Genomic DNA, 57,671 nt, shown 5'->3' on the forward strand with positions numbered 1-57,671 from the left:
GTTGTATAACAGCAAGATTTTCTGAAAGCCTGTTTCCATAAAATGTCCCAGAGTCAGAACGAACAGAATTATCATCACAGGTACCATACCAATGAAGGTAATATGGCGCATTTGGTGATAACGGTTCGCCCCATCCATTTTCGCCGCCTCATACAGGGTTGGATCAATCCCAGCGATAGCTGCCAAGTACAGAATCGTTCCCCACCCGATTTTTTGCCATATTTCTGAGGAGACATAGATTGCTCTAAACCATTCAGGCAGCCCAAGAAATAGAATCGGTTCCATCCCAAACACCTTCACCAGCAAAAAATTAATGATACCGGTTTGTGGCGACAGGAACGTGACCAGAATTCCAGCAATAACGACTGTTGATAGAAAGTGCGGCATGTAACTGATGCTCTGTGCGATGCGTTTAAACATTTTGTTCTTAAGTTCATGAAAAAAAATAGCCAGAATGATCGGCGCCGGAAAATGAAAGAGGAGATCATAGACATTCAACATGACCGTATTACGAATCAGCTTCCAGGAATCCGGATTCACATAAAAAAATTCAATAAAGTGTTTAAAGCCTACAAATTTACTGTCCAAAACGCCTCTGCCGATCGAATAATCCTGAAAGGCAATGATGACTCCATACATAGGTACGTATTTGAAAATGATGTAGTATAAAATCCCCGGCAGCATTAACAAATATAGCGCTCTATGCTTCTTCAATACGTACCCTATCCCATTTCGCTGAATCATACTGCCTCCCCCCTCCTCCTTGCGGAAGTTGATGGCCTTACTATACAAAGAGCGGGGCTTAACCGTAAAGCACGCATAATTACCTCATGTCTCTTTTTTTGCAAGCCCGATTTCATGCGGTTTTTCGGCCGTTTAATGGTGCTGGAAGAAAAAATAGAGACTTCGAAAAAAATGAAGTCTCTATCCTTTAATGATGCATCGTACGATATTTGGCCGGCGTGATGCCTTCATATTTGCGAAAAGTTCGGATAAACGAATTTCGGCCCCAGTAGCCAACTTTCTCCGCGATGTCATCGATTTTCATATCTGTCTCCAGCAAAAATTGCTTCGCCTTCATAAGCCTGTACTTAGCAATATACTCCACATACTTCTCGCCCACTGCTTCTTTAAAGGTTCGGCTGAAATGCCCGTTCGACATGTTGAGGAGCCCTGCAAAATATTCAATCGAAAGCTCCTCGTTATAATGCTCGTGAATATAAGCCAGAATCTCCGAAAACTGCTGTGTGCGTTGATGGGGTTCTTCCGTTCGGAATAAAACACGATGGATGTCAAAGAAACTTTGCTCTAATTCGTCCCACGTCATGCAGCTATGGAGCCGATCGTACAAGCTAGAAAAAAAAGGCACATTAAAATCGTTGTGCTCCGTTTCTACAGCACGAATCCATGTGTTCAGTACGTCCGTACTTAAGTATTTTACCTGCATGGCGGTCGCATTCTTGTGTTTCCCATCCTCCAGCTTCTCGCGCACAGACTCCAGCAACCGCTCATACTCCTTGGTTTTATGCTGATTGAAGATGCGGTTCACTTCCTGTACGGATAAAAAGCTTTCCCACTGCGTCCGTTCCCCTACCAGAGGTCCCCGGCATATTTCCACATCGGCATCCAATCCGCGATTCTGCAGTACAGATAAGGCTTGTTCATACGATTCATGCAGCTCTTCTGCCGCGTTCACGGTTTTCCCGATGCCAATCGTTGCTTTGAAATATTGGCTGTACGATTCCAGCACCAATTTCGTGATATCTGCAGCCTCTTCCTCCCCTAGATGCAGGAACGTATCATGGGTGACAACGCATGCTAACACATCCGGTTTCGTCTGACATAACCAGACCATCGAAGGGGTGGACTTGCGAATCAATTCTTTGATTTCCACGAACATGAATGACTTCGTCGTCTCCGACAGCCGGTCATACACCTCCGCATTGTAGTGAAATGCAATACATAGCACTGTACGCATCGCCTGCTTGTCATAGGTAAAATCAATTTCCTTCGCATAATAAGCGATGGACAGCTCGTCTTGATATTCTCCCTGCAAAATTTTGGTAATAAATAACTCCTGCATCAAGGGGAACATGCCGTTCATCCGTTGTGACAGTTCTTTATTTTCATCGGTAATTTCTTGAATAGGACGATACAACCGTCGGCTCAAATAATACGAGACAACGCTGCCTACTACGAGAAAAAAGACGAGAAACGCCCAACTTATCAATCTTGTCATATAAGCTGGTTTCATCAAGGTACGAAGATCTGTGATCGTAACATAATACCAAGCGTCATTGAACCGGGATTTCACCAGTGACATGGCGATTTCATCGGTAACCAGAAATTGTGATTCAATCACCTTTGAACGCGTATGCGACAGCACAGCTTTAACTTCTTTATCCGTCAGGCCGTGCTGATTCAAAATTTCACCTTGGCTAGTAGCAATCGCCGTACCTGTAACCCATTTCTCAGGAATGGAAATTTGTTCTTTCAGCTTGTCTTGATCAAAATGCACGACCAAATAAACCTCTGGATTTTCCGTATTAAACGGATAGCTCATAACGGCCGACATGCCGAGCGAGCTCGAGTCCACGATATCCATCATATTTTTACCGGTAAAATGGGAAAGATAATCGACTTTCTGCTGCTCATTGAGCGGGTAAGTCATATTAAAATAGTAGGATTTATCCGTATAAATATCGACATCCGCTACCAGGTCATGATTGGCAAAATATAAAAACACCTTAGATACCAATTTGTCCGACTGTAGCTTCATCAACTGTTCTCTAAGGGCATGAAACTGATCGGAGCGCTGCTGATTTTCCCTGGAATCGTCAACGACTCTGAGAAGACCTGTTAAATTCGAGGAGCTGAGCATGTTGATCATATTGGTTTTGAGTGAATCTAAAGCTGTATCGGTTTGCTTGGAGAAATGGCTAATGACGACATCATTGAGCTTTTCGGCATCCTTCTCAATCGTACGAACTGCTAGCACATGAGCAAGGATGCTGGCAACAATAACGGGAATCAAAATAACAATGAAATAGTTGGTGAAAAGCCGCCAAAAAAGGGCTAATCGGAACTTATGCACCTTAGAAATGGCCATCTCGATCGCCCCCTCCCCTGTTAAGTTGTCATCCTTGTATCCAATTATTAGAATGACTATTGTTTTATACTATTGAAAAAGAATTGGAGGGTCAATAGATTTTGAAATTTTATTTTATTGCACAAATAACAGCATGAATTTTTATTTCATTTTACGACAAAATAAGACATTTCTATTTCATGTAATAAAAAAGCACTCGAACTCCGAAATGGGCGTATACAGAAAGAGCCCACTCCAGTTCAAGTAGCAGGTTCTTTAATCTGTAATAGAGGATGATCTAAATTGATTGAGGCTTCCTGTAATTTACATGTATTATTTTGCTTGAGTTCCCACAACTTTGACACTAGACTCGCAGATTTATTCTCTTATTGCCTGCTGATGAACGAAGGCAAATTGCAACCGACGAAGAACTCGGCACTCCGACATACCCTAACGGCTTCACCGCTTCTCTTTGCCGTGAGCTCTCTTGCGAGATTTTCTGCTGTCTTTGCTCTTCATACGAACGCATCGTTTTCCTCTCTCCTTTCGGTTCAGCCCTTCCGCAAGCTGTTGCAACAACTTGCGTACTATGGCTTCTGCTGACTCCTGCGGATTCAGCGCAACCTCTCGGTTACGGTTACGAAGTCACTTCGCATTTTTTTCCGCAGGCCTCCCCAGATAAGAACGACATCTTTCTGCCCGCGACCACTCAAGTATACAAAGATAGCCTTTGGCGGCTCTGGATTTCATCATGTTAAGGTGACTCATCCGACTACCCCTGCCTCAAATTGAGTTCGTGTACCTTGGCTCGTGCATTTGCCTCCAGCTTCCTTCAGATTCCACCTCACGATGGACACCCTTGCCCTTGGCTACGGTAGGCGCTCGCCAGCCCCCGTTCGGGACTTTTACCCTAAAGATAACGCCCATGCTGGGCGTACATAGAAAGAGCCTTACGATTTATCGCAAGGCTCTTTCCATTTCTTTTATATTTCGTCCACTATTTAATGAACTAACTGCCCATCTCTGAACCTTACAACCCGCTTCGCCTGCTCCGCAACCTGCCGATCATGCGTAATCACAATAATCGTCCGCCCCTGTTCATTCAGCCGCCTGAAAATATCCATGATCTCCGCACCCGTCTTCGAATCCAGTGCCCCTGTTGGCAGGAGATCCGACAAAATAATCGGCGGATCTCCTGCCAACGTGCGTGCAATCGCAACACGTTGCTGTTGTCCTCCTGAGAGCTCAGACGGAAAATGCTTCCGACGATCAATCAAATCAACAGCTTCCAACGCCAGTAATATAAGCGGCTCTCGTTGTTTCCTTGTCATTCCCCGGTAGATCAATGGTAACTCCACATTCTCATATGAACTTAACCTCGGTAATAGATTAAAGCTTTGGAAAACAAACCCGATCTTCCGATTCCTAATCTCTGCCAACTGTGAATCCTTCAGCGAGTGAATCTGCTTCCCATCCAGGACGTGCAGACCTTCGTCCGAAACATCCAAGCAGCCAATAATATTCATCAGAGTGGACTTGCCTGAGCCGGATGGGCCCATAATAGCGACAAACTCACCCTGAGCGATGTCTAGCGAAATGTCGCTCGAATCGTCTCGTTGCCCATATAGTAAAATTTACTGACATGCTCAATTTGGATTAAGGCTGTCATTATCTTCGCCCCCCATTTATGATCCCACTATCTCCTTGCACCTTGTTCGCTTCAGTTAGAAGGAATGCTGTTAAAGAAATATCTAACGAAGTAGAAATTTCATGGCTAACCGTTACACTACCTTTTGTGGCACTTAAAGTTGTATTTGCTCCCATCTGAAGTAACTCATTCATTTTAACCACTCTCCTTGTAATAACAATTCTATTAATAAATAGTAATACTCTTTAATAGTGCCACTAAATCCTTGTCTTCTTCTATTACTTGTCTCGTTTATAATACTATAAACTGGAGCAATACAAATTAATAGAATATTTGCATTATTTATGATACGGCTCCCTGCAGCTGGTCTTAAATCTGTTTAGCAAAACTTCAGCAAAGAACTTATCAGAGCCTTTTAAGAAAAAAAGGCTCAAGCGTTATGTCCACTTGGATACGAATAGATATCCGCCAAATGGCAAGATGAGCCGATATTAAAGTCCCTCATGCTCTTTCTCCTCGACCCCTTACTTTTTATTCGAATCAGGGCGCCGCGGATTGACCGTACCAAAGATATGATATGGTGTTATCCCATTTGCAAATAGGCTATCTACCAACTTGACCAATTCTTCCGACGATAGATCTTTGCCGTTGCGTACCCAAAGGCGAAACATAGATATTAATGTTGATATGTAAAACTCAATTATGTATGGTGCTAAGACATCATTTGTTGGAAAGTCCACGATCAATCTCTCAAAGGGAATCTCTCTTTTCAGGCGTTCAACAAAATGAACAGCACCATAGTCGCCCAAGAGGGCTTTAAGAACTGAAATTTCCTCTGCATTTTCCAAGCATTGAAGTGCATCTTGGAAAGTATGTGTAGAAAACTCTCTGCCTGCCATTTCCTCGTTAATGGATTTCAAGACGCGCTCTTCAACGCAGTCCAACAACTCATAGATATCCGTAAAGTATTGATAAAATGTACTGCGATTATATCCTGATTGGTTAGCAATCTCTTGAATGGATATTTTTTCAATTGGTTTTTGGCTATATAAATCGCAGAATACATTTATAAATGTTTGCCTTGTTTTGTCCGTTATTTCAGGTTGCTTATTCATTATTTGCCTCCATTTTTCTGTTCAATCGATTATACGACAGAAATTAAAAATCTGATGGTTGATGAGCGTATAGTGAATCTATACAATAACATTATACAACACGTTGTTTGATCATTGGCAAGGATTAATATATATATATTTGGGAGGCAATTATGAGAATTTTATTCTTCGGTAGAGGTGTAATATCGACCCAATATGCTTGGGCTTTTGAAAAGGCAGGGCATACAGTTGAGTTTTACGTTAGAAAAGGGAAAAAAGAAACCTTCGGAAGCAACATAGAGCTTGAAATGTGGGACGCACGAAGAGGGAAACAGCTAATAAAAGAAAGCTGGAACGTCAAACTGCATGAGGAGTTGAGCCCAAATTATGATCTCATTATTGTGAGTGTCAACACGGAACAACTTCCAGAAGCAGCACAATTACTATCGACTGCTGCTGGAAACACCCCTGTTCTAATATTCAATAACGTTTGGCAAGATTTGAAATCATCGATCTCACCATTGTCTATGAACAACGTTGTCTTTGGGTTCCCAGGAGGAGGCGGCGGCATCGCAGACAATAGGCTTAGAGGTGGCTTTTTGAAAATGCTATTTCTGGAAAAGCCACGGGTAGGCACTGAACATATTAACAACAGGGTCAAAGAACTATTTGAAAGTGCTCATTTTAAAATTAGTTGGATAAAGGATATGCAAAACTGGCTATGGAATCACTTTGCCATGAATGCGGCTATGGAGACCGAGGTGTTAAAAATGGGAAGTTTCCCAGCACTCATGAATCATAGTGACTCATTCGCAAATGTTGGTAAGAATATGAGGGGAATCATCCCTGTACTTAAAGCTAGAGGTGCAAAGATTGATATGATTTCTCTACTGTTAACTAAGATTCCACCAGCAATTCTCGGTACGCTTTTTAACAAGGTTATTTTTGCAAAGGGCAGCTTACCACGACTTTTCATCGAATACAACAATAGTAAAGCAGGGTTTGCGGTACTTGAAGTTGTTAGAGAAGCAAAAAAGTTAGGTATACCTTTACCACGTCTTACTGTGGCAATTGAAAACAATGAACAACACAAAGTTATTGAAAATTCCATATCATAAAAATTTGGAGGATTCTCTGTCATCATCTTGATGTGTATGATCAAATAGTAATAAGAAACTCCTACGCTTCGGCTTTCCGAATTCAAGGCGCAGCCAAAACGGAGAAATCTTGATATCAGACGATGCCTATCACTGTATCAAAGTCGATTATCCACATTTGGAACCCCATACTTATAACCTGAAGGGTATTGACCAATCCGTTGTTGCCTACGCTGTTCCGTTGTAATGTAATCCAGTCGGTTTCATTTGGAGCAGCAGTACACTTCCAGCATTCATAAGAATTTCTTAGTACTCACCAAGTTTTCCCAAAAACAGATTTTCTCCGTTACTTATGGTACGGTTCAGCTTAACCTATCCTACGGTTAAGAAAAACCGTCAGGAAGTTCATCCTGACGGTCCTTTTTATGTTGCACGTACATCGGCTATCTTGTACTCATATCCACGAATACCTTTGTAATACTCTGGATACATCGTTCCATCACAGCTTTCACATGTAAATTGTGGAGGGACTGTGGAATCACCTTTATCCATTCTATCAAAATCTTGCACGACTTTAAGCGGTATGTTTTCGCTCTCCAAACAGGTCAAACATATATACTTCACTGTCTGCTTCGACAGCAGGTAATTGCTTACGGACAATTGTGGTTTCTTCTTTTTGCTTTTTGGCTTCTTGCTTCCCTGTGAGATTTCCAATCATCCTTTCTAAGCAGCCTCTTGTTCTCTCGCACGCCGCATACTTAATTCTTAATATCCCTTCCTCGAGGCAGACTTCTCCCTTGTATTCATAGTAACATTCACACTTCGGGCATACTAAACCTGAAGTTCCATTCCAGTATAACGACACTCGTGGCAGTTCGTTATTTCTCATGAATTTCTAACGAATTCTTTGCTAAAAGTTAGCATATAGCCTATGACCTAAAGATATAAATTGATTATAAAGGAGGCGAAAATTGGTCTATATGACGAAACAGTTTCAAATGACATCTCAGCAGGGAACTTATTGATATCGTTCAGGCTTGTGTTGAGCAAAGAAAATGGAATGCTGCAGTGAAGTTAATCAAACTTCTACAGAATATGGAACATGAAAATGCAAATTATGTTTTAATTGAGATTAAAATCATTACTTTAACCCCGAACTAATTGGAAATATTTTGAATATCGTTTATCCGTTAGTTTAATGACCTGACCTGTCATTATGGTACGGTTCATCGTAATGTATCTAAGCACAAAGTTCATTTTGACCATAAGATATACATCAGTCATCAGTTATATAAAGACAAAGCCACTCCTGACAACGGAGTGGTTTCTTTGTGTAGAACTTCTCTTTTATTTGAAGTTCATTTTTTTTCAGTTTTAGGAATTAGAAACAATAACCCCTTTACAAAACAAACCATGCTTAACAGCCATATAATACCTATCCATGCTACGGTTAAAGAATTATCAATCGAACTGGCTGTGGCTCTTGTTTCCAAAACCCTTATCCAACCTAATGCACAATTCCCATTACAGCAATAAAGCCAGTTCTAAGTAAAGGGATTTCCTCTTCTTCCATCGACATATAAATCAATTTCTCCTTTAACTCAAAATCGCAATGAAATCCATGTTTTATTCGGATATTATCCCCTATAGAAACAATTATCTTAATACATTAATCTTTATAGTTTGCTTATGTTCCAGACCAAGATAAGTATATGTAATCAAAATGCTTCTGGGATTTTGTATTACTGGTTCTTGAATTTCTACATCATAATCAACTATGATTCTTTGGTTATTCGTTGTCCAAGAGTCAGCACTCGTATACACCCTATGACTTGGAATACTTTGAACCGTAAAAGGCTGTCCGTCAATTGTTAGATCGCCAATTTTAATACCTTTGTAATCTTGCAGCTCAATTTTCTTTAAGCTGACAGACTTTTTGCTCGTATTAACAAGACTAAAGTAATACTTTTGTTTTGTATTCATTAACTTTGACGCAGAATTTTCAGTTGTTTCCTTCGCACTATCACTTGTAAAAGCATCAACAACGCTATTATAACTGTACTGATAAGAAACCCAACCAATAATTGCGAAAACCGCAACAAGAACTAAAATAGTTTTTTTCAAATTAACCTCCTCCATAGATAACAAGATATAGACAAATACTGTTGTTGATTCTCAATTATACCATATAATGGGAATCCCCTCTCCTTTATATCGCTTCAAATTTAACTCATATTCGAGCGGTGGAAGTGCTATACCCTTGTCACCACTCAAACAGCTTCATTTTGATGAAAACAGCAAAACTGCTCGTTCACTTGAATGAACAAAAAATGGAGCTTGCCTTGAAGCAAGCCCCCATAACAATCGTTCCTCATTAATTCACCAACCAAGTGAATTAGGAAAGTTCGTTTTTTAGTAATTCTGTTAATCCATTTGGATAAAGTATCTTTTTCCCTAAAAATAATTCATCTTTCGAAACCCATTTAGCATTAATAACTTTATTCCCTTCAAGTATAGTAAATTGTTCTTTCTGATAATGGCTTTTATCTTTAAAGTCAACTAAGTATATCTGAGTTATCTCGTGTCCTATAATATCATCTATTCTGAAGATATTTTCTAAACAGGTGATATATCGTTTTATAACTACTTGAACGCCAATCTCTTCACTAAATTCTCTTATTAACGCCTCATCTGACCGCTCTCCAAATTCAATTGTTCCACCTATTGGACGGTAATAAAAACCTAATCCTTTTGAATGTTTACCTTCCTGCTCCTCCAAAAGAATATGGTTATTCTTAATAATTAGACCTAATGTATTAGCTCGTGGATACATCAAAATGCCTCCTCTACTGCTAATATATTTCTACAATAATATCAACTATCCTGTGAGTTACTTGTTACGACAAAAAATGGAGCTGCCACGTGGCAAGCTCCTTCACTATCGTTTCCAGATAGCTTAATGAATTGTCGTCCGGAAGTTTTCACGCTCCTTGAGCTACTTTTACCACTCAGCTTGTTTAAGTATTTCTGATTTTTCATCTAAAAGATTAACGAGATTTAGTTTTTCAATAAAAATCTTTAGCCAAGTTATCCAAATTGTATCTGATTCATAATCTGCTTGTTCTAAAGCCAGTATGATATACGGTGTTAAATCAATCCAATTCAATAATTATCTTAATGCAATTATCCCACTGATCTTTGCTTGTATATGTAATTAAACAGTCAGAAATCTTATCCGTAAGACTAATTAATCTCTTTACTGCATACGTTTGTTCTTCTAGAGGTCGATTCCAACTTAAAGAAGAAAGTAACAATTTAATATTATCTTCCACGGAATCACCACCATACCAGTAAATGTGTTCAATTGGAGTATTCGATGAGGAATTAAACTCTCCAGCCGCTGGGTTAGTGGCTGCCACACGGTAGCCATTAACTGTTTACTATCGTGTCCCGTTAGTACCACGCTAAGTGTATGTTAACAGAAGATAATGATTCCTTCTAATCATCTACTATAATATCTCTTTTCTAAATGATATTAGCCTCAGTTGCTCATCTTCCTTGAAGTTATTACATTTAGATAATTCAACATCAAAAAACTCGTCGTCTCTTTCATTCATTCGAATTGATTTACAGACAAATTCCGTCTTGCCTTTGTCTGTACCCGCCCATGCGTCTCGTGTGTTATCAACGATCCAATGTATTTCTTTACCATTTGAATTTATGTCATGAATCAATGGACCGCTATCTATTGTCGGGGAAATAATCATTAAGTTATCTCCTTTACCCTCATTAAATCTTTTCACCATTTCATCAACACGATCCAAATCCACTTGGTCAAAGTTAATAATAATTGACTTGTTTTTGTTTGTATTTTCTGTATGAGATTGTTGATTTAAGAGTACAAAAATGGCACTGACTAATCCAATAAAGACGATAAGTTGCATATAAATTATCGGTTTCTTGTATACGTTTTCCACCTCCGCAATAATTCCATATTTAGAATATTCGGCTAAGCGATTCAACTATCCTGCCATTTAGCTTAATGACGAAGAGGAGCCTCTACGTCGCCTGCTCCTCCACATGCGTGCCCCTAAGCTTAGCGAAAGTTAGTGACAGACCAATAATCATCCGCGTCACTAAGACTTTTTAACACCTTGTTCGCTACTTTGTCGTAAATATTGCCAAAGAAACTACTGTTCGGTGAAAATAAAGTTTTAGACTGGAGTCGTTGATTTAACGCGGTTTTTGAATTGATGAAACGTCAGCTTTTGATAAATAAGTTTTAGACTGATCCCTTAAAAGAAGAAGCGGCGGACCAAGACTTGAAAAATAAAGTCTGAGACTGCCGCTGTAGTCATTCAAATAACCTACCCTTTAGTAAAACAATGCATCATCTCTGCAATCCCCGAAAGAGTTAATGCACAATGAGGACTGGGTAACTTGATAGCTGTGAAACCTTGTGGCTGACACTTCCAAGCATCATTTCTATTATTCCACTTAGTCCACGGCTCCCAATAATAATGAGTTGCTGCTCGGTATTCCCCTGCATATTTTAATATCTCATGTGCAGGATATCTCCCTTAAGATGAACTGTTCCTTGGTTAATCCCCTCAAATTTAAATTTAGATTTGGCTTATTGCAGCTGTTCCAAACTCGCTTTTTTCCATTTCGTTCATTATTTCTTCCAAGAATTTCTCTGGTACAAATGTCATGCCATTCGACACATATTCCTGGCTGACATTAACCAAGGTAACTTGAGTTTGTTTGTTTCGGGCTATTTCAATGGTTGCATCAAGGAGTTTGTACGTTATTTCAGCTTTATCAATGGTCACCATTATTTTGTCAAACATATTTATCATCCTTTCCGTGGTAGCTCGTAACTATTTCGGCTACCTACAAAACGGTTTCTTGCTGCTCCTATACCGACTAAAAAGAGCAAGACCGCAGCGCCAAGCAGAATGAAAAGTGGCAGGTTCCAACTATTTGTCGCATCATGCAGATATCCTATAAGAGCAGGACCGACTGCGGCAAAAAGATATCCGATCGATTGTGCCATGCCAGACAGTTTCGCTGCTTGATGCGCATTTTCAGTACGTAACCCGAAAAACATCATGGACAAACTAAAGGCGAAGCCTCCACCAATTCCGAGCATGATGATCCACAACAGAATCATATTGGAGCTTCCGTAAAGAAGTCCAACTGTTCCCGTCAAAAGCAAAATGGTTGTAATGACCACTAACAACCGTTGGCTAGACATGCGCCCAGCAATAACGGGGACAATAAAGGCAAATGGAAGCATAGCTAACTGCATGATCGAGAGGTACCATCCTGATTGGTTTGGATCAATTCCTTGCTGCTTTAAAATTTCAGGCAACCATGCGATCAAAACATAGAAAACCATGGACTGTATACCCATAAACAAGGTTACTTCCCAGGCAATGAGGGATTGCCAAACATTCACATCGTTGCTGGCCATTTTTTGACTCGTCGTGGTTGATTGCTTCGTTTGATTTCTTAATTGGGGTAACCAACAGAGGATTGATACAAAACTTAGAATCCCCCATATTCCCAATGCTCCTTGCCATTTTAGACCTGCGTTTACGGCTAGAGGCACACTGATTCCCGATGCGACCGCTCCACATAAACTCATTGAAATGGAGTAAAAACCTGTCATGGAGCCAATTTTATTTGGGAAATCCCTTTTGATTATACTTGGCAATAATACATTACATACGGCAATTGCGAATCCAAGAATTGCTGTCCCAATAAACAGATTAGCTGCGCCAGATAAAGAACGTATTACAATACCTACAGTCAGAAAGAGTAAGGCGATCATTATGATACGTTCAACCCCATACCTTTGTCCTAATTTTGGTACTAGAGGCGATAATAAAGCAAATGCAAGCAAGGGTACCGTTGTGATCAGGCCTGCTAATGTATTTGAAATATGAACGTCATCCCTTATCAGACTCACTAAAGGACTGACTGATGTTAAGGGAGTACGTAAATTAGCTGCAATAACAATAATGCCGAGAATGATCAGCCCAATAGAGGATGGTACGGCTTTATTATTTTGTTTATTCGGCATTCTTAATTTCTCCTTCCTGAATTCTTACATATTATTTGCTTCCTGCTGATTGAAAAAAAACGATACATCCGCGCGAATAAATAAAGTATATTATAGTATACTTTATTTATCAATAAGTAATTTATAATATACTTTTATTCGTCTAAAAATAAAAATACAACTCTGAAATTCCCGTCATGGAATTCAGAGTTGTATTTAATAAGTTGAATTTTCGACTTTAGAAATCGTACTTTAAGGATATATGGAGCACTGTTTCGCTATCCGTATGATTGGTATAAGAATGAGGACAATCTGCACGAAAACTGATAGTATCATATTGATTCAATGTGTAAATCTCTCCATTGACTTGAATTTCAATGGAACCAGTCATGACTGTCGCAATTTCAGTTGTATTGACATGATGACCTTCAGGCTGATACGAGCTATTTGGCTGTAAGTAAGCCCGACACATTTCAATATCGTTACTTTTAAAGATTGGTTCAATGATCCAATTTTTTTGATCATTAGAAAATCGCAGTCCTTCACCTGCTCGATACAAACTAGCAGAGTCTTCTGATTTGAACAAAGCCAATAGCGGTAAAGATATACCTTTTGAAATTTTCCATATAATCGCCAAAGTTGGATTTGTCTCGCCACGTTCGATATTCCCCAGAGTAAGTTTGCTTACGCCCGTTAGTTCCGATAAGTCGTCTAAGCTCATGTTTTTTTCTTTTCTGTACTTTTTCAAGGCAACACCGATTTGTAATACAATTTCTTTTGATTCATTGATTTCATCCATTAGATTCACCTCAACAAAAAACAGTTATAGCTAGTATATTATTTATCTAGATTCTTTTCCATACGAGTAGTATTTGATGGTGGACTACATTCCTATGAAAAAATAATCTGCCCGTTTAGCTTAATGAAACTTCGTCAGTCTAATACTTTATTTTCCTAGTTTATCAAGACCTAATTTTAGGAAAGTCAGATATAATAAAGGGTTCCACATATTATACATGACTAATATGTGGAACCCTTTATGTTTAACTATCGTTCCCAGTTAGTTCAACGGATCATGCGGTCCAAACTTTCAACTCTTAGTTCACTACCCCATATCTGTTTCCATCAGGATCTTGAAGTGAAAATCCTCGCATTCCGTCGAACTCCTCAATCTCACCAACATCGGCTCCTCGCTGCCGCAGCAGGTTATATGCCGACTCAACATCGTACGTATGAAAGTTATAATACTGTCCTACACCATAATCATTTTTCGGAAATGGTTTCTGTATAAAGTTGTAGGACCTCACGAGACAAAAAATGATTTTGTTATCATTCATCATTGTCACAGTAGCGTTCGGTTCATCTTTATGCATGATTTCAAATCCTAACACACGGGTATACCATTCAGTTGATCGTTTCAGGTCGCTGACCGGGACAAAAATACCAACACCAAAAAATGGGCTTTGACTCATTGAATATCTCCTCCTTAAGTATTAATGTGAACTTAACTAATAAACGATACATTCACCAAAAACCAAACAGAGGGTTTAAAAAAATTTTTCCGTCACCATAAATTGATTCCCGTCTGGATCTTCTAAATAGAAAGCGATCCTCCCATTTACCAATTGGATGTTGCTGATTTTCACCCGTATCTTGGCCAATTCGAGGTAACACCTGCATATCGCATTAAGGTCTCTCTGTTTGAAGGCTTTGACGAGGCTATCCAAATCCATTTGTGAGGCATACGATTTGGGAACTTCCCTTTCAAAAGGATCTGTACTAGCTACCTCAATTCGACGGGACAGCTTCTTTAATCTCAATCGGGCTCGCCCCAGCGTCACCTGGACGGTCCCTTCCGCTTGTGATAAGAACTCGGCGGTTTCTTTCGAAGTAAAATCAAAAACATCTATGAACAACATAATGACTAAGGCCCGTGGTGATAACCGGTGAGCTAATGCTTCCAGTAGCTCTCGTGTTAATAGCTCCCCATCATGAAATGATGAATCATTAAAATCCGTATCTGTGGTCTGGATGCGGCGTTTATCCATTTTTATTTTATCTTTCCATGCGTTTAAGGCGATTCGATATAGATAAGCCTTTGATATCGCTCGTGAAGGATCCGATTTAACTACCTTATACACTTTAAATAGAACCTCTTGCGATAAGTCCTCTGCATCCCATTGATTATGGGTAATATGCAAACAATACCGATATATGGTTTGTTCCATTTGCGATAGCTCTAGAGTAGATATGTAAATTCACCTCACCTAATAACCTTTTCTCCAATTACCTTAGTTTTCCTTTTACATATAAATAAACGGTCCTTAGCTTAATAAAAACAAGGAGCAGTTCTGCAGCTGCAGAACTGCTCCTTATTATGTTCAACTATAGTTTCACGTTAGATTATAGTACAACTTAACCACGAGCTGCCACCACGCAAAACTGCCCGTTAACGTAATGGAGGCTGCCGATCATGCTGGCAGCCTCCCATTGGTGTGTTTATTGAACAAACGTTCTCTCGTTAGCTTAATCCTACAACCTTTTCTTTAACATCTGTTCATCATCTTTAACATAATTGCAATGTTCATACGTTCTAATTGCAGCGTTATTCCTTCTTCCTGTCAGTACCTTCATACTTTTTACTCCGCGTTCTCTAAGGTTTTCTTCCAGACAAGAAATAATTGCAATTGCAATTCCTTTTCTTCGAGCATCTTCTTCTACATAGAGTTCGGTAATTTCTCCGTGTTGTTACGATTTATATTTAGACGTTCAATTATCTTAGTTGGAGGTCTTTTTACACCACCGTTAAACTCTTGATTTAGTCTAGAAAGTTCTTCAGCATCGGTAAAGAATGCTAGTCTTACACTTGCAACAGAATTCATTTTTAGTCACCTCGTCCACTCATATATAGATACATATTCTACCATATTAATAAAATGAATTGTTGATGAAAACTGCCCGTTAGCAGGAAAATAAAAAAGGCTGCCGAAGCAACCTTTTATTTTACTATTGTTTCTCGTCAGCTTAAAATGAAAAACTTCGGGTGGTCGTGGACTCCTTTTAATACACTCTCAAAATCGCCTTAATTTTGTTCTGTGTCTGTAAATTCTTTTATTATTATTTTTATCATTTCCATGGTCTTTTCAGGTAATTTATTTGGTTTAAAGTAACCATACTCGATTACTTCATTCCTGTCAGGCTGTATTGTGCCTTCATATTTATTTGTTGTGTAAGTTATGGCTACATAATGTGTCCTTGATTTAATATAAAATCTTGCATCAGAAAAAATATGGAAGAAGTCCATGTCTTTAATAATTATATTAAGTTCTTCTACCATTTCCCTTCTTAATGCATCTTCAACAGATTCTCCAGGCTCTAATAAGCCACCTGGCAATCCCCAAGAATCATCATTGTGTCGTACAAGCAATATTTCTCCTTCATTATTAGTCAATATTAATGTCGGTCGTACTAAGATTAATGGTAAATCGCCTGTACGATCCCTAAGTTCTTTGATATACATTAGTTCACTCCTGATTTCTAAGCTAAAGGTTAAATATTAACACAAATTGGAAGTATACTGTCCGATACTTCAATGAGGCTGCCAATTGTTGCCGGCAGCCTCGTCTTAGTTTCTTATTGAACAGACGTTCCCAGTTAGAGTAATTACGAAATGTTTAATGCTTCGTTGACACAGGATTGCTAAAACTCCACACCGCGGACTTTAGAGAACACCATAGTATCACGCAATGAACCATCAACAGAAAGATCATCATTTCGTATAATTCCTTCTAAAGTAAAACCTAACCGCTCGGCTACTCTATAGCTTCTTATATTTTTTGAGTCACATCGAATTTCTACACGGTTAGCTTGTAACTCTTGAATCGCGAAATTCAAAATAGCCTCTACAGCTTCAGTCATATATCCTTGCCCTCCAAAAGATGAACGAACCCAGTAACCAATCTCAAATCTTCGTATATTCCAATCAATATTGTGAAGCCCACTACTGCCAATTAATTCCCCAGTTTCCTTTAACAATATGAGTAATCTCATATCGGAGCGTTCTAAGAATTTTAATCTCGCTTTTCGTATGTTTGCCTCTGATTCTTCTAGTGTAGGCATGGTTTGTGCCCATGGCATCCAAGGAATTAATTCTTCCATACTTTCTCTTATCGCTTCATTTACTTTGATTCCATCATCTAAAATTGGAGCACGAATAAGTAAACGTCTACTTTCAAACGCCTCTGGTATTGAAAACAAAATCGGGTCAGATGCCAATGCAACACATCTCCAATCAAAGTTTTCCAAACATTATCACATTTGGTGTTTGTTATTACAAGAAATATTTTCCATTCAATCTTGATCGTTAGCGGAGAAAAGGCAGCCGGTCGTTTGTCAGCTGCCATCAAGTCATGATTAAACTATATTATCCGTTAGCGTAGCAGTTTAGGTTTATTGAAACTGTTCAAAATACTGTTTTGGATTGGATATACCGCTCTCAATAAAGATATTTGCCCACTCATTTATACATCCTCAAATAAGCTTTTTCATTCATGGCAGGAGAGCTGGTTTTGTCATCCCAATTCCCCTCTCTGTGCTCTGTGAGATAGTTCTAACATTAAATATTTATTGACATATAGTTCTTTCCTTCTATAAAACCAAGACTTTCATACACAGGTTTAGCCATATCAGACGAATGTAGCAGGATTTTTCTAATTTCTTGTGTCTTCAAATCCTCTATTGCTTCACTAATAAGTTTGGATACTATACCTTGACGACGATAATTTGGGATTGTGAAAACATTAGCCATGTATGCAACCAATCCAGAAGGGTTTTCAAATCGTGGTAAAAATCGACATATGCAAAAACATACCGTTGATACAACTAATCCATCGTCATCAGCAACCCATACAACGAGTGACTTGTCTGCTAATGAGGATTCAAAATAGTTTCTAAATGTTTCATCCATACTACTGTTGTCCTCATGACATAGCAATATCTTACGAAATTTTATTAACTGCGGTATATCGGTTGTAATAGCTTTTCGAAACAGCACGATTGACTTCCTCCCTTTGAATGGAGACCGTGTTTAATTGAAGTTGTTCGTAATGATTAATTATACTGATTGCCCCTTTATCAATTATCGCCCATTATATCATACATTTTATCCCTTTAAACTGCCCGTTACTTTAATGAAATCAGGGAGCAGATGCCGAGGCATCTGCACCTGATTATTGTGCTATCGTTTTCTTTGCGTTAGTTTAATGAACCTTTTAGACGTTTTTCTACCATATCCCATTCAGTATCAAGAATGCTAAAAATAACTTGATTTCCATTATCCCTGTCGTCCCAGACCAACATGTTCCTAAGTTCTCCTTCTTTCACAGCACCCAGTCTTTCAACGGCTCTTATTGACCTTTCGTTCCTTGCATGAATTTTAAACTGAACTCTCCTAAGTTTCATTTCTTCAAAGCAATACTTTAATAACAGGTATTTAGTTTCAGGATTTATGCCTGTTCTCCAAACACTCGGAGTTAACCAAGTCCATCCAATTTCTGCACTTCGATGTGAAATTGAAATATCTCCAATTCTTGTAGTACCCAGAATCTCATTAGTCTCCAAGTCAATTAATGTAAAGGGTAATTCTTTTCCTTGTTCTTTGCCTTTTAACGCCTTTTCAACGATTTTATCCATGTCCTCATATCTTCTTACTTTCGTTAATACAAATTCCCATACTTGAGAATGTGCTAAAGCATTGTACAAGCCTTCTGTATGGTCACGTTCAAGTTGAACTAATTTCACCTTTTCCCCCTGTAACACGGTAAATCCCCCCTAATGAAACAACTTTATGGAATAATTCCATATTTTGTTGTGCAATCCTGCCAGATAGTTTATTAACAAAAAAAGAGACCCACAGCAACGGGCTGCGAGTCTAAGTTTATATTTTAAAGGGGGTCGGTTATTATTATAACCCTTTATGATTAATACCAGATGAAAATAAGATTTCAATCGTGTAACATTACTCAACTCTCGTTCGCCGTTACTTTAATGAACTGGTTGTTTCGCTATGGTTACCCGTCGTATTAAAGATCGGGCACGGGCAGTGATTCAATATGTGCCTCGAAATCAAGTTAAATCCCTTACAGGCAGTTTTCTTCTTTTAAAAACCACTGCTTCATCTTTCTTACCATTTCGTTTGCGATAAATTTGTCACGATGATCCAGCCACTGATACAACGGTTTTTCAATGAAGCCTAATAGTTCCTTTTTAGTATCTTCTAAAGCATGGATTAACTCATCATACTTAAATTCAATAAAAAAAACGTTCTCTTTGCTCGGCTCATCTGACCATACCTTAACAATACCGTTATTACTATACTCAATCCCTGGGTTAGGATCATGCCCCAACCAAGGACTAACTTTATTGATAATTGATTCATTAACGAGTACCAAGTCTTCTAAGCCGCAGCAACAACTTGGCAAAATGAATTTATCTTCATCTTCGAAAAAAGCAATTCCACCTAGAATTACAACCTCATCCTCATCAAATAGTTGCTTAAATGATTTCTCGAATGATTCCTTAACATCTATATTGTTGTATCCAAATAAATGTACTAAGAACAATTCAACCTCTTTAGTTGAACTACTTTCAGTCAAAATAACGTGAGCTTTACGAATGATGTCACTGTCAATCCAAACTGGACAGTCATAATACGGTTCTTTTATCACAGCTTTAGTGTAAACCAAATCATTAACCTCCTATTTTGTTACAATATATCTAGCAGCATTATTCATGCACTTTGCTAATACCAATACTTAGACTTCCATGATATTCACCATCATGTGTGTATTTCCTTTATTTGTAACTAACCTTTAAAAAATAATCAGAACCGTTTCATTACTCGCGGCTGTACTTGAATAAGGATTCCAATATAGAAAAATTGCACACAGGATTATGCATCCAATTGAAGCAATCACACCATAGAAGGAATATTTCGATTTCAATGTAAAACCTCCGTTTGTCGGTTTATTAAGCTACCGTTCCTCGTTAGCGCAATGTCAATTACTCGTGCAAGAGTTATATTTATATTGTTTTTATGTCCTAATCCAATATTTACAGTTCCCCGTATTAATACTTGTCAAGACCCCATTATAACTCTCAATAATTTTTCTGGATGCAATATTTCCTTCATTACAAGTTAGCAGCACATCTTGTATTCCCAAGTCGTTTGCTTCTTTCAACATTTGTTTTAGCTTTAATTTTCCGTAACCTTTACCTCTACAAGAGGGTCTTATAACATACCCAATATGCCCGCCATGATTCTTAAGATTGTCATTTAAGTAATGTCTTATCTTCCCGTATCCTACGGGAAGTCCATCAATATAAAGCCAGTATGTTGTTTGAGGGACATGCTGAGGCGCTAAATGTACCCCATCGGACATTTCAATATACTTTTTTAATATCAACTTGAAATCGCTGTAATTGTCTGATAACAATCCATTAATAAATCCATTTTCCCCAGGACCGTTGCCAATTAACTAAATCCGCGATGCCGCAGTCTTCATCCTTTAAAATCTAAAACATATATTTATGGGAACAATCTTCTTCCCTTATGGTTTTATTCCAATAATGGGTCTAAAATATCCCACCTGTGATTTTCATGGGGCACCTATGATAAAACTGCGTTTAGTAAGAACGGATGTTTCAACCTTTTGCGACAAGGCTTCGTTTTTCCCGTCAATGCTGTAAAGGATCGTCCATGGAAGCTTTATACGCGCCATATACTCACCGAATGGAACCGGCTTTCCGTCCGAGTCTTTCCCGTCCCAGTCAAAATCTATCTCTGCGCTCAACATTTTCGTTTTAAAATCGTAAGATAATGTTGGTAACGTGCCCCTCCAAACAGTCTCAATCTTGGGGTCATAGATGGAACCTGTTATTCGCGACACCTCTATTATGATGTTTTCTTCCTGACCTATTGTAATCGGCTCATCACTAGCATTAGCCAATGCAAAACGGAAGGGAACTGGTTTTCCAAACGAGACAATACCCGAAGAAAAACTGGTATCTCGGGCCCAATCAATACCGATCGATGGGGCTAGCGGAAATCCTCTAGTCCCAGTAGATGCGGGATCATATTGAACGGAGTTCCATGTTCCGGCAATCGACTGATTTACGACAACAGTCGGAGGTTTATACATTTCCGGGTCCGCAGCTGGGTCGCTTATATAGATCCAAACGTCGCCAAGCCAACTACTATGAATATGATGCCAGCCGCTGCCGCTCTCGAATACCGAGACAATCTGCGGGGCAAGCGTTCCGAGTACTTTGGCCTCGCGGTTGGGAAACGAATAAATTGGGGTATTTCCCTTTAACTCGATAGTTTCATTTCTTGTCTGCACATCTCTTGGCAGGTAATACGACGGATTTATCCATTGCTCTCCCAACCACGTGTGGATATGAAACCAATCCCTATTAATTCGTTCGAAAGTATTCACTGACTGTGATGCACTTAAATACCCGATGACATTCGCGTCCGCCTCGGGAGCGTCAAATATTGGCGTTGTCGCGTTCAAGCTAATGTATTCATTCGTCGGAATGTAGTAAGGAACGAGCTTGTGCTTCGGTTTGATCCATTTGTACCCAAGCCATGTTTGGATTCGGTAATATCCTTGATAAGTACCCATAGATTTCACTGGCTGCTGAGAAATCGTATATGTTGTTTTCCCATATTCTAATGGTTCATCGTATAAAACCTCTTCTTCTGACGTTTGTACCCATTCAAAAAAATCTTCAGGGAATTCGGGATGACTCGGTCTAATCCAAGACTCCCCTTGTTCGGTAGCAATCTTGTACCAAATCAATGGCTCGGATTCATTTATGATTCGATCGTGCCATTCCGGTTCCGCATCTAGTACGCTCACTATTGAAAAGGAAGAAGTTCCGATCTTGGTTCCATTAGGGGAGTCGTATAATACGGTTTGTGTCTCCGTTAGAATAAGTGCACCTGGTAATTTTTTCTCTTTCAAGTCTTGTTGGGCTGCTATGGCCGTTGCGGAATGAAGCTGCGATAAAACAATAGACGTAAAAATTAAGCAACTTAATGCAAAGTGCTTCAATATCTATCCCTCCAATTCCAGCTCTAGGATTACTCGCTGTGTATAGCACACACAATTTCTTACTAACAAATAATCCCATATTTTTAGACGCTTCAAAGACATTGATAGTTGCGTATTACTCCCAAACAGCTCAAAAAAGCGGTAGCTTGAACACAAGCTATCACCACGCGCTTCTGCCAGGTTGCTGAGCAAACAAAAAAAAACGGCTGCCGAAACAACCACTATTTCATTGAACAAACGTTCTTATGTTAGTTCAACTCAACTGAAGGAACTAATTATTTTTAGATTTTACGTTTTTTCAAGGCAATGACTGTAATAACGTTTATTAATAATATAACGACAAAACATACAGCATAAATACCCATTTGTCCAACCACGGCTAAACCATCTTGCGAAGTTAGTACAAAATAAACAATACCCAATAGTAGACAAACCATATTAATAACTGCCCCGACTGACATTATAGTGACACTATTATGATTTTTATTAAACTTGATAATATAAATCAGTGACAATACTAAAGAAATCACAACTGGTAAGATAAGCTTAAGCAAGCATAATTACTCCTTCCTAAGAAAACTATAATCAAACTATATAACGACTTAGTTTGCATAAATAGTTCTATCTTTCTCTAGTACCTTATTTGATACCATACTAAACTGCCCTTTAAGCTGAGAAGGCTGACGATCATTTAGTCGGCAGCCTTCTCCTTATATTTTTAGTTCTAGTTTTCTTTTAAGTTATTCTTTCTTTATTCAACAATGGCTTCAGAAGTTGAGCCATCAGGGAATACATTATGCATAACTACTTTACCTGATTTAGGGTGTTTGTATCCTAGTTCAATTTTTTCTACCTTACCTTCATTAGACCAGTAAACAATAAGTTGCGCACCTATACTATCCTGCTCCAGTCCATTAAAATCAATGGTTAGTCCTTGATATTTATATCCGGATGTAGGGGAAATATCATATCGCCATGCTGCTAATTGATGATCATCATTTGTTCTTTCTACAACAGGCTGCCCAAGGAGTTCTTTCACATATTTTTCATCCTGGCCTAAGTTCAAACGATATTGAATATCCCAAACTTTTTTAGTGGTTTCATCTACGTTTGTGGGTCCATTCTTAATCGAAATAACTTTACCTTCTGTTATGCTGTTTATATATCTAACACCTACTCCAAGACTTTCTGCAACAAAACGAACAGGTACATAAGCATGACCATTATAATTTAATGTTGTATAATCGCTATCTAATTGTTTAATTTGACCATTAAATTCATATTTGACTGGAAATAAGTACGCTTGAATTGTGTCAGACGCAAAAACAGTAGTTGTAGCAGTTAAACCCATTCCACAGATTAAACCTAAAATAAACCTTTTCATACTCTCATCACTCCCTCTGTTTATTTACTTTAACAGATTAGACGGAGTGAACAAGTAGTAAGTTTCACCATTGTGCAATCTACCCATTAACGTAATAGGCTACCATTCATTCTCGCGGCAGCCCTGGAATGTTTGTTTATTCAACTCTCGTTCTTACGTTAGTTTAATGATGTACCCTCGGCAATATGAAGGACTGGCCTTCTTCGAATTAATTAACAAAATCAGTATTATTAATTCTATTATATTCTTCAACTAATTCTTCATAGAGCCCCTCATTTTTTCGTAACATCCACTCAAATAAAGTTTTAACGCTCTCGAAAATATCCGGTTTAACTCTGTAAGGTATTTCTCTCCGAGTAATTTCATTGTCAACTAAATGTTCATAAAACCCAACACATATATTCTAATCCCTTTCTTCTCCAACTACTCATAAACGTTCATCCTTATGGTTTATTAAAGAGCTTTATTTTCGGGTTATTTTTGTTTCATAAATAATTGCTAATTCTTTTACATAAATGAGGTATTCGTGAAGCAAATAAAATTATCCTGCCCGCTACTTGAATGAAAAAGAGGAGCAGCCGCGATGCAGTCGCTCCATAATATGTTCCTCATTACTTCAATAAGTATAATTTCATTTTTACAATGTTCTTTTACCTGAATGAACGATGGGGATTAAATTCAATAATCTCATAGAACGTACGTTTGTTTATTTCGAATCCACAACATGTACAAACTTCATGCATAGATTCAATTTCCATCATTTTGCTTCCACAATTCACACAAAAGAATCTTCCTGCTTCACTATTTTCAACTTTTGGTATCCGTACTTTAACTTCTTTAGAATTATCTATTGCTACATTAAAAGCATTTTCCATATGCTTTGAAAAATAACTATCTCCAGCTTTGCAATATAACTCTTCATTATTAACTTTCAGTTCTTCTTTGCAATAAGGGCAATACATTTCTTAAACCTCCCTCACATTATTTCCTGCCCGTCCCTCGGAGTTTAGTTGTTAATATCGGCTCAGTCTGTAGTCGGTTGAGCTATCGTTACCCTTTAGTTCAACGAGCTAATTGTTTTCTTTTATTAGATTTCCGTCTTTATCATAATACTTATAATTTCTAAATTCATATTGGCTATTATCGGTTTCGGGAAAATCGACCCAAGCAACAGTCGCCTTATAAGGAATAAACTTTTGCTCCAATTTCTGTCCATTTATACTTACTTGCATTTTAGCAATTTCATTTTCGTTATTGGCAACAAACATAAACATACGAAGAGGGTCAGGAATGAATGAGCTAAATGTTTCGTCATCCCTTACTTGGACATAATTCCAAACAAAATTATCATCTTTATTTTTTCTGAATTGAATGTAGCCTGGACTATTGTCCGATAAAAATCCTACAACCCTTAGATCAATGAAATCTTTTACCTCCAGGATTTCAATTGATTTGTTTTCATACCCTTTAATAGATTTAATTACTTTTACTATGGAATCTTTATCATTTCCATACAGTTGATGATTATCGTTAAAATAAAAAGCTAAGAATCCGATAAGCAGTAACAAAATTGTAAGTGTAAAAAAAGTTAATTTACCCTTTTTCAACAATCTGCCCCCCTTTGGTAGCATTACTTTCGTTATCAGCATAATAAATCCCTTGAAAAATAAGACGTTTTAGTGCTTGTATAAGTTTCGCTTTTGTTCAAGGATCCTGCCCGTTAGCGGAGCGGTTAAGTTTATTTTGTTGGCAAGTGGAGAATTTCTTGAGTGATCCGATCTGAAAATCGATCTCCTATAATGTAGGTGAATTTGTGTCGCAAGACTACAATGTTGGGACATTTGTGCATTTTTTGATGACACAAATCCTCCTACATAAAAATAAAAAAACCTGATTCCTTAAGCTTTTACTGAATAAGTTTGTAGGTACATTTATGTCATTGGACATTGATTTTTGTCGGAAAAATCTAACGACACAAATGTTCCTACATAAACGCGCTTATTTACTTTTAAAACAAACATTTATTTTCTTAATAAAAATACAAAAAAAGATTGATCTACATTACATTGGTAGATCAATCTTTTATTATATGATTTGTGAATTGCTCGTATTTTTGAACAGGTCTTACTTTATTCCCGTCCCAAAGCATAGTGACGAGCCACTTGCGCCCATCATCGTCTTATGGGTATCCTTGAAAGCTCCAATTCTGCTTATTGCATCCGTGTAGATCAAATAATAATCACCGTTATGATAACTTAAACATGGCGCCCAGAGTCCACTGGAATCCAAGTTGCCTTCCATATTTATTTGAGACTTTCTTGATAATGGGTGACGAAGCAGCTGCCAATGTATAAGATCCTTTGAATGATGAATTTGAACACTGGGAAACCAATCAAACGTGGATGTGGCAATATAGTAATTATCATCTACCCTAAAAATAGAAGGAACAGGGATTGAACTCAGGCAAAATTGGGTTCGTAATAGGGGTCATCTCATCATTCCCCTCCTAATTGTTCTGCACAGCCAATGCTTTTGTACCTGCTTCCAATACAGCGAGAATTCGATCCACATCATAAACACTCCCTGCCCAGGTTCCACCGCTGACAGACTGTAAGGCAGCCCATAAACGAGTATCTGCTGGTAGTTTTTCGTCTGAGGCGAGCTCTGGGTGAGGGTCGCGGGCAGCAAGCACACGGGCTCCTTCTTCTGGGGGCAGCAATTCGCCACCATCGCCTAGAAAATGAATGCTGCCTTCCAAACGATTTCGGTCAACTACGATGTCGATCGTATCTCCATCCCGCAGTTTACCAATCGGACCGCCAGCTAGCGCTTCAGGTCCAACATGACCGATGCAGGCACCTGTGGATACGCCCGAAAACCGGGCGTCGGTAATTAAGGATACGTATTTGCCGACCGGCAAATGCTTTAGTGCTGAGGTTAATTGATAGGTCTCCTCCATCCCGGTACCCAATGGTCCGCGCCCAATCAACACCATAATATCTCCGGCTTGAATGCCGCCTTTCTTTATTGCCGAGATTGCCGCTTTCTCCGAGGTAAACACCTTGGCATTGCCCCGATGGCGGTATACCCCATCCTCTCCAATAGTTGACGGGTCAATCGCCGTCGATTTAATCACCGAGCCTTCCGGAGCCAGATTCCCAGTAGGAAACGTAACCGTCGAGGTCAACCCCCTTTCTTTGGCACGTTCTGGACTCATAATTACGTAGTCCGGATCGATGCCATCCATTTCCATAAGCAGACTTCTCATTCGTTGACGGCGCTCGCTCGTTTCCCACCAATCCAATACAGTACCCAGCGTTTCACCGGTTACGGTCAACGCATTTTCTTTCAGTACCCCCAAACGTCGGAGATGCAGCATCACTTCCGGTACCCCTCCGGCCAAAAACACGCGCACAGTCGGATGATATTCCGGACCATTCGGCAATACGCTGACTAGCCTTGGTACGGCTTTATTGATACGAATCCAATCTTGAACAGACGGAATGGGCAGCCCTGCCGAATGAGCGAAAGCAGGGATATGCAGCAGTAAATTGGTCGATCCGCCGAAGGCCGCATGAACAACCATCGCATTGTGGATGGACGCTTCGGTCAATATATCCTTCATCCGGATTCCCTTTTCCTCTAGCGTCATCATCGCGCGGGCCGACTGCCTGGCCATCTCTTCCCATACGGGCTGTCCTGATGGTGCAAGCGCAGCGTGAGGCACCGTCATGCCCATAGCCTCTGCAATAACCTGCGAAGTAGCTGCCGTTCCAAGAAACTGGCAGCCTCCGCCCGGTGTGGCACAAGCCCGGCAGCCGAGGTCGGCAGCATCTTCTAGGCTGATTTCGCCATTAGCATACCTTGCACCTATAGTTTGGATTTTCCCGGCATCTTCGCCCTCCGTGGGAGGTAATGTCACTCCGCCGGGCACAATTACGCAAGGGAGCTCGTGCATCCCGGCGAGAGCAATCATCATGGCAGGCAGTCCCTTGTCGCAGGTCGCCACACCGAGCACTCCTTTACGTGTAGGCAAGGAGCGGATAAGTCGCCGGAAAACGATCGCTGCATCGTTGCGGTAAGGAAGAGAGTCAAACATGCCTTCCGTGCCCTGCGACCTACCGTCGCAAGGGTCGCTCACATATCCGGCGAAAGGAACCCCTCCGCTTTCTGTGATCACCTCTGCAGCAGCCTGCGTCAGCAGGCCAACCTCCCAGTGACCAGTATGATAGCCGAGCGCAACTGGACTCCCGTCTTCCTTACGTATGCCTCCTTGCGTGCTTAACAACAGATACTGTTTACCCTTCAGGCGAGACGGTTTCCACCCCATCCCAACATTTTGGGTAAGTCCGAACAATTCTCCGCTTGGAGCATGCAATAACATTTCTTTTGTTAGTGGCAATGAGCCTTTTGGGCCCTGCGTGTGCGTACGGATTGTAAACAAATCGTTATTTTCATTTGCCATAATCGATTTTAATTGCTCTGTCATCAACCCTCACCCTTCCGAATTAGGTTTCATAGCACGCTTACGCTTTGAGAAATACCGTTTTTATCGATGTGAAAAATTCAATGGCCGCCTGGCCTTGCTCGCGCGAATGAGAGCTAGACTGCTTCATTCCGCCGAACGGAGCCTGCAGCTCCACCCCAGCTGTCTCGGAATTAATTCTTACTAAACCGGCATCCATATCTTGAATAAACAAAAGAATGTTGCTTATGCTTTGCGTGTAAATAGAAGCGCTCAGACCATAATCCGAATCGTTAGCCAGTTGAATTGCTTCTTCCATGGATTCGACCTGAATTAGCGCGAGTATCGGGCCGAATATTTCTTCCCGGGCTATGGCCATTTCCGAAGTTACTTTATCGAACACGGTGGGCTGAATGTAGAAGCCTTCGGCGAGATCCGGGTGATCCGGTGATGCTCCGCCGAATATAAGCTCCGCTCCTTCCTCTATCCCTTTCTGAATGTAGGACTGCACCGTTCGCAGCTGATTTTCGTTGGCGCAAGGGCCAAGCCATGTACCGGCATCCAGACCGTGACCAACTGTTATACCTTTTAATTTGATCAGAAGTTTTTCTTTGAAAGCTTCATACACAACACGCAATACAATGACACGGCTTGTTGCCGTGCATTTCTGTCCTGTCGAACGGATTCCGCCACTAATCGTCGCGTCGACAGCCAAATCCAAATCGGCATCCTCAGCGATAATGATCGGATTTTTCCCGCCCATCTCTAGCTGATATTTCGCCCCTCTTGCTAGTGCCGCTTGACCGACCCGTTTGCCAACTTGATTGGAGCCGGTAAACGTAATTCCGTTTACATCCGGATGCTCTGCAAGACCTTGCCCGATCACAGATCCGCTGCCTGTCACCATATTTAATACACCTGCAGGAAGTCCCGCTTCAGAGATGCATTCCACGACTTTGGCAGCCGTTACGGCTGTCTCCTGAGCAGGCTTCAGCACAACCGTATTGCCATAGATTAAGGCTGGCGCCATTTTCCATATCGGAATCGCCACTGGAAAATTCCAAGGTGAAATAACTCCGACAACCCCAAGGGGCACACGGGTCGTAAACATCAGCGCTTCGCTATCCGTGGAGGGAATCACGTCCCCGATTTTCCGCATCCCTTCCCCGGCATAGTAGCGCAAGATTGCGATCCCTCGTGCAGTTTCGCCCTTTGCTTCCGGCAATGTTTTGCCCATTTCCCGTGTCATCGTCTCGGCAATTTCATCGATGCGTCTCTCAAGTGCATTAGCCGCTTTAAACAAATAATCCCCTCTCGCCGATCCCGATAGCTTTCTCCAACCTTGCTGCGCCGCTTTGGCGGAGGCAACGGCTTGGTTCAATTCCTCCAATGACGACAATTGGACATAGCCCACGACTTCAGTTCTTTTAGCTGGGTTTATGCTGGGAACAGTGTGCCCAGCGCCGGCTGTACACCATTCACCGTTTATATAGTTTAAATAAGTTTGCCCTCCAACAAATACGGATGTCATATATATTCCTCCTTAAATGTATGTTATCTACCAATCTGATAATTATAGATTAGCTTCCTGCACCTACAACATGATTAACAAGTTTCCCAATACCGCTAATCTCAATTTCGATCCGGTCTCCGTGAGCGAGTGTAAACTCGTTAGGCGGCACAATACAAGTTCCCGTCAGAAGCACGGTCCCGTCAAATAATTCATTATCCCGAATTAAAAATTCGGTCAATTCGTCAAGCTTTCGTTTTAGCTGATTGGTATTAGCCGTTCCCTCGACAGCTTTTTCCCCATTGCGATATATTCGGCTTGTAATCTGCAAGTTGTAAGGGTCGTCTACCGTTTCGGCTAAACGGATCGCTGGTCCCAGGGAGCAGGAACGCTTCCATACTTTGGCCTGAGGCAGGTAGAGCGGATTCTCGCCTTCAATATCCCGGCAGCTCATATCATTGCCAATGGTGTATCCTACGATTTTCCCCATAGCGTTTAGAACAAGACCTAACTCCGGTTCTGGCACCTGCCACACGGAATCGCTTCGGAGTTGTACTTCGCCGCCTGGACCTACCGTTCGGGCAGCCGTCGATTTGAAAAAAATCTCCGGGCGCACAGCGTCATAAACTTTATCATAAAAGGTCAAGGCATCCAGTCTGCCTTCGGTCGCCTCATAATTCCGTGCGTCTCTGCTTCGCTCATAGGTAACCCCAGCAGCCCATACTTCTGGCGCTTCAATTGGAACGAGTAGCTCCAGCTGATCTACTTGACATGTTAGCGCTTCACTGCCTTCGATCATTTTCAAAACCAACTCGAGCGGTGAAATCTCTTTTTCGTCAGCTTCTTGAATCAAAGCTAAAAAATCGCTTTGCAGCAACACGAAAATTTGCCCTTCGTCATTAACTGCAGCTAGCTGTGAAAGCCCTTCATTTATAAAACGGATAATTTTCATAAATTGCTCACTCCTTTAATTTTGTTTTATATTATAAAACAGCGTTCTCAAATAATAGTGTAAAAAATGCCTGGACTCGACATGCTTTACAAAACTTGCCGGAACCCCAGGGTCTGTGAAATCGTTTCCGCTTCTTTCTTAAGAAGGGCAATATACTGCTTAAACAATAGATCATTTACCGTTGATATTAATGTTGATATGCTTATCGCCGCTATAACCGAGCCATTATGCTCGAAAATAGGAGCCGCAACGCATCGTACGCCCGGTTCGTTCTCCTGATTGTCAATGGAATACCCTTGCTCCCTTACCTGATTCAGTTCGTGAAGGAATGCATTTTTCTCCGTAATCGTCGCTTCTGTAATCTTGAAGATATCGTAATTCCGAAGGAGCGTATCGATCTCTTCCTTCGTTCTAAAGGCAGTCAGCACCTTGCCTACCGCGCTGCTGTGAAGTGAAATTCTGCGGCCTATTCGGGAATAACGGATCGCAGCCTTTTCCCCCTCGACTTTATCCAAATACACGCCTTCCTTCCCATCAAGAATAACGAGATGAGTTGTTTGACCCGTCTGCTCCGACAAAGCAACCAGGTGCTTTCGGGCAACAGTACGGATGTCCAGGCTTTGCAGCATAAGCTGTCCCTTTTCCAGGAGCTTTAACCCTAACTTGTACCTTCCCGTTTCCATATCCTGATTGATGTAACCGTGTAACTGAAGCGTTTTCAATAAGGAGTGTATTGTACTCTTGTGAATCTCCATTCTCGCGCTGATTTCTGTAATTTTCAGCTCTGTCGTATGCTCGTCGAATAAATCCAATATTTTCAATGCTCTGTCCAGCGCTTGAATAATAGGCATGGTATCACTCCTATCCACAAGTCCATAATAATCTTTTACAACCATACAATCAAGATAAAGTTATTATTTATCACTAGATATACACTGCGGTGTTATTGAAAAATCTTGACAAGATATTAGCTGGTTTAGTTATTCAACTATAGTTTCCCGTCCCTCAGTAGTAAGGATTTATCTCATGTATGCTCACTCATCCTCAGGATTTCATCACATTGTACACGAACCTAGAAAACTGAGCCGTTCCTCCAATCTCCTTGGTAGAATATAGGAACAACCCGTAACGCGTCCCTACAAATTGATCCATTTTCCATACCATATTATGGGTAATGCCAAGATTTTTCCAGTAATCTCCGTCCATGTAATAAAACTCGCACTCGTCCGTATTGTTCACGAAATTGCCAAAGGCCTTCAAAGTAACTTTGTCACTGTCCACTGGAATCCTTGCATATTCCACCCCAGTCTCTTTGTCTACTAGGTTTCCGAAGATCGTTTTATCGTCTGTGGTTCTTGCCAACATTACCTAGTAGTATTGTCCAGCTTCCTTGGTAAGTGCAATGAAGCCAAAGGTGCTGATCAAGAAGCACAAGCCTGCATAATCGCCATCCTTTAGCTCGCTTCCTATCGAATACCGACACATCATTTTCCCAATGCAAAGGCACTGAAACCGATTAACGAATATGAATTTTTAGAAAAGCTGCTTTCCATTTCTCTGGAACTTATGCAAGAAAAGAGAATACTTCCAGAGAATGAGCAGACCTTGGTTTCGACAATAGATGGAACTTATAATCCTACAATCCGCTGTTTGTTTGAATATCTGAGGGACAATTACACAAAAGAGATTACTCTTGAGTCTGCAGCAGCTTACATGAACATGAATTCGAATTAACTAAGCACACTGGTCAAACGAGAAACCAGAGATACATTCATCTATCATGTGCAAAATTTCGGATCGAACAGGCAAGAAACTGATCCAACATACGAATCACGATCAATCAAATAGCCCAAGTCGAGCCCTCGCCACTTTTTCAACGTATTCAAACAATTTACCGGCTTTAAGCCCGGCCAATTTCGCGAACACAACCGCAGCCAATGATAATGGCTGTGGCTTTGTTAAAGAACGTTGCCTGGAATGAGTATGATCCTCTCTTGGTTATTCCAATGTGAACGAAGCTAGACTCGCGCCTCCCGTACCCTTATACGTAAAATACAAGGCTTGTATGCCATCTGGTATAACGATATCCGTAGAATATTCCTTCCATATATTTGTAAAGTCAACCGATATCTTCCCGAGAGCAGGACCGTCCCATGATGTTTTCACTTCAAAGGCACCACGGCAATATCCACGCACCTTGATTTTGACTTTCTTGATCCCATCGCACTGAAAATATTTAAATCCGGCTGTTGCGGAATCCCTCATATTGGCGATATAACCGATCTCCTCATCTCCATCTTTCCCATCTTGGGTAATCTTCGGAAACCGACAGTCCATCCATTCCCCGGGAGCTCCTGTATACAACGCCTCATCACTGCAAAACAAATTGCAAGCCAGGTACGAAGGATATTCCCCTCGACCGTCAAGCGGCCCTCCATTCGAACCGCAGGATGTCATTTCCACCTGCGTAATCGTACCATCCTCGCAGAATTCGATCTGTTCGATACAACCTTGCCGGCTGAAATTCGTTCCGTTGGTATGTCTATGATAAAAAATGTACCACTTTTCATTCATCTCAACGATGCTACCATGGTTATTGCCACCATAATACATGGGTTTATTCGCCGGTTTGTATGAGTCGATATGAAGATCATTATTGCTGACAATGACTCCCTGATATACGAAATCCTTTGTTGGACATTTACTGGTCGCGTAGCATAGTTCATACATGACGATGGATGAATAAATAAAATAATACGTATCGCCTTTCTTCCTTATAGAAGGAGCCTCAAAAAACTCATGCCCTTCGAATCCGCTGTCTTTGCTGTAAGGTTCACTTGGTGCGACAAATACCGGTTCCTCCAAAATCGTGAGCATATCGGGACCCAGGACTGTAGCCATGGCACCGCTTCTTGACTTGTCCCCAACTGCACAGAAACCGGTATACAAGTACGTTCTTTCTCCTTCTGTCATCACTCCTGGATCAAATTGTGGCTCGTCGCCTTCTCTGTCTCCCAAACGTGTTCCATCGACATATCGAACATAGCCATAAAATTCATATTTGCCGGCCGGTGTATCACAAACAGCGACCGAAACGATAGAAACCTTGTCAAGGGCATAGTACAAATAATAACGTCCATCCGGACCAACCGTGACATCTGGTGCATACAGGCACATGGTTTCATCAGGATTAAGCGGATCATCTGTTTTTTTGTAAATCACGCCTTCATACCGCCAGTCTGCCGGGTCATCCTCAGGTGCCGACCAACAGACATAATCATTCAAGCAGTACGCATGCCCATTGAAACGGTCGTGAGAACCATATACATAAACTCTGCCGTTAAAAACATACGGTTCTCCATCGGGAATATATTCCCATGATGGAAGATATGGATTTCGTGCTTGTTTTTTCATATTAATCTGTTCACTCCTTGCTAAATTCGATGTTTCTTTCTTCTGATTGGAAATTCCCTTCAATTGCGAGTTTGACCCGATCTGAGCAAGTAAGATGCTGCCGAACATGACCGCCACCATACCATCTTCACCTTGAAGCGGTAGTAGATGCAGGAAAGCAAAGATCGATGGGAACTGAATTGAATTTCACCCTTTGAACTGCTTGTTCCTTTGGAGCAGCAAAATGCCCTACGAAATGTCCTCTTAAGCAGCACTCCACTTCTTCCCAACCGCCAGGGGGCTCCGCGTTTGACGGAATTCCCGCATTAAGCTTAAACGTATACATAAGTCGATTGAGTTCAAATTCAACGATATACCTTTTAACCAGTTCTCTGCGGAAAGCAAAGTATTTGTCGGAACACCTCTATTCTAAGGAGTATTGGTTAAACGATATAACCGAAATCTCAATTCGCGTGATTGGATTCGGGCTTAGCAAGTACACGAACCGCAGTCCCTGCCTCCGTCTCAAACGAATAGGTTGATGCGTCGAGTTGCGTTGGCTCGTAAATCTCCCCTTCAATCCATAATTGGATGGGCAGATTGCAACGAATACGATACACCCCTTTATAATCTGGCTTCAGTACAGCATGCTGTAATTGACCGTCCTTCCATGCCATATCTACCGTTACCGCACCGCGGGCGCGAAGCCCCGTTACTTCACCATTGGACCAAGCTTTAGGGAGAGATGGTAACAAATGAATGGCGTCAGCATGGCTTTGCAGCAGCATTTCCGCGATACCCGCAGTCCCGCCAAAATTGCCGTCTATTTGAAACGGCGGATGGTTATCGAGCAGGTTCGGCAATGTGGAGTGCGTCAATAGGGCAGTTACATTTTCGTATGCTTCTTCCGCATCTCCAAGCCGAGCCCAAAAATTCACAATCCAGGCGCGACTCCAGCCTGTATGTCCGCCTCCGTTTGCAAGTCGTCTCTCAAGTGTCCGGCGAGCAGCAGCACTTAGGCTTGGTGTCTTCTCAGGAGTGATCTGTGTTCCCGGGTGCAAGGCGAACAAGTGTGAGATATGACGATGTCCTGGCTCCACTTCCTCATAATCTTCAATCCACTCCTGTATTTGTCCGTGACGCCCAATCTGAGGCTGTGGCAGCTTATCCATTGTAAGTTTAATCGTTGTCAAGAAGTCCTTATCCGTCCCTAACTGTTCACCTGCCGCTAGACATGCGAGAAACAATTCGCGAGCAATCTGGCTATCCATGGATGGCCCATAGCAAAGCACGCCCGTCTCCCCATTCGGCAATCTATATGTGTTTTCAGGTGAGACAGAGGGGCAAGTGACAAGCTCTCCACTAGGAAGCTCGACCATATAATCAACAAGAAAAGTAGCCGCTTCTTTCATCATCGGGTAAGCACGTTTCAGAAAAGCCTCATTCCGCTCGAATTGATAATGTTCCCAAAGATGCAGACATAACCATGCTAGGCCAAGGGGCCAATATGTCGAGGGTAGATAAAGATCCTGCGGTGCGGTATCCGCCCAAATATCAGTATTGTGATGGGCAGAACTGCCACCACACCCATACATGACTTGAGCGGTTCGGCGACCGTTTGGAATCATCCGTTCGATCAATTCAAAGAGAGGCTCATGGCATTCGGGTAAATTGCAGATCTCAGCCGGCCAATAGTTCATTTGCGCATTAATGTTAATGGTAAATTTGCTGTCCCAGGCGGGCAACATATCCTTATTCCAAATCCCTTGCAAATTCGCAGGTAAAGATCCTGGTCTGCTTGAAGCAATAAGCAGATAACGGCCATATTGAAAATATAAAGCTAGAAGTCCGGGGTCTTCAGTTCCAGCTTTCATCCGTTCCAATCGTTTGGAGGTGTCTTGTTCCACAGCATTGAATGCAGCATCAAGCCTTAACGATGTCCGCTCAAACAATTTACAATAATCCTCAATGTGAGCCGATAATAAATCGGTATACGCCCGTGAAGCAGCACGCTTGGCATTCGCAAACGCTGCGGATTCAGGGTCGGGCTCTCGAAAATCCGTGGCGGCGGAAATGACCAATGTGACAGCATCGGCATTGGTCACGACCAAGTGCTCCCCAATCGTACGCATTTGGCCTCCCTCTGGTTTGCACATCAACACACCGCAATAGTTAACACCTCCGCCACTATTGCCGCTCATCATGATCGAATTACCTTCTTCTGTGCGGATACCGTCTACGTATCGGAACCTTTCCCTTCCCATTCTTGCCGTAAAGGAAATTTGGCCCGGCGTATCAGCCGTCAATCGAATCACAATCGCGCCGTCCGGATAGCTCGCAAAGATCTTACGACGATAATGAACCTTACCCGCCTTAAAGGAAATACTGACCACTGCTTCTGATAAATTGAGCTCCCGTTCATAATTGATGACTTGGTTATCGTCTAATGTTTGGAAATGAAGAAACAGATCGCCGAGCGGCACATAATGACGCTGGGTTTCAGGGATCGCAGTTAAGGCAAGCGAAGCGAGGGACTCGGCTTCTTTGAGCTTTCCTTCAAAAATGAGGCGGCGAATTTCCGGAAGATGTGCCAAAGCATCCGGGTTATGCCGATCCCTCGGCCCTCCATACCATAAGGAATCTTCATTAAGCTGCAATCGTTCGGAGCATGGCCCTCCGAAAATCATAGCTCCCAACCGTCCATTGCCAATCGGAAAAGCTTCGTCCCAATGCTTGGCTGCGGAGCGAAAAAATAGTCTTTCTTTGTACTCTAAACGTGCATCACTCATGATGATTGCCTCCATCACTCTACAATCGGATTCTATTTCTAATCAGCAGTCTTGTATTCGAAACAATCAAATGCCGCAGGTACATTAGACTGCTTATCGTTTCCCGTTGCATACATACCAAAAAACACGCCTGTGAACGCCATCCTTAACCGGCATAAATTCGAGAACCGTCTCCACCGAACAAGTGGCAAATCGAAATCATCTCGTACCGGTGAGGCATCCCACGTTACCGTTTGGCGACCCTCTCAACAGACTCGCCTTCCATCTGCTTGTGAAACTTTCTTGGTGTAAAGCCCGTAATCCGCTTGAATTGACGGCAGAAGTGCTCCACGTTGTTATACCCGCAGCGATAAGCGACCTCCGCGATGGATAGAGAGCCGTGCAACAAATATTCCTTGGCTTGGCGGATGTGGCTTGTAATCACGTCATCCATACAAGAAAAACGCCGGATTCCTTCTTGAACGCCTGGTTATCCTCGATGATACGCTTCTGCACGTCTGCCGGAACGACGCGTTTGCCGTTCTCTATTACATAATGCTTTCCTTCAACGCCCCAGTTGATCAGGACTTGAGCCTGTTCGGACGCCAGGTAGTCAAGGAATTGCTTCAGCCCATATCCTTCCCCGTAAGTCAGAATAAGGCGCTGATGCACATTGCGGAGTCCGATCCGATGTACTAGAATCCAATGCCAATGAATCGTCGTTAATCAATAAAGACCTCTGACTTTGGCCAGTGCCTTTATCAAAAATTCACTTCTATCCTTCGCTTTCCAGGATCTACCATTCAATCCACGATCTCTAAAGTGATCTTGTATACATAGATGCCCTTTTCGATTTTATATTCATCGTGAATATTTTTGGTCCATCCAGTATCTCCACCAAGACCTGCATGTTTGTAATCGATATGAAGGAAAACAGAATCGGATGTGACAAGCTCGTCCTCATAGGCGGCATTGTCATACTGTCCGATGCTGTACTGATGGATGTCAAAATGGAAGTGACCCGCCGAGGTAACTTTTACCTTGCGGTCATCCGCCGACACATACAAATAACGGACATCTTCCTTGCCCCCGCACTCAACCGGCACGATGTAGGGAACATGCTGTTCTTCAACAGAGCTTTCATATATACCGACGAAGGCAGCCGTTTTACGGTCCGCATAGTTCTCCCATGGCCCGCGGCCATACCATTTGATACTCTTCCAGGCAGCAGGGAAGGTAAAGCTCAGACCGATTCTCGGTAAGGTATCGACATTAGCATTATTCACGACAGTGTTAGTAATTTCAATGCCTTTACCGCCAATCGCATACTCCGTAAGTGTTTCAATGCATCCATGATAAAGAACATGAACCTGAATGATGACTGATGCAGGCGCTGCATATACCCGGATACGCTTGATTTCTTTCTGATCGGAGTCCAGCCCGAGGCTTCTCCAATAATCTGCATAGTTTAGCGTCTCACCAGGCACACCTGCGTCTATCCCCGTTGGCGGCCGATAGAAATTGTTCGCTCCGCCCGTAAAGTAGTCTTGATTATTGTATCTGACAGAAATGAACTCTGCCGTTTCTTTCGAGAAGACCACGTTCGTATTTTCATTATAAATATGAATTCGATCCGCAGCTTCTTCATATACCAGGCTCCCACTTTGAATATCCCCGGTATGTATTTCATATACGGAATCTTTCAACTCGACCTGGCATGCATAGATACAGGTTCCCTTATTTGCATAATAGGTGTCCTCGTTCAGATAAGCATAAAAATTCAGGAACGCTTCCCCAGAGACCTTGGTTGGATCGTATGGTGCCTGAAGTCTTTCGATAGCTCCGGCCGGCGTGTGTAATCGGGGTAATGTACCGTTTTCCACAGCCTTCCCGTCGCAAACAAGTTCCCAACCGATGTCCAGGTGGCTTAATTCCCGATGCGTATAATGATTATAAATTCGATAACTTTTATTACCGGGAACATCATAAGGCCGTTCAAAATAATCGATCTGGACGGGAGCTTGTATATTTTTAATTTCATAGGCAGCCGGTTTCAGCGTTAAATCCGGAAATACAATGCCGTTCAGGCACATATCGGGCGCGGAATCAATAATCTCTTCCTGGAAGGCGCCGCCATAAACATATTTTTTGTTCCCAGATTCATCATGCCGGACAAGCGCTTTATCCTGGAAATCCCAAATGAAGCCGCCCTGAAACCGCGGGAATTTATAAATAAGGTCCCAGAATTCCTTGAAATTCCCGTTACTGTTGCTTTTCGCGTACGCATATTCACACATAATAAACGGCCGCAAGTCATCGCTACTCGTCATGCAATCCACGATCCAATCCTTCTGAGGATACATGGGCGCCATGATATCGGAAATATTGGCCGGAGGATTCAAGGACTCATACTGAACATATCTTGTTTTATCATATTCCTTCATCCACCCGTACATGGCAGCATGGTTCGCTCCGTAACCTGACTCATTTCCCAAGGACCACAGAATGATCGAGGGATGATTCTTATCTCGCAACACCATCCGTGCTGCACGTTCCATATAAGCATGCGTCCATTCGGGAGATGCGCTGAGCTGGCCGCCGATGCCATGGGTCTCAATATTGGCCTCATCCACAACATATATGCCCAGTTCATCACAAAGGTCGTACCATTCGACGGTATGCGGATAGTGACTCGTTCTTACCGCATTGATATTTAGCGATTTCATGATCTTGATCTGCTCACTCATATACTCCGTCGACACCACGCGCCCCGTTTCGGGACAAAATGCATGAAGGTTGGTTCCGCGAATTATGAGACGTTTGCCGTTAATTTTCAATATCCCGGTGTTATCGATGCTGATTTCTCGGAAGCCGACATTTGCACTCTCGATGTCAACGACATTTCCGTCAGGGTCGATCATTTCCAATACTAATTTATAGAGGTAAGGAATTTCGTCGCTCCACAATTGGGGACTCTTAATTGTTTTTTTGACTTTCGCCACATAGTTGTCTTGCAGGTAGGATCTGAAATCCGCAAACTTCGGCGTCTCAAATTGCGTAACCAATTTTCGATCGTGATCATAAAGAGACAGACGCACGTGAGCTTCCCCATAACAGCTTGCTTGATTATTAGGATAAACCGTCACGGCTAATTCGGCATTGTCAGAATCACCCGGGAAAAGCGTTTCGATTTTATAATCATGAATTCGCATTCGCGGTTTTGCATAAATCAGAACATCTCTGAAAATACCCGATAGATGCCAGTAGTCTTGATCCTCCAGATAAGAACCGGCTCCGAATCGCATCACCTGAACGGCCAAATGGTTTTGCCCCGTTTGGATGTAATCGGTAATATCAAAAGAAGCGTTAAGCTTGCTGTCCTGCGAATAACCGACGAACTTCCCGTTTAACCACAGATAAAAGCAGGATTCCACACCGGCAAAATCGATAAACAAATCTCTGCCGTTAAAATGTTCAGGAATTTCGAACGATAGGACATAACATCCGGTGAGGTTATCCTCCGGCACATAAGGCGGATTCAAAACAAATTCATCTTGCTTCAATTGAATTTCGTGATGAGAGTCCGCCCCCTTCCGCGCAAAGGGATACTTAATATTAGTGTATATAGGTTTCCCGTATCCGAACAACTCCCAGTTGGAAGGAACAGGGATATCATCCCATTTGGACACGTCATATGCAGGATGATAAAACTCATCAGTTACTACATCCGGAGATGTAAACGTTTTAAATTTCCAAGTGCCGTTTAAGCATTTTACGTATTTTGACGCTCTCCGGTCACCGCTTAGCGCCTGTTCCACGGTTTCGTATATTCCATACGGCTCATGCATGGGATGACGGTTCTTGTGAGCGACATGCGGATTCTCCCAGTCTCTGTTCAGCTTCATACGTTTCGAATAACCCCCTCATAAATTGTCTTAATTGGTTGTGCTATGAAAGTCGATACCCTTATAATATAAGGACAAGTTTTTATATAAAATGTTAGGTCTGGTAATTCATTTATCCATTTTGGTAGGTGCGGTGACGATATGAATTTCGATGCTATAAAAGAAAACGATGTCGTATACCGGTGTATCGGAGACGATTTCGACCAGGGCATTTGTCATGCGGCTTTATGAGAAAAAGAACGGCAGAGCGCTCCCAGTATGACTTCAGGATCGGATATTACAGCTGTTTGTTGGTCCTTCAAGGCAACGGACGATTTATCTCAAAGGAAGGCACTGTTATTACAATGCAAGCAGGGGATCTGGTACAACGTTTGCCCGATCGTATGCACTCCACCGAAATCGAGCCGAATGGGGAATGGATCGAGTTTTATATCAGCATAGGTTATCCTGTCTATCATTACCTCAAAACGCTAGGCATCATAAATTCCGACCAAGAGGTGCAGCCGACACGACATACAAGCGATATTTTGAATGAATTTGCCGCCCTGCTTAACTCTCTTAAAGCCGCTGTAGATGAAAGGCTCCCCTATTTGCTGATGAAAGCTCAAGAACTCATTATCCGTTTGCACGGCAGCGTACATCATACTCAGAGAGAGCACAATGATCATAAAATCTCAAAAGCTTGCCAACTAATCGGCGGCGCCAATGATATCCATTACGATATTAAGGAAGCCGCAGCAGCCGTAAATATGGGCTATGAGAATTTCAGGAAGCTATTTAAAGCCACAACCGGAGTTTCCCCTCAGCGGTACCACATTGAACATTTAATGAAACAGGCCAAAATGATGCTCCTCTCCGGACTTCCCATTAAACAGGTAGCCGTTAGTCTTGGTTATGGGGATATTTATTCCTTCATTCTGACGAGTATTATTATTGGTAGCGTATCGTTATTCTTCTGAGGTTCATCATCTTGAGGGTCAACATTAGTTGGATGTGTTGAAATAATTGTTGGTGATTGGTTATTTAAACCAATCGCTGATGAGGTACCTAATCCAGATATGCAGGCGAACAATAAACTTTCTGGTTTCAAGAAATTAATCCCCGTCAGAAAATGAAGCAAGGAATTGTTAAGTTGTTCGCCTGTGAAGCGCGAATGAAGAAAACCTTCAGCTACTAGGCGATTCATGACGTTCGATTTCTTCTTGATTTTCGCGGTAGGTGCCGGGAGTCGTTCCCGTGTATTTTTTGAACACCTTCGCGAAGTAGTGCTTGGTATCGAAGCCGACCTGCCGGCTGATCGCGCAAACGGTCGAATGAGGCTGCGTTTTCAGCAGCTTTTGCGCTTCCCTGATTCGTAACGCATTCAAGTAATTGACGAGGGTGTCTCCCGTCTCCTTCTTGAACAAGCTGCTAATATAATTCGGATGCAAACTCATGCGATCCGCAAGATGGTCGAGGGACAGATCGTTCATATAGTTCATTTGCAAATAGGCTAATATCCGTTCGGCGTGCCGACTGTAATCCGAATCCGATGCGGCGGGAAGCTCCTCCTTCACGCGGCTCAGCAGGGACGCGATTTCCTTTTTGTCCAAAGGCTTCAGCAAGTAATCCACGACGCCCGAGCGAAGGGCCTGACGGACATAGTCGAACTCGTCATAGCCGGTCAGGATAATAAATCGATCGCATAACCCCTCAAGCCTGGCCTCCTGAATTAATTCGAATCCGTTCTTCTCCGGCATATGGATATCCGTTATCGTCACATCGGGCATAAAGCGCTTCATTGTCTCTAATGCCTCCGGGGCATTGATGGCCGAGCAAATGTCGGAACCGACAGGCGCGACTTCCTCGACGATTTTAACTAACCCTTTAAGAATCAAAGGTTCGTCGTCTACGATCAAGATCTTCAACGTCCGCCACCTTCCTTTTCACGATGATAATGCGCAAGCAGGCTCCTTTGCCCGACTCGCTGAGGATTTCCAGTCGGGATTCTCCTCCGAAGAAGCTTTTGACTCGTTCATTGACGTTTTTCAAACCTACGCCGACCCGCTCCTCTGCCTTTCTAGGCTCGTCGTGCCTGGACAGCCGTTCGCGAAGCGCGAGAAGCTTCTCCGGCGTAATCCCGTTGCCGTTGTCGGTAACGTCGATCGTAATCTCGCTTTCCGTTTCCGTCGCCTGCAGCGAGATATGGACGGGTCGAAGGACGGCGGAAGCTCCATGCACGATCGCATTTTCGATAAGCGGCTGCAAAAGGAATCGCGGACAAGCCAGCCGTTCGGCATCCAGCGCAACTTGAATTTCAAAAGTCAGCCTGCTTTGGAGCCTCATTTTGTGGATGTTCATATAAAAGGAAACCATCTCGATTTCCTTCGCAAGAACCGTTTCTTCCCGCGCGGACGACAAGCTGTACCGCATCAGTTTCCCGAACCAGAAGGAAATATCGGCGACTTCCTTGTCATCGTTAGCCTCGGCGACCATGCGGATCGTCTCGAGCGTGTTATAGAGGAAATGAGGCTTGATCTGCGCTTGCAGCACCTGGTATGCCGCTTCTTTGTTGCGCATTTCAGCTCGGTGGACGTTGTTGATGAGCTCGTCCATTCGCCGGACCATCGCGTTATAGGTGACGATCAGGAAGCCGATTTCATCCTTTTCGAACTTGCCGTTTTTGATCGTCAGCTGCCTGAGGTTATTGTCGTTCAGCGTACGCATATGCCGGGCCAACCGAAGAATCCGTTTAGTAATCGTCGAAGCCAGCAGGTAATAGGCGATGGATAAAGCGATCAACAGAAGCACGATCATCGTCACCAAAACGATTTCCTTCTTCTTCACGTAACGGAATACGTCTCCCACTTGACCGGTGACGATGACGCGAACGTCCAGCGGCTCGAGCTTCAGCTGATTGACGATCGTTTGCCGGTTGATAAAAAATTTCCTGTCATCCGCTTGCAGAAGATGCAATGTCTTCTTGTCCAACGCCGGCGCTTCGTTCGTCAACGGATCGCCCTGTCCAGACAACAGCAACGCTCTCCAACTTCCTTCCACACCCGCGGCCGCATAGAAGTTATGGATTAAACTTTTGCGTACCCGAATTTCAAGAAGGCCGATTCGCTCCGTAATTTGCGTATTGTAAATGTACTGGTAATAGATCAGGTCCGGATCCGACGCCGCGGGATCGGCGCGCAGCCATTTCCCCTGTCCGGCTTTCAGGGACGAGACAGTTTGTTCCGTTTGCGGATCCAGCATAGACCGATCGCGAAACAGATTGGTGATGGGCAATACCCGATCCTTCATCTTATAAATGACGATGGATTCGATCTCCGGATTAGCGAACATCGATTGCGTGTTAAGCGGGAGAATATAGCGGGTCAGCGCGTAGATGCTGTCCGCGTCGGATTCGTATACGCCGTCCAGATAATCGGTCAAGTAAGGATTGTATTGCAGCACCCGGTGGACCGACTGAATTCGGGCGAAATCCGTTTTCAGATTGGCGTAAGCCTGCTCCAGGATTTTCTGCCTGCTCTCCACGAATTGTTGCGTCAGGTTGCCGTAGATTTGCGTGTAATAGTGATAACCGAATGCCAGAACAGGGATAAAGATCATAATCACGTAACCAAGCACGATTTTGCGCATGATGCTCAAGGCGGCGTTTCCCTCCGATGCGGAATCCATATATCGTTAACATATCATGTACTAAAGAATTCCGATAGAGGCGCATCCCTTCCAGATTTGCAATCCCGCAAACCCCGGTTAACGTGAGAACGGATCAAATTGAAACGATTCGCCAGCCTTCAAGGTGTATCGGATCGATCGCTTCCTATAGCGCAGCGTACAAGGCATTCCGCAAAGGGAACGGATCTCGGCTCCGATTAAGCTTCCTTCCGCCCAAGTCATGCCGACTTCGAATCCCCCTCTGGCGCGAAAGCCCGAGACGGAGCCTTCCGGCCATGTTTCCGGCAAGGCAGGAAGCAATTCGATTTCGTATTCGGCTTTTCCGTATCGATAGCGGGATCGGCTTTGCAGCAGCATTTCCGCAATGCCCGCGGTTCCGCCGAAATTGGCGTCGATCTGCATCGGAAACGGCTCATGCTGATTGAGCAGATTCGGATTGGTCGATCCCGCCAAGAGATCGACGAGCCGCTTGTGCGCGCTCTCCCCGTCTCGCAATCTGGCGTGCAGCGCTATCCGCCAAGCAGCCGGCCAAGCCAGGATTCGATCCTTGCTCCGATGGCGAAGCTCGAGGCTTTTGCGCGCCCCCTCGAACGTTTCGGGCGTATCCTCGTATATCTGATTGCCGGGATATAAGCCGTAAAGGTGAGAAACGTGGCCGTTCGAATCTTCCGGTCGATCCCAATCCTCCGGCCATTCCTGCAATTGGCCGAATTGTCCGATTTGCATGGGGGGTATCCGGTCCAGAACCTTTCGGATTTCGTGTTCGAACGCCGAATTTTCGCCCAGCAGCTCGCTTGCGATCAAACAACGTTCGAGCAAGTCTCGGATCAACTGCACGTCCATCGTGGACGAGATCGTGAGATGCCTTCTTCGATCGCGGCCGTCCCGATACGCGTTCTCCGGCGAATAGGAAGGATTGGTAATCAGCAGACCGGCGAATTTGACGCCTTCGGGAGCCTCCACCAGGAAGTCCATCACGAATCGGGCGGCTTCTTTCATGGCAGGGTAGGCCCTTACTCTCAGAAAGTCAAGGTCGGGATTGTATTCGAAGTGATCCCATAAGTGCTGGACCAACCATACCCCGCCCATCGGCCATATTCCGGCATGGATGTCGACCGGGGCCGCGGCGCGCCATAAATCGGTATTGTGGTGGACGACGAAGCCCTTCGCGCCGTAATAGAGTTCCGCCGTGCGCGCGCCGGTGACGCGAAGATCGTCGATCAGATCGAACAGCGGCAGGTGGCATTCCGGCAAGTTTCCGACCTCCGCCGGCCAGTAATTCATCTGGACGTTGATGTTGGTCGTCCATTTGCTTCCCCATTCCGGCCATTCTTCTTCATTCCATATGCCTTGCAAGTTGGAAGGCTGATCGCCCGGTCTGGAAGACGCAATGAGCAAATACCGGCCGAACTGAAAATATAACGCGGCGAGCGACGGGTCCTCCGTCTCCCGAATGTCGAGTACGCGCCGATCCGTCGGACGCCGCTTGCCGCCAGTTCGCTCGTCCGCCCCGACACCCCCCAGCCTTATCGAGACTCGTTCATACAAGGCTTTATGGTCTTCGACGTGTTCGTCCAGCAACTCGCGATAAGGTCGTTCGGAGACGCGCGCCATATACCGATTGTTCAATTCCGAAGGATCGCCCCCCATGTCCCGGTAGTTCAAGAAGCTTGTCGCTCCGGAAAAAACGAGGGTTATTGCACTCGCTTCCGCTATGCGCAGGACGCCGTCGCCGGCCGCGCACGAGCCGCCTTCGCAAAAAGCCGTGAGCCTCCCTTCGAATCGGAGTCCCGGACCTTCCCAAGAGCCGCTCCAATTTCTTGGACCCTTGCGCGTTCCGGTCCGTCCAGTCAGCCGAATCGCACGGCTGCCGTCCGATTGAACGGACGCATCGGGGTGGACGCTGGACAAAGACGCGTCTACGGCGATACTGCCCCGCTCGCCGCACGAAAGCCGAATCACCAGGCAGCCGCTCGGGCGGGAACAGAAGATTTCGCGCGTGTATTCGCATCCGTCGGCTTCATAGGATACGGTCGCCACCGCCCGCCGCAGATCCAATTCACGCCGATATCGCGTTACCTCGCGATGCCCGGGGAACGCCAGATTCAGATCGCAAAAAGGCAGGTAGGCTTGCAGATGGATCGGCTCGCCCATCATGCGGTCCAGAAACAGCCGCTCCGCCTCCTCGATCCGATCATTGAAAATCAGGCTCCGGACTTCTTGCAAATATTGCCCCGCGTCCGGCCGGTTATAATCGTGCGGCGCCCCCGACCACAACGTCTCCTCGTTGATCTGGATTCTTTCCGTTTCCGCTGCCCCGAACACCATTGCTCCCAGCCGTCCGTTGCCAATCGGAAGAGCCTCTTTCCATGCCGTACCGGGCGAATCATACTCCAGCTTCATCATTTTCCCGCCTTTCCGTTCTCCCATTTGCCTTCACCTGCAATATAGCGTGCAAAGTCCGTCAGGAACGCGCAGCGCTCCTGACGGACCCAGTCTTATTTTTTAAACAAATTCTTCTTCTTCTGATAGGTTTGGTTAGCCCAATCTACCAAGCGATCCAGACCGATCTTCTTGGCGTTCTTCACCATGCTCTCGTAGTTTGCCACGGCTTCTTCCTCCGACTTCGCCAAGTAGATTTTAACCTTCTCGTTTTTGATCATCTCGTCGATCTTCGTTTTGATCGTCTTCTCGTCCGAATCCGGCTGCAGCTGAATCAAGCCGAGCTCCGGCTTGTAAACCGTGAACGCCTTTCTTTCCATCAACGCTTTCGTCTTCTGCGCTCCCGGTACGTAGCTCAACATGCCTTCCGTAACGCCGTCGTTGTACAGGTACCACCATTTGATTCCGTTTCTGTTGACGAAATCGGCGTCGGACGGATCGTATTTCAAATTCGGATGCCCTTCGTCGTTCCAGGTCCAATGCTCGCCCTCGACACCGAACATCGTTAACTTTTTGCCTTCGTCGCTCGCCAGATATTGAAGGAACTTGATCGACGCCTCCGGATCCTTGTTTTTCTTCGTGATAAACGTACCTGCAAAGCCCAGTCCGGAGCTGACCGATTTCGCATCTTTTGAAATGGAGCTAGGCAGCATTTGGAACGTATACGAACCTCCGGCTTTTTTGACCTTGATATTATCCGAGTCTGCTATGCTGACCGTATGCATATGCGCGAATGCCTTCCCACTGGTCGCATACTGATCGTCGATCTGATCGTTCGTATAGGCGAAGTTCTCCGCCAGAATGTCCCCTTCGCGGTACAGACGGTTCATAAACTTGAAGAAATCCAGCATTTCCGGCTTTCTGATCGCATAGTCCACTTTTCCGTCCCGCTCATACCAGCCGTCCAGAAGGCCCTCGACGCCGAACTGCGTCAGGAAGTATTGCTCGATCCAATCTTTGTCCATGATCAGAGGGATCATGTCCGGATATTTTTCTTTGACCATGCCCAAAACCTTCATAAAGTCGTCAATGGTGTCTATTGACGGATTGCCGAGCTTTTGCAGAATATCCTCGCGCACCGCGATACCTGGGCTGCCGTCGCTGCCGACCGAGTATTTGTTCTGCGCCATTTCCTCCTGCGTCGCGAAGGAGTTGCGCACCGTATAGAAATTGCCGTCATCCATCGTGTGGATCGCAATTCGTATCGGATCGATCTTAAAGTCAGGCGCGTATTTCTTGATCAGCTCGTTCCAAGGATAAGAAAGCTTCGAATCGGACATCCGTTCGATGTTCGCGTTAGTAAAAACCAGATCCGGGAGATCGCCGGACGCGATCATGAGCGGAAGCTGCTTGTCGTCCGTGGCTACTGTCACTTTCAGCTTGATTCCCGTCTTTTCGGTAATTTTCTCGGCAACCGCTCCCGTCCATTCCTTCACCGGATACCAGGAGGCATCGATAAACAGGGATAGCTCCTTCACCTCGTTGCTTTTGGCGGGCGGCTCGCTCCCCACCGAGTTATTGACTTGACCATCGTTGTTATTTACGCATGCGGACATCAGCGCTATCGTCATCATTAGGATGAGCGATAAGAGCAGTGCCTTCTTCCCTTTGTTTCTTTTCAAAATAACCCCTCCAACAAGTGATATTTATATTAAAGCAAACGCTTTAATATCATGCCAACAAAATCAACCCTTCACGGAACCCAGCATAATGCCTTGAATGAAAAACCTCTGGAGGAACGGATAGACGCACACGATAGGCGCGATAGATATAACCATAGCCGCTACCTGAAGCGAATAGCTGGTGACGCCCGCTGAAGCGCTGTTCGCAACGGCTATAGCGTCCATCGGCGCATTGCTCTTGTTGATAACCTCCATCATCCGGAAAGCAAGCGTCCGTAGACCTTCCGACTGCACGAAGTAAGCGGAATCCAGCCAAGAGTTCCATTGACCAACCCCCAAGAAAAGCGACATGGTTGCGATCAGCGGCATAGAGACGGGAAGGATGATCCGGTAGAAAATAACGAGCTCGGTAGCCCCGTCCATGTAAGCCGACTCCTTGAGTTCACTCGGAATTTCCTGAAAGAACGAAATGGCTATCAGCAGAAAAAACGTACTTAACATGGAAGGAATGACATAGACACCGAACGTGTTCAGCAGCCCCAGTGAGCGCAGAACGACGTAATACGGTATCAAACCGCCGGAAAAGTACATCGCGAATATAATGACCGTGAAATAACCTTTGCGAAACAGAAGATCGCGGTGAGACAGCCCATAAGCAACCAAACAGGTAAAAAGGACGCCTAGGGCGGTTCCCGCAAGCGTTCTCATAATCGTGACCAAAAAAGCACGGTACCAGTGGGGGTCATCCAAAAATCGCGCGTAATTTTCAAAGGAAAAGGTCCTTGGCCATAAATAGACGCCCCCAAGAAGAGAATCGGTTCCTTTATTGAAGGAAAGAATCAGGACGTAATAGAACGGATAAAGCATCGATAACGTCAGAATGGCTAGTAATGCATAAATCATAGCGTCCATGATACGATCTTTTTGTTTTTGGCTGAGCTGCATGCACGCTCCCCTTTCCTAGAATAGACTTGATCCCGAAGTGCGTTTGGCAATGTAGTTGCTGGAGAAAATCAGGATGACGGAAATGACGGACTGGATCAAATCAATCGCTGCCGCATAGGAAAATCTCCCGTCTCTTAATCCGACCTTAAACGCATAAGTTTGCACGATCTCCGAGGTCTGATTGTTGATGCTGTTGCCGAACAGAAACGCCTGCTCGAAGTTGGAACCCACCAGTCCTCCGCCCAGAATGCTTCCGATCGTCAGAATAAGTACAACGACGATCGTTCCTTTCATTCCAGGGACCGTAATATGGCGAATTCGAGCCAAGCGGCCCGCTCCGTCGATCTGCGCGGCTTCGTATAATGACGGGTTAATGCCCGCTATGGCGGCCAGGAAGATAATCGTCCACCAGCCCATCTCCTTCCAGACGGCACTTCCAGTCGCCAGTCCCCAGAAATAGTTGGGGTTCGTCAATATATCAAGCGGCTTGTCGATTATGCCTAGCCCTAGAAGCGCTTTATTGACCATCCCGATATCCGTCGACAGGAAGGCGAAAGCGATGCCTGCGACGACAACCCACGAGATGAAATGGGGCAAATAGCTGATCGTTTGGACAAAACGCTTAAACTTCAAATTTTTTACTTCGCTTAATAGAATGGCCAGCAATATGGGAGCCGGAAAAGCAAAAAGGATTTTTAGCAGACTCAATGCCAGCGTATTTCGCACGATTGTTCCAAACTGATAGTCATTAAAGAACTCCTTGAAATGCTTTAATCCCACCCATTCGCTTGTAAAAATGCCCTTAATTCCGGTAGAGATGGAATACTGCTTAAATGCCATTAGAATGCCGAACATCGGCGTATAGGCGAAGACAAGCAAAAATATCATGCCGAGCCCAACGAACAGGTGCAGCGTTTTTTGTTTTTTAAACTGCTTCCAAAACTGCGTTCGCTGTTCTGTTTTTCCCTTAATTCCGGTTACGCGTGTATCCAACTCCATATCTGCTCCTCCTTTGTTTTCATTGTACTCTTCGAATCAGAGCGTCGAAAGCCAACATTCTTAAGAAAACGTTGTCATTTTTGAAGATCGGATGGCAAGGTGCCCGGACAATAGCATCCCGTTGCCGCCGTTCAAATCGGTTTGCGATCCGCATAGAACGCGACGATATCGTCCCTCGTACGCTTCCGTTTCTGGACAAAAAATAGATGACCCCCGACGAATTGACGAATTCCGAGGGTCATCTACCGGCCAATGCTAGTGCGGCCTAGTTTTGCTTTGATCACGGATTAAACTGCAGCGACAAGCGGTTTTATTTCACTCTTCCCTGCTTGGGCATTGGCGTTGACGCAAGCAATCGTTTCAATCCGGAAGCACGGTGTAGACGACGCCGGCATCCGCATGAAAGCGGAGAAGGCCGGCCGGCCTCTCGGATTCGACCGGTTTCCCTTCCACTGTAATCGAACAACTGATCGCGCTTCGGATACAGCATGGTCCACTGGCAGTAGAGGCAATTACGGCCTTCGTCAGACTGCCGTCCTTCCATTCCAAGTCGACACCGCCTCTAGCGCGCAGCCCTTGAACGAAGCCCGTTGACCAAGCCGCCGGCTATTATGCAGGTTACAGGTTTAAAGCCTACCGAATTCAGACAACATGCATTAGGGGTACAGCACTTGTGAAAGTTGAGTTGACTCAAGGGTTTTTTTATTGATAACTAAAGGCATACAACCAATAAGGTTGTATGCCTTTAGTTTATCCCACATTTTCATTTTCACGAATCCACTTACATCGATACTTCTTGTTCGCTTCCGTCGTATTTGACGATGACTGCCGACTCCCCGTCTTCCAACAACCCGCAGCCCTTCCCTTCGTCTACCATGACGACGGCGAAATGAATAAGCTTCTTCATTCCCGGATAGACGCCGGCACGCTTACCGAATATCAACTTCCGGGACTGTTCCTCCCAGTGGATCGAAATGGTGGCGAAAGCACCTTTTTCGTATTCGTAACCGTCTCCTGCATCTTCATAATAGGTAAAGCTGGCATTCTGCCCACGGTAAATCCTTAGCTCGATTGGGCTATCCGTCCCTTCTTCCGTGTACTGAACTTCCGGCCCCAAAGGTACGATGGCTCCGGCACGAACGAACAACGGCATCGTATCGAGAGAGGCCCTGGCTCGAATGGTTTGTCCTCCCGTATACCGCCGTCCCGTCCAGAAATCGTACCAATCGCATCCCTCAGGCAAATAAACGAACCGCGACTTTTCCGAAACCTCCAAGGGTCTGGAGCCGGCGCTCCAATACATCGGCTGAAGGACCGGATTGACAAGAAAATTGGGTCCAAACAGAAATTGATCATCAATATCGAAGGTACGGGGGTCATGTCTAAAATCAAACGGCAGCGCCCTCACCATCGTATAATCGAAAAGTGTAACCCAGCTTGACACAGAATAAATGTAGGGAAGCAAGCGGTAACGCAAGCGGATAAATTGAACGAGTGTATCGTACCAGACCGAGCCCGGTTCGCCGAACCGCCAGACTTCTCTAGGCGTATCCGTTCCATGTGATCGGAACATGGGCAGAAATGCGCCATACTGAAACCATCGCACATAAAGCTCGCGATACCCCAAATCTTCGCAGCCTGCATCATACTCCCCCTTCCAAAACCACTGCTCTTTCTCTGCGACGAAGAAGCCGCCGATATCGGTTGTCCAGTAAGGACACCCTGTCACACTGAAGTGAAGACCTGCCGGAATTTGTTTTCGCAGCGTGTCCCAGTTAGCCGCCGTATCTCCTGACCATGTAATGGTTCCATATCTTTGTTGACCTGCGTAGGAGGAACGAGTAAGGTTCACGACCCGTTTGCTTTCTGTTACGCCGCGTTGACCTTCGTATATTCCTTTTGAATGCATGAGAGAATAGGCATTAATATATTCGGGATCCAAATACTTCTTGGCTTCGTTTGTATTGATGTGCATCCTTTCTTCCGGTTCTGGCTTCACTTCTCCAGTCCAGTCTGCTTCAAACGGCTCTGTGCAATCGCACCACCAGGCATCAATACCGTAAGTGAACAATCCTTCGTTCGCTTGCTTCCAATACAGCTCGCGAGCTGCCACGTTAAAAGCGTCGTACGTAGCCTGATTGCCCAAGAGCAGCTCCTTTGACTTCATCTCCGCATGATTAGGACCTTCGTTGCTCATAATCGGCCAAATCGAGACCATAAGCTTCGCATTGAGCTCGTGAATTCGATCCATCATGACTGCAGGATCCGGGAAACGCTCGGGATCCAACGATTTTTGTCCCCATTGCTCGCCGGTCCAGGAGCACCAATCAAGGACGATCAAGTCCAGGGGAATTCGGCGTTTCCTGTATTCTTCCACAGTCTCGATCAATTCCTGCTGGGTTTTGTAACGTTCCTTCGATTGCACATACCCAAACGCCCACTTCGGCAGCATCGGAGCTTTACCGGTCAAATGCCGATATTCGCTTACAAGCTGATCCCATTCCGGACCGTAAAGGAAATAGAAATCCATTTCATCGTCTACATCTGTCCACAGATAAGAGCCGAACCCATCGTCATGAAAGGTCATTAGGGAATAGCTGTCCATCAAAATCCCATAACCGCGAGTAGAGACTAACATCGGAACAACAGCCTTCATATTCTGTTGATAAAGGTATTGATGGCTCCCACGCAGATTCATGATTCCTTCTTCATGCGAGCCAAGTCCATAAAGGGCTTCGTCTTCCATCCAGTCGAACTCGAGTTTGGTGTGGTACGCCTTACGGTCTACGACGCGTTCTATCTGATCCGTCCGCACCCTAACTCCGTCCGCGCTTTGCGTCGTTTGCAGCGAAGCCGCTCCGTCGAAAACCGACTTCAGGACTTCAATGGGAACCAGCGTTTTCCCTCCGCGTCGAGGCTCCATTGCTAAAACTTTTCCATTGCTCTCCTTATAAGTGAACGCGGTCGTCGCCTTGTCAATCTCCAAACGGAGCCTGGAAGTCGACAAGATTAGCTGCTCCTCCTGTTCCATCACTTCGAATTGAACGTTCGGATCAGGCAGCGCTTGAATCATCAAGCTCGGTTTGCTGCTGAACTGCTCCTCTTGCGTATACTGAACTCGTAAGCTTGTGGCTGAATAGGGAGTTAATTTAACCCTTCCTTTGGATGTCCTCAGCAGCAGTCCGTTTGATTGAATCTCATAGGAAAGTACATTCATTTTTCTGATCCTCTTCCTTTCTAGTAGTAGATATATTAATATTATATTGACTCAATTTTGATTAATCTCACAAAATATTGCTTCGTAATATCAATAATTTGCTATAATCGGGAGGCGCTATGCTCGAGCTTCGTATGCGTGAGAAAGCGGTGCATGGAGATTCATCTTTTCCGTTCAGCGTTTATCGGGTAGATTATAAATCGGGAAATCAACCGATCTTACCATGCCACTGGCATGAGGAATTTGAAATCATTCACGTTACAAGAGGCAGCGCCGTATTTAAAATTGACGACATCTCTTTCAATGTCAGAGAAGGAGAAAGCCTTCTCGTGGGTCCCGGCCAACTTCATTCCGGGTTTAGCTTCTCCCAGGAAGGATGCGGATATATGGCCATTGTATTTCACCTGTCCTTCTTGTACAGCCGGTCTTCTGACGCATGTCAGGAATCGTTCATTGAGCCTCTTCAAGATCATCAATTCCAAATGCCTGTGCGGCTCGAGAATCCAACACAAAGAGAGGATCAACTGAAGTCGTTGATTCTCCAAATGGTCGAGGCTTATGATACGAAATGGCCTGGTTACCTGTTATCGCTCAAAGGGTGTTTGTATTTATTTTTTTCAATTCTACTCCAGAACAAAATGTTGCATCGTAAAACGCCGAACTCGCCGACCTTGTTTCAAAAAAAGCAAATCCAAATAAAGAAAGTATTACTATATATCGAAGAACACTACTCCCAGGACATCTATATCGATGAACTCTCGTCATTAATATCTCTCAGCCGGTCCCACTTTTGCCGTTTTTTCAAAGACTTTACGGGAGCCACTCCAATGGAGTACCTGAACATGTACCGCGTCGACAAAGCCGCTACCCTGCTTCGATCGGACGACTGTTGTACGGTAATTGATGCCGCACTACAATCGGGTTTCGATAACCTAAGCCATTTTACAAATACATTTAAAAAATATAAACAATGCACTCCCTCGGTGTACAAACGACACCAAACGAATAAAACGCATCCATAAGTCATCCATAAAGATCGAATCATAGCACTGTATTGCGGGGATTCGCGGCTCGTGAGCCGACATTTACTCTATCGCACCCGCAGTTATACGGGGTGTTTGGTATTCAGAATGCGGAAAACGCCACTATCCCTTATCTTTTTTTCTTTACCGTTTGATTTTGGTCCTATTTTGTCTCCCAAAGAAAAAAAGCGTTCACCCATTTAAGTGAACGCCCTCCTATTTAATTTCAAAACTTAATTTGTTACTTCAAGACTTTATTGTCTACTTCAAAACTTTATTGTCTTAGATAATGTTGGGAGACATTCCTACCTCAGGCATTAAACATGTATTTACGCCCTTGCCGTTACTATCTTTAATAGAGAAATAAAAGACACCTGACGCATGTTGAATGGATAAATCATTATCAGATAAGTTCTTTAGAGTTGCCTCAACAACGAATTCATCATTTGATTTTACTTGATTAGGGACAGATATACTTGCTCTAAAAAATTCTTTTTCAGGAATAGGAACGGTTGTTGTTATGACTGCTTGATCCTTGGGAGTTGAGCGATTTACAGTATTTTGTTCATCATTTGTGAAGTCTGGCTACATGCAACTAAGCCAAGAAACGCGACAATTATAATTTTCTTCATTTAAGCAACCTCCCAAGATATAAACGTAAAAATCTGGGATTTTGTTGCAAAGAAAAGTTCACTGTTAGTTCAGAAAAGCCCCGATGCTGTATCGCTACAGTTGGGGGCTAGGAGTAAATTCATAATTTACAAAATCAGATAGTATGTTTCTTCCTTTCATTAACAAATGCCTCAATTAACAATATTAATTCAGATGTTTCAATAGAAATAACGTTGTTCTTTTCAGAATACTTGTCAATTATTTGTACATAGTCGGGTTTAATAGTGGTTGAGAAGATGTTGCCAGAAAAAGCTTTTTCCTTCAATTTTCCATTCTGAACCTGGGTACAATAATCCTTAAACTTTTTACTCATATACTCACTTTGAATATCTGAATTCATAAACATCTCAACTACTCTAAGCTCATCTGGCAGCCTAAATACAAGTCTTTTGTCTCCGCCAATTTTAAGAAACTCAACTCGATAGTTATATTTCATCTTACATATCACACCTTATTTTCTCATGATTTTGTTATAAGAGAGCTTAATATATAGGATACGCAGTTATAATTCTTCCTTCCCTCACTCTCCTATTTGTCTTTATCATTAAATACTATCCTTTAATTACAAAAAAAGGATGGACTAAAAGGACCATCTTATTCCACTAACCTGCCCAATCGGTGAGCGAAAGGCTGCCGATCGATTCGGCAGCCTCCTATAGCTGAGTATTGAACAAACGTTCCTTCTTTAGTTGAACGTACTTTCACACAATATCACTAACTATGTATTTTATTCCACACGTTCATCCCATTTTCGATGAAGTTCTTGAGAACGAATTGCTAAGTCTTTGTAAGGCATTTCCATAACAGAGATTTTATCAAATTTATGCCTGAAGTGATTGCCTTGTTTCATAATTCTCATAGCTCCTAAGTAATCGTCACTTAATGCCCATACAGCTCTAGAAATATCGGCTAAAATCAATGTACCTGAGCACATTGGACAAGGTTCAACTGTGGAATAAATTGTACATTTTTGCTTTTATGCAGGGTCTAACAACTTGCTTCCAGCTTGCCTGATGACATCAATTTCGGTGACAAGTGGGGTCATTAGAAGTAAAGATTCTATTTCTCCCTTTACTTAATATTTTACCCTCATGGTCAACCAGTACAGCTCATATTGGTACCGTTCCTTCACTAAAAGCTATCTCTGCTTCTTCTAATGCAATCTCAAGAAAATATCGGTCCATATCCATAGAGTTCCACCCCTCAATTTACCGTTTTTTTCTAGAACAATTCACTATTACGAAAGGCTATTCTTTCCTCAGTTAAACTCCCGTTAGATTAATAAGGCCGCGCGATATCCCTTGGCGGTCTCGTGATATCTGTGTTGAAGTAACGTTTCCCGATAGCTCAATCAGCTCATGTCAAATGTGGTCCAACCACCATCAAGTATTTTCATTTGAAGACTTGACTTAAACCATGGTTTAAGTCGTATCCTATTCATGTCGACATTGAAATGCAGGATCGGAGGCCTCCAAATGAAGTATAATTCCATCGGCGAAGTGTCAGCCAAACTCAATATTCCAGAATCAGCATTACGTTATTATGAAAAGAAAGGACTGCTGCCGCTAATCGAGCGTGATAATGCAGGCAGACGCTTATTTTCAGAACGTCAAATAGGGCTTCTTCAAGCTGTCGTCTGCTTTAAAAACACGCATATGCCCATAAAAAACATAAGACAGTATATGGAATGGATTGTAGAAGGAGATACCACCCTTAAACATCGCCTTGAAATGATGAAGGAACACAAACAAAGAATACTGGATGAGATTGCATTTTTGACCGAATACTTGCCGGCAATCGATGAAAAAATTGAACGCTATATTAAACAGATTGAGGAGGAATGACCATGAAGCTTTCTGGAAATACACTATTGATTACAGGTGGTGGCACTGGTATAGGACTCGCTTTGGCTGATCGATTTGTCAAAAACGGGAATACTGTGATAGTTTGCGGCCGGCGTGAAAATGTCCTTCAAGATGCGAAAGACAAGGTTCCCGGTCTTATTACTCGAGTATGTAATTTGGAAGAGGTTTCTGATCGTCTAGCACTATTTGACTGGGTAACGGCGAACTATCCGGAAGTGAATGTGCTGGTCAATAATGCGGGCATTCAACAGCGTTTTAATGTGCTTCAGTCGGATGCCAGAGACAATTGGGGTTATTTCAAGAAAGAAATCTCGACCAATCTTGAAGCCCCCTTCCACTTGACCATGCTGTTCGCACCTTATTTTTCCACCAAAGATTCGGCGACAATCATTAACGTCACATCCGGACTGGCTTTTACACCGTTTGCGATTGCGCCAATGTATTCGGCGACCAAGGCGGCTCTTCATTCATACACCGTAAGCTTAAGACACCAGTTATCCCAGACGTCTGTCGAAGTTATTGAAGTTGCTCCTCCAGCGGTAGTCACGGATTTAGGGGGTGCAGGATTGCATCCACAAGGAGAACCGTTGGATGCCTTCGCAGATGCCATTTTCAACGAATTGGCTGGAGACAGCAAAGAAATCGGGTATGGTACTTCTGTAGCCCGCTTGCGCATGTCTCGAGACGATATCGACGTGTATACCGAAAAGATGTATCAGTCAACGAAAAACTTG

The 57,671-nt window shown here is 43.4% G+C and carries 53 protein-coding genes and 5 pseudogenes (2 of these 58 cut by a window edge); 5 read left to right on the forward strand and 53 right to left on the reverse strand.

Annotation, left to right across the window (positions count from 1 at the left end; all coding sequences use genetic code 11):
- The 6 genes and pseudogenes from ASG89_RS01110 to ASG89_RS01125 form a co-directional block, all read right to left on the reverse strand.
- Window positions 1–744, reverse strand: partial view of an ABC transporter permease gene (locus tag ASG89_RS01110; protein ID WP_057308456.1) — the 5' portion only. 177 nt of this gene lie to the left of the window's left edge; the window shows 744 of its 921 coding nt (coding positions 1–744); it begins with the start codon at window positions 742–744; its stop codon lies beyond the left edge, outside the window.
- Window positions 745–931: 187 nt separating this feature from the next.
- Window positions 932–3,109, reverse strand: a complete 2,178-nt coding sequence (locus tag ASG89_RS01115) for a helix-turn-helix domain-containing protein (RefSeq protein WP_057308457.1) — start codon at window positions 3,107–3,109, stop codon at window positions 932–934.
- Window positions 3,110–3,452: 343 nt separating this feature from the next.
- Window positions 3,453–3,617 carry a hypothetical protein gene (locus tag ASG89_RS36030; RefSeq protein WP_200963410.1) on the reverse strand — a complete coding sequence of 55 codons (165 nt, stop codon included), beginning with the start codon at window positions 3,615–3,617 and terminating at the stop codon, window positions 3,453–3,455.
- A 472-nt stretch (window positions 3,618–4,089) separates the two neighbouring features.
- Window positions 4,090–4,647 (reverse strand): ABC transporter ATP-binding protein, encoded by a 558-nt coding sequence (locus tag ASG89_RS01120; RefSeq protein WP_321166458.1) that lies wholly within the window; start codon window positions 4,645–4,647, stop codon window positions 4,090–4,092.
- A 127-nt stretch (window positions 4,648–4,774) separates the two neighbouring features.
- Window positions 4,775–4,930, reverse strand: a pseudogene (locus ASG89_RS36035) (tellurium resistance protein); the annotation flags it as partial.
- Window positions 4,931–5,260: 330 nt separating this feature from the next.
- Complete coding sequence (locus ASG89_RS01125) at window positions 5,261–5,851, reverse strand: TetR/AcrR family transcriptional regulator (RefSeq protein ID WP_057308458.1); 591 nt, start codon at window positions 5,849–5,851, stop codon at window positions 5,261–5,263.
- 152 nt (window positions 5,852–6,003) lie between these two features.
- On the opposite strand from ASG89_RS01125, the gene ASG89_RS01130 reads away from it, so the two are divergent.
- On the forward strand, window positions 6,004–6,948 hold the full coding sequence (locus ASG89_RS01130; protein ID WP_057308459.1) for a ketopantoate reductase family protein: 945 nt from the start codon (window positions 6,004–6,006) through the stop codon (window positions 6,946–6,948).
- A 553-nt stretch (window positions 6,949–7,501) separates the two neighbouring features.
- Here the strand turns inward: ASG89_RS01130 and ASG89_RS36040 are convergent.
- From ASG89_RS36040 to ASG89_RS01275, 36 genes and pseudogenes are all read right to left on the reverse strand, one after another.
- Entirely contained in the window at window positions 7,502–7,645 is a 144-nt protein-coding gene (locus ASG89_RS36040) for a hypothetical protein (RefSeq protein WP_157276473.1), read from the reverse strand.
- Between the two features lie 938 nt (window positions 7,646–8,583).
- On the reverse strand, window positions 8,584–9,051 hold the full coding sequence (locus ASG89_RS01135; RefSeq protein WP_057308460.1) for a hypothetical protein: 468 nt from the start codon (window positions 9,049–9,051) through the stop codon (window positions 8,584–8,586).
- Window positions 9,052–9,322: 271 nt separating this feature from the next.
- Window positions 9,323–9,760, reverse strand: a complete 438-nt coding sequence (locus tag ASG89_RS01140) for an NUDIX hydrolase (RefSeq protein WP_057308461.1) — start codon at window positions 9,758–9,760, stop codon at window positions 9,323–9,325.
- Window positions 9,761–9,928: 168 nt separating this feature from the next.
- Window positions 9,929–10,093 (reverse strand): hypothetical protein, encoded by a 165-nt coding sequence (locus tag ASG89_RS37315; RefSeq protein ID WP_157276474.1) that lies wholly within the window; start codon window positions 10,091–10,093, stop codon window positions 9,929–9,931.
- 343 nt (window positions 10,094–10,436) lie between these two features.
- Complete coding sequence (locus ASG89_RS01150) at window positions 10,437–10,871, reverse strand: DUF4362 domain-containing protein (protein ID WP_157276475.1); 435 nt, start codon at window positions 10,869–10,871, stop codon at window positions 10,437–10,439.
- A gap of 470 nt (window positions 10,872–11,341) precedes the next feature.
- A complete protein-coding gene (locus ASG89_RS38505) occupies window positions 11,342–11,476 on the reverse strand; it encodes a universal stress protein (RefSeq protein WP_082592542.1) in 135 nt (44 codons plus the stop codon).
- 73 nt (window positions 11,477–11,549) lie between these two features.
- Window positions 11,550–11,777, reverse strand: a complete 228-nt coding sequence (locus ASG89_RS01155) for a hypothetical protein (protein ID WP_057308464.1) — start codon at window positions 11,775–11,777, stop codon at window positions 11,550–11,552.
- A 5-nt stretch (window positions 11,778–11,782) separates the two neighbouring features.
- Window positions 11,783–13,015, reverse strand: a complete 1,233-nt coding sequence (locus ASG89_RS01160) for a CynX/NimT family MFS transporter (protein WP_057308465.1) — start codon at window positions 13,013–13,015, stop codon at window positions 11,783–11,785.
- A 217-nt stretch (window positions 13,016–13,232) separates the two neighbouring features.
- Window positions 13,233–13,793 (reverse strand): helix-turn-helix domain-containing protein, encoded by a 561-nt coding sequence (locus tag ASG89_RS01165; RefSeq protein WP_057308466.1) that lies wholly within the window; start codon window positions 13,791–13,793, stop codon window positions 13,233–13,235.
- Window positions 13,794–14,091: 298 nt separating this feature from the next.
- Entirely contained in the window at window positions 14,092–14,466 is a 375-nt protein-coding gene (locus ASG89_RS01170; protein WP_057308467.1) for a VOC family protein, read from the reverse strand.
- A 75-nt stretch (window positions 14,467–14,541) separates the two neighbouring features.
- Entirely contained in the window at window positions 14,542–15,222 is a 681-nt protein-coding gene (locus ASG89_RS01175) for an RNA polymerase sigma factor (protein WP_057308468.1), read from the reverse strand.
- Window positions 15,223–15,526: 304 nt separating this feature from the next.
- The gene (locus ASG89_RS37320; protein WP_321166462.1) at window positions 15,527–15,730 is read right to left on the reverse strand and encodes a GNAT family N-acetyltransferase; all 204 of its coding nucleotides are present in this window, start codon (window positions 15,728–15,730) and stop codon (window positions 15,527–15,529) included.
- Between the two features lie 346 nt (window positions 15,731–16,076).
- Window positions 16,077–16,514, reverse strand: coding sequence for an NUDIX domain-containing protein (locus tag ASG89_RS01180; protein ID WP_057308469.1), 438 nt, complete (start codon window positions 16,512–16,514; stop codon window positions 16,077–16,079).
- Window positions 16,515–16,693: 179 nt separating this feature from the next.
- Window positions 16,694–17,269: a GNAT family N-acetyltransferase gene (locus tag ASG89_RS01185; RefSeq protein WP_057308470.1), complete on the reverse strand. Its 576-nt coding sequence runs from the start codon at window positions 17,267–17,269 to the stop codon at window positions 16,694–16,696.
- Between the two features lie 340 nt (window positions 17,270–17,609).
- The gene (locus ASG89_RS01190) at window positions 17,610–18,047 is read right to left on the reverse strand and encodes a GNAT family N-acetyltransferase (protein WP_057308471.1); all 438 of its coding nucleotides are present in this window, start codon (window positions 18,045–18,047) and stop codon (window positions 17,610–17,612) included.
- Window positions 18,048–18,247: 200 nt separating this feature from the next.
- Entirely contained in the window at window positions 18,248–18,793 is a 546-nt protein-coding gene (locus tag ASG89_RS01195; protein ID WP_235549538.1) for a GNAT family N-acetyltransferase, read from the reverse strand.
- Between the two features lie 338 nt (window positions 18,794–19,131).
- A complete protein-coding gene (locus ASG89_RS01200) occupies window positions 19,132–19,737 on the reverse strand; it encodes a hypothetical protein (protein ID WP_057308473.1) in 606 nt (201 codons plus the stop codon).
- A gap of 348 nt (window positions 19,738–20,085) precedes the next feature.
- A complete protein-coding gene (locus ASG89_RS01205) occupies window positions 20,086–20,487 on the reverse strand; it encodes a GNAT family N-acetyltransferase (RefSeq protein WP_235549539.1) in 402 nt (133 codons plus the stop codon).
- Window positions 20,488–20,649: 162 nt separating this feature from the next.
- Complete coding sequence (locus ASG89_RS01210) at window positions 20,650–22,110, reverse strand: hypothetical protein (RefSeq protein ID WP_057308474.1); 1,461 nt, start codon at window positions 22,108–22,110, stop codon at window positions 20,650–20,652.
- Between the two features lie 281 nt (window positions 22,111–22,391).
- Window positions 22,392–22,664, reverse strand: a complete 273-nt coding sequence (locus tag ASG89_RS01215) for a hypothetical protein (RefSeq protein WP_057308475.1) — start codon at window positions 22,662–22,664, stop codon at window positions 22,392–22,394.
- 197 nt (window positions 22,665–22,861) lie between these two features.
- Window positions 22,862–23,494, reverse strand: coding sequence for a stalk domain-containing protein (locus tag ASG89_RS01220; protein WP_057308476.1), 633 nt, complete (start codon window positions 23,492–23,494; stop codon window positions 22,862–22,864).
- A gap of 650 nt (window positions 23,495–24,144) precedes the next feature.
- Complete coding sequence (locus tag ASG89_RS01225) at window positions 24,145–24,456, reverse strand: hypothetical protein (protein WP_057308477.1); 312 nt, start codon at window positions 24,454–24,456, stop codon at window positions 24,145–24,147.
- Between the two features lie 108 nt (window positions 24,457–24,564).
- Window positions 24,565–25,101: a hypothetical protein gene (locus ASG89_RS01230; RefSeq protein ID WP_057308478.1), complete on the reverse strand. Its 537-nt coding sequence runs from the start codon at window positions 25,099–25,101 to the stop codon at window positions 24,565–24,567.
- A gap of 521 nt (window positions 25,102–25,622) precedes the next feature.
- A pseudogene (locus ASG89_RS35275) lies at window positions 25,623–25,985 on the reverse strand (family 43 glycosylhydrolase); the annotation flags it as partial.
- Between the two features lie 15 nt (window positions 25,986–26,000).
- Window positions 26,001–27,983: a YjhG/YagF family D-xylonate dehydratase gene (locus ASG89_RS01235; RefSeq protein ID WP_057308479.1), complete on the reverse strand. Its 1,983-nt coding sequence runs from the start codon at window positions 27,981–27,983 to the stop codon at window positions 26,001–26,003.
- A 37-nt stretch (window positions 27,984–28,020) separates the two neighbouring features.
- Window positions 28,021–29,490, reverse strand: coding sequence for an alpha-ketoglutaric semialdehyde dehydrogenase GucD (gene gucD, locus ASG89_RS01240; protein ID WP_057308480.1), 1,470 nt, complete (start codon window positions 29,488–29,490; stop codon window positions 28,021–28,023).
- 49 nt (window positions 29,491–29,539) lie between these two features.
- Complete coding sequence (locus ASG89_RS01245; RefSeq protein ID WP_057308481.1) at window positions 29,540–30,421, reverse strand: fumarylacetoacetate hydrolase family protein; 882 nt, start codon at window positions 30,419–30,421, stop codon at window positions 29,540–29,542.
- Between the two features lie 86 nt (window positions 30,422–30,507).
- A complete protein-coding gene (locus ASG89_RS01250) occupies window positions 30,508–31,272 on the reverse strand; it encodes an IclR family transcriptional regulator (RefSeq protein ID WP_057308482.1) in 765 nt (254 codons plus the stop codon).
- A 193-nt stretch (window positions 31,273–31,465) separates the two neighbouring features.
- The gene (locus tag ASG89_RS01255) at window positions 31,466–31,786 is read right to left on the reverse strand and encodes a hypothetical protein (protein ID WP_057308483.1); all 321 of its coding nucleotides are present in this window, start codon (window positions 31,784–31,786) and stop codon (window positions 31,466–31,468) included.
- 633 nt (window positions 31,787–32,419) lie between these two features.
- Window positions 32,420–33,835 (reverse strand): family 43 glycosylhydrolase, encoded by a 1,416-nt coding sequence (locus ASG89_RS01260; protein ID WP_057308605.1) that lies wholly within the window; start codon window positions 33,833–33,835, stop codon window positions 32,420–32,422.
- A gap of 127 nt (window positions 33,836–33,962) precedes the next feature.
- Window positions 33,963–34,220, reverse strand: a pseudogene (locus ASG89_RS37325) (beta-L-arabinofuranosidase domain-containing protein); the annotation flags it as partial.
- 58 nt (window positions 34,221–34,278) lie between these two features.
- Entirely contained in the window at window positions 34,279–36,603 is a 2,325-nt protein-coding gene (locus ASG89_RS01265; RefSeq protein ID WP_057308484.1) for a glycosyl hydrolase family 95 catalytic domain-containing protein, read from the reverse strand.
- 38 nt (window positions 36,604–36,641) lie between these two features.
- Complete coding sequence (locus ASG89_RS38135; RefSeq protein ID WP_162259665.1) at window positions 36,642–36,746, reverse strand: xylan 1,4-beta-xylosidase; 105 nt, start codon at window positions 36,744–36,746, stop codon at window positions 36,642–36,644.
- Window positions 36,747–36,829: 83 nt separating this feature from the next.
- Window positions 36,830–37,027, reverse strand: a complete 198-nt coding sequence (locus tag ASG89_RS35280) for a helix-turn-helix domain-containing protein (protein ID WP_414813234.1) — start codon at window positions 37,025–37,027, stop codon at window positions 36,830–36,832.
- Between the two features lie 5 nt (window positions 37,028–37,032).
- A pseudogene (locus tag ASG89_RS01270) lies at window positions 37,033–37,206 on the reverse strand (ABC transporter substrate-binding protein); the annotation flags it as partial.
- A 179-nt stretch (window positions 37,207–37,385) separates the two neighbouring features.
- Window positions 37,386–40,487, reverse strand: a complete 3,102-nt coding sequence (locus ASG89_RS01275) for a glycoside hydrolase family 2 TIM barrel-domain containing protein (protein ID WP_057308486.1) — start codon at window positions 40,485–40,487, stop codon at window positions 37,386–37,388.
- A gap of 227 nt (window positions 40,488–40,714) precedes the next feature.
- Between ASG89_RS01275 and ASG89_RS01280 the strand changes: the two genes are divergently transcribed.
- Entirely contained in the window at window positions 40,715–41,446 is a 732-nt protein-coding gene (locus ASG89_RS01280; protein WP_057308487.1) for a helix-turn-helix domain-containing protein, read from the forward strand.
- A gap of 207 nt (window positions 41,447–41,653) precedes the next feature.
- Here the strand turns inward: ASG89_RS01280 and ASG89_RS01285 are convergent, their stop codons facing one another.
- The 8 genes from ASG89_RS01285 to ASG89_RS01320 all read right to left on the reverse strand — a co-directional run bounded on the left by ASG89_RS01285 (window position 41,654) and on the right by ASG89_RS01320 (window position 53,378).
- Window positions 41,654–42,394 carry a response regulator transcription factor gene (locus ASG89_RS01285; RefSeq protein ID WP_057308488.1) on the reverse strand — a complete coding sequence of 247 codons (741 nt, stop codon included), beginning with the start codon at window positions 42,392–42,394 and terminating at the stop codon, window positions 41,654–41,656.
- Window positions 42,354–44,114, reverse strand: coding sequence for a histidine kinase (locus ASG89_RS01290; RefSeq protein WP_235549540.1), 1,761 nt, complete (start codon window positions 44,112–44,114; stop codon window positions 42,354–42,356). Before ASG89_RS01290 ends, ASG89_RS01285 begins: the two co-directional genes overlap by 41 nt.
- Before the next feature lie 117 nt (window positions 44,115–44,231).
- A complete protein-coding gene (locus tag ASG89_RS01295) occupies window positions 44,232–46,559 on the reverse strand; it encodes a glycosyl hydrolase family 95 catalytic domain-containing protein (protein ID WP_235549541.1) in 2,328 nt (775 codons plus the stop codon).
- 92 nt (window positions 46,560–46,651) lie between these two features.
- Window positions 46,652–48,217 (reverse strand): extracellular solute-binding protein, encoded by a 1,566-nt coding sequence (locus tag ASG89_RS01300; RefSeq protein WP_057308491.1) that lies wholly within the window; start codon window positions 48,215–48,217, stop codon window positions 46,652–46,654.
- A gap of 63 nt (window positions 48,218–48,280) precedes the next feature.
- Window positions 48,281–49,162, reverse strand: coding sequence for a carbohydrate ABC transporter permease (locus ASG89_RS01305; protein ID WP_057304608.1), 882 nt, complete (start codon window positions 49,160–49,162; stop codon window positions 48,281–48,283).
- A gap of 15 nt (window positions 49,163–49,177) precedes the next feature.
- Window positions 49,178–50,161 (reverse strand): ABC transporter permease, encoded by a 984-nt coding sequence (locus ASG89_RS01310; RefSeq protein ID WP_057308492.1) that lies wholly within the window; start codon window positions 50,159–50,161, stop codon window positions 49,178–49,180.
- A gap of 360 nt (window positions 50,162–50,521) precedes the next feature.
- A complete protein-coding gene (locus tag ASG89_RS37330) occupies window positions 50,522–50,710 on the reverse strand; it encodes a glycoside hydrolase family 95-like protein (protein WP_057308493.1) in 189 nt (62 codons plus the stop codon).
- Between the two features lie 232 nt (window positions 50,711–50,942).
- Window positions 50,943–53,378, reverse strand: a complete 2,436-nt coding sequence (locus tag ASG89_RS01320; protein WP_057308494.1) for a TIM-barrel domain-containing protein — start codon at window positions 53,376–53,378, stop codon at window positions 50,943–50,945.
- Window positions 53,379–53,497: 119 nt separating this feature from the next.
- Here ASG89_RS01320 and ASG89_RS01325 point away from each other — a divergent pair, with 119 nt between their 5' ends.
- Entirely contained in the window at window positions 53,498–54,400 is a 903-nt protein-coding gene (locus ASG89_RS01325; protein ID WP_057308495.1) for an AraC family transcriptional regulator, read from the forward strand.
- A gap of 766 nt (window positions 54,401–55,166) precedes the next feature.
- Here the strand turns inward: ASG89_RS01325 and ASG89_RS01330 are convergent.
- The 3 genes and pseudogenes from ASG89_RS01330 to ASG89_RS38515 all read right to left on the reverse strand — a co-directional run.
- Window positions 55,167–55,508, reverse strand: a complete 342-nt coding sequence (locus ASG89_RS01330; RefSeq protein WP_057308496.1) for a hypothetical protein — start codon at window positions 55,506–55,508, stop codon at window positions 55,167–55,169.
- 291 nt (window positions 55,509–55,799) lie between these two features.
- On the reverse strand, window positions 55,800–55,922 hold the full coding sequence (locus ASG89_RS38510; RefSeq protein WP_414813230.1) for a hypothetical protein: 123 nt from the start codon (window positions 55,920–55,922) through the stop codon (window positions 55,800–55,802).
- Between the two features lie 18 nt (window positions 55,923–55,940).
- Window positions 55,941–56,033 (reverse strand): annotated as a pseudogene (locus ASG89_RS38515) (nucleoside deaminase); the annotation flags it as partial.
- Window positions 56,034–56,547: 514 nt separating this feature from the next.
- On the opposite strand from ASG89_RS38515, the gene ASG89_RS01335 reads away from it, so the two are divergent.
- Both ASG89_RS01335 and ASG89_RS01340 read left to right on the forward strand, forming a co-directional pair.
- Window positions 56,548–56,916 carry a MerR family transcriptional regulator gene (locus ASG89_RS01335; protein ID WP_082592550.1) on the forward strand — a complete coding sequence of 123 codons (369 nt, stop codon included), beginning with the start codon at window positions 56,548–56,550 and terminating at the stop codon, window positions 56,914–56,916.
- A gap of 2 nt (window positions 56,917–56,918) precedes the next feature.
- Window positions 56,919–57,671, forward strand: the 5' portion of a protein-coding gene (locus tag ASG89_RS01340; RefSeq protein ID WP_057308497.1) for an SDR family oxidoreductase. The gene runs 6 nt beyond the window's last position; 753 of the gene's 759 nt are visible here — the first part of the coding sequence; the start codon lies at window positions 56,919–56,921; its stop codon lies beyond the right edge, outside the window.

Source organism: Paenibacillus sp. Soil766 (assembly GCF_001428105.1).
In the GTDB taxonomy this organism is placed as follows: Bacteria; Bacillota; Bacilli; order Paenibacillales; family NBRC-103111; genus Paenibacillus_E.

What these genes read in the sequence shown, in the direction of transcription:
- ASG89_RS01115 (WP_057308457.1), bottom strand. Translation starts at nt 3,109, where the DNA reads ATGGCCATTTCTAAGGTGCATAAGTTCCGATTAGCCCTTTTTTGGCGG.
- ASG89_RS36030 (WP_200963410.1), bottom strand. Translation starts at nt 3,617, where the DNA reads ATGCGTTCGTATGAAGAGCAAAGACAGCAGAAAATCTCGCAAGAGAGC.
- ASG89_RS01120 (WP_321166458.1), bottom strand. Translation starts at nt 4,647, where the DNA reads ATGGGCCCATCCGGCTCAGGCAAGTCCACTCTGATGAATATTATTGGC.
- ASG89_RS01125 (WP_057308458.1), bottom strand. Translation starts at nt 5,851, where the DNA reads ATGAATAAGCAACCTGAAATAACGGACAAAACAAGGCAAACATTTATA.
- ASG89_RS01130 (WP_057308459.1), top strand. Translation starts at nt 6,004, where the DNA reads ATGAGAATTTTATTCTTCGGTAGAGGTGTAATATCGACCCAATATGCT.
- ASG89_RS36040 (WP_157276473.1), bottom strand. Translation starts at nt 7,645, where the DNA reads ATGATTGGAAATCTCACAGGGAAGCAAGAAGCCAAAAAGCAAAAAGAA.
- ASG89_RS01140 (WP_057308461.1), bottom strand. Translation starts at nt 9,760, where the DNA reads ATGTATCCACGAGCTAATACATTAGGTCTAATTATTAAGAATAACCAT.
- ASG89_RS01150 (WP_157276475.1), bottom strand. Translation starts at nt 10,871, where the DNA reads ATGCAACTTATCGTCTTTATTGGATTAGTCAGTGCCATTTTTGTACTC.
- ASG89_RS38505 (WP_082592542.1), bottom strand. Translation starts at nt 11,476, where the DNA reads ATGCAGGGGAATACCGAGCAGCAACTCATTATTATTGGGAGCCGTGGA.
- ASG89_RS01155 (WP_057308464.1), bottom strand. Translation starts at nt 11,777, where the DNA reads ATGTTTGACAAAATAATGGTGACCATTGATAAAGCTGAAATAACGTAC.
- ASG89_RS01160 (WP_057308465.1), bottom strand. Translation starts at nt 13,015, where the DNA reads ATGCCGAATAAACAAAATAATAAAGCCGTACCATCCTCTATTGGGCTG.
- ASG89_RS01165 (WP_057308466.1), bottom strand. Translation starts at nt 13,793, where the DNA reads ATGGATGAAATCAATGAATCAAAAGAAATTGTATTACAAATCGGTGTT.
- ASG89_RS01170 (WP_057308467.1), bottom strand. Translation starts at nt 14,466, where the DNA reads ATGAGTCAAAGCCCATTTTTTGGTGTTGGTATTTTTGTCCCGGTCAGC.
- ASG89_RS01175 (WP_057308468.1), bottom strand. Translation starts at nt 15,222, where the DNA reads ATGGAACAAACCATATATCGGTATTGTTTGCATATTACCCATAATCAA.
- ASG89_RS01180 (WP_057308469.1), bottom strand. Translation starts at nt 16,514, where the DNA reads ATGTATATCAAAGAACTTAGGGATCGTACAGGCGATTTACCATTAATC.
- ASG89_RS01220 (WP_057308476.1), bottom strand. Translation starts at nt 23,494, where the DNA reads ATGAAAAGGTTTATTTTAGGTTTAATCTGTGGAATGGGTTTAACTGCT.
- ASG89_RS01225 (WP_057308477.1), bottom strand. Translation starts at nt 24,456, where the DNA reads ATGTATTGCCCTTATTGCAAAGAAGAACTGAAAGTTAATAATGAAGAG.
- ASG89_RS01235 (WP_057308479.1), bottom strand. Translation starts at nt 27,983, where the DNA reads ATGACAGAGCAATTAAAATCGATTATGGCAAATGAAAATAACGATTTG.
- gucD (WP_057308480.1), bottom strand. Translation starts at nt 29,490, where the DNA reads ATGACATCCGTATTTGTTGGAGGGCAAACTTATTTAAACTATATAAAC.
- ASG89_RS01245 (WP_057308481.1), bottom strand. Translation starts at nt 30,421, where the DNA reads ATGAAAATTATCCGTTTTATAAATGAAGGGCTTTCACAGCTAGCTGCA.
- ASG89_RS01250 (WP_057308482.1), bottom strand. Translation starts at nt 31,272, where the DNA reads ATGCCTATTATTCAAGCGCTGGACAGAGCATTGAAAATATTGGATTTA.
- ASG89_RS01255 (WP_057308483.1), bottom strand. Translation starts at nt 31,786, where the DNA reads ATGTTGGCAAGAACCACAGACGATAAAACGATCTTCGGAAACCTAGTA.
- ASG89_RS01260 (WP_057308605.1), bottom strand. Translation starts at nt 33,835, where the DNA reads ATGAAAAAACAAGCACGAAATCCATATCTTCCATCATGGGAATATATT.
- ASG89_RS01265 (WP_057308484.1), bottom strand. Translation starts at nt 36,603, where the DNA reads ATGAGTGATGCACGTTTAGAGTACAAAGAAAGACTATTTTTTCGCTCC.
- ASG89_RS38135 (WP_162259665.1), bottom strand. Translation starts at nt 36,746, where the DNA reads ATGGCGTTCACAGGCGTGTTTTTTGGTATGTATGCAACGGGAAACGAT.
- ASG89_RS01275 (WP_057308486.1), bottom strand. Translation starts at nt 40,487, where the DNA reads ATGAAGCTGAACAGAGACTGGGAGAATCCGCATGTCGCTCACAAGAAC.
- ASG89_RS01280 (WP_057308487.1), top strand. Translation starts at nt 40,715, where the DNA reads ATGAGAAAAAGAACGGCAGAGCGCTCCCAGTATGACTTCAGGATCGGA.
- ASG89_RS01290 (WP_235549540.1), bottom strand. Translation starts at nt 44,114, where the DNA reads ATGCGCAAAATCGTGCTTGGTTACGTGATTATGATCTTTATCCCTGTT.
- ASG89_RS01295 (WP_235549541.1), bottom strand. Translation starts at nt 46,559, where the DNA reads ATGATGAAGCTGGAGTATGATTCGCCCGGTACGGCATGGAAAGAGGCT.
- ASG89_RS01305 (WP_057304608.1), bottom strand. Translation starts at nt 49,162, where the DNA reads ATGCAGCTCAGCCAAAAACAAAAAGATCGTATCATGGACGCTATGATT.
- ASG89_RS01310 (WP_057308492.1), bottom strand. Translation starts at nt 50,161, where the DNA reads ATGGAGTTGGATACACGCGTAACCGGAATTAAGGGAAAAACAGAACAG.
- ASG89_RS01320 (WP_057308494.1), bottom strand. Translation starts at nt 53,378, where the DNA reads ATGAATGTACTTTCCTATGAGATTCAATCAAACGGACTGCTGCTGAGG.
- ASG89_RS01325 (WP_057308495.1), top strand. Translation starts at nt 53,498, where the DNA reads ATGCTCGAGCTTCGTATGCGTGAGAAAGCGGTGCATGGAGATTCATCT.
- ASG89_RS01330 (WP_057308496.1), bottom strand. Translation starts at nt 55,508, where the DNA reads ATGAAATATAACTATCGAGTTGAGTTTCTTAAAATTGGCGGAGACAAA.
- ASG89_RS38510 (WP_414813230.1), bottom strand. Translation starts at nt 55,922, where the DNA reads ATGAAACAAGGCAATCACTTCAGGCATAAATTTGATAAAATCTCTGTT.
- ASG89_RS01335 (WP_082592550.1), top strand. Translation starts at nt 56,548, where the DNA reads ATGAAGTATAATTCCATCGGCGAAGTGTCAGCCAAACTCAATATTCCA.